Origin of the sequence: Bacillus norwichensis (genome assembly GCF_014836955.1) — a bacterium.
Taxonomy (GTDB): domain Bacteria; phylum Bacillota; class Bacilli; order Bacillales; family Bacillaceae_C; genus Siminovitchia; species Siminovitchia norwichensis.
Map to the genome: position 1 here is coordinate 1 of NZ_JACSPV010000036.1, position 47,215 is coordinate 47,215.

The 47,215-nt window shown below is 37.2% G+C and carries 48 protein-coding genes, 1 pseudogene and 1 riboswitch; of the genes and pseudogenes, 39 read left to right on the forward strand and 10 right to left on the reverse strand.

From position 1 onward, the window contains the following. Positions 1-84: 84 nt before the first annotated feature. From H9631_RS16570 to H9631_RS16580, 3 genes are all read left to right on the forward strand, one after another. The gene (locus H9631_RS16570) at positions 85-336 is read left to right on the forward strand and encodes a copper ion binding protein (protein WP_191814768.1); all 252 of its coding nucleotides are present in this window, start codon (positions 85-87) and stop codon (positions 334-336) included. 447 nt (positions 337-783) lie between these two features. After that, positions 784-1,764 (forward strand): tRNA dihydrouridine synthase, encoded by a 981-nt coding sequence (locus H9631_RS16575; protein WP_191814769.1) that lies wholly within the window; start codon positions 784-786, stop codon positions 1,762-1,764. A 259-nt stretch (positions 1,765-2,023) separates the two neighbouring features. Beyond that, entirely contained in the window at positions 2,024-2,218 is a 195-nt protein-coding gene (locus tag H9631_RS16580; protein WP_191814771.1) for a YwbE family protein, read from the forward strand. A 360-nt stretch (positions 2,219-2,578) separates the two neighbouring features. Here the strand turns inward: H9631_RS16580 and H9631_RS16585 are convergent, their stop codons facing one another. Together H9631_RS16585 and H9631_RS16590 are read right to left on the reverse strand one after the other, a co-directional pair. After that, entirely contained in the window at positions 2,579-2,971 is a 393-nt protein-coding gene (locus H9631_RS16585) for a rhodanese-like domain-containing protein (protein WP_191814773.1), read from the reverse strand. Between the two features lie 17 nt (positions 2,972-2,988). After that, entirely contained in the window at positions 2,989-3,408 is a 420-nt protein-coding gene (locus tag H9631_RS16590; protein WP_191814775.1) for a MarR family winged helix-turn-helix transcriptional regulator, read from the reverse strand. Between the two features lie 448 nt (positions 3,409-3,856). Beyond that, a riboswitch (purine riboswitch) is annotated at positions 3,857-3,958 on the forward strand. A 325-nt stretch (positions 3,959-4,283) separates the two neighbouring features. Between H9631_RS16590 and H9631_RS16595 the strand changes: the two genes are divergently transcribed. Then, entirely contained in the window at positions 4,284-4,871 is a 588-nt protein-coding gene (locus H9631_RS16595; RefSeq protein WP_191814777.1) for a xanthine phosphoribosyltransferase, read from the forward strand. Further along, entirely contained in the window at positions 4,868-6,172 is a 1,305-nt protein-coding gene (locus tag H9631_RS16600) for a nucleobase:cation symporter-2 family protein (protein ID WP_191814779.1), read from the forward strand. Before H9631_RS16595 ends, H9631_RS16600 begins: the two co-directional genes overlap by 4 nt. A gap of 270 nt (positions 6,173-6,442) precedes the next feature. Here the strand turns inward: H9631_RS16600 and H9631_RS16605 are convergent, their stop codons facing one another. Further along, positions 6,443-7,156, reverse strand: coding sequence for a MerR family transcriptional regulator (locus H9631_RS16605; RefSeq protein WP_191814781.1), 714 nt, complete (start codon positions 7,154-7,156; stop codon positions 6,443-6,445). Between the two features lie 170 nt (positions 7,157-7,326). Here H9631_RS16605 and uvrA point away from each other — a divergent pair, with 170 nt between their 5' ends. The 3 genes from uvrA to H9631_RS16620 all read left to right on the forward strand — a co-directional run bounded on the left by uvrA (position 7,327) and on the right by H9631_RS16620 (position 12,094). Next, complete coding sequence (uvrA, locus tag H9631_RS16610; protein ID WP_191814783.1) at positions 7,327-9,783, forward strand: excinuclease ABC subunit UvrA; 2,457 nt, start codon at positions 7,327-7,329, stop codon at positions 9,781-9,783. An 802-nt stretch (positions 9,784-10,585) separates the two neighbouring features. Then, on the forward strand, positions 10,586-11,434 hold the full coding sequence (locus tag H9631_RS16615; RefSeq protein ID WP_191814785.1) for a pyridoxamine kinase: 849 nt from the start codon (positions 10,586-10,588) through the stop codon (positions 11,432-11,434). A gap of 213 nt (positions 11,435-11,647) precedes the next feature. Further along, entirely contained in the window at positions 11,648-12,094 is a 447-nt protein-coding gene (locus H9631_RS16620; RefSeq protein ID WP_191814786.1) for a hypothetical protein, read from the forward strand. A 246-nt stretch (positions 12,095-12,340) separates the two neighbouring features. On the opposite strand, the gene H9631_RS16625 is transcribed toward H9631_RS16620, so the two are convergent. Continuing rightward, positions 12,341-13,216 (reverse strand): LysR family transcriptional regulator, encoded by an 876-nt coding sequence (locus H9631_RS16625; protein ID WP_191814788.1) that lies wholly within the window; start codon positions 13,214-13,216, stop codon positions 12,341-12,343. Positions 13,217-13,357: 141 nt separating this feature from the next. On the opposite strand from H9631_RS16625, the gene H9631_RS16630 reads away from it, so the two are divergent. The 6 genes from H9631_RS16630 (at position 13,358) to H9631_RS16655 (ending at position 19,013) form a co-directional block, all read left to right on the forward strand. Continuing rightward, positions 13,358-14,443 carry an NAD(P)H-dependent flavin oxidoreductase gene (locus H9631_RS16630; RefSeq protein ID WP_191814790.1) on the forward strand — a complete coding sequence of 362 codons (1,086 nt, stop codon included), beginning with the start codon at positions 13,358-13,360 and terminating at the stop codon, positions 14,441-14,443. Positions 14,444-14,536: 93 nt separating this feature from the next. Next, complete coding sequence (locus H9631_RS16635) at positions 14,537-14,698, forward strand: YbfB/YjiJ family MFS transporter (protein ID WP_263600719.1); 162 nt, start codon at positions 14,537-14,539, stop codon at positions 14,696-14,698. A 167-nt stretch (positions 14,699-14,865) separates the two neighbouring features. Then, positions 14,866-15,792, forward strand: coding sequence for a YbfB/YjiJ family MFS transporter (locus tag H9631_RS16640; protein WP_318246825.1), 927 nt, complete (start codon positions 14,866-14,868; stop codon positions 15,790-15,792). A 427-nt stretch (positions 15,793-16,219) separates the two neighbouring features. After that, complete coding sequence (locus H9631_RS16645) at positions 16,220-16,654, forward strand: MarR family winged helix-turn-helix transcriptional regulator (RefSeq protein WP_191814795.1); 435 nt, start codon at positions 16,220-16,222, stop codon at positions 16,652-16,654. Positions 16,655-16,707: 53 nt separating this feature from the next. After that, the gene (locus H9631_RS16650) at positions 16,708-17,898 is read left to right on the forward strand and encodes a serine hydrolase domain-containing protein (RefSeq protein ID WP_191814797.1); all 1,191 of its coding nucleotides are present in this window, start codon (positions 16,708-16,710) and stop codon (positions 17,896-17,898) included. A 293-nt stretch (positions 17,899-18,191) separates the two neighbouring features. Then, complete coding sequence (locus H9631_RS16655) at positions 18,192-19,013, forward strand: aminoglycoside adenylyltransferase domain-containing protein (RefSeq protein ID WP_191814799.1); 822 nt, start codon at positions 18,192-18,194, stop codon at positions 19,011-19,013. A 194-nt stretch (positions 19,014-19,207) separates the two neighbouring features. On the opposite strand, the gene H9631_RS16660 is transcribed toward H9631_RS16655, so the two are convergent. Together H9631_RS16660 and H9631_RS16665 are read right to left on the reverse strand one after the other, a co-directional pair. Beyond that, complete coding sequence (locus H9631_RS16660; RefSeq protein ID WP_191814801.1) at positions 19,208-19,711, reverse strand: DUF4188 domain-containing protein; 504 nt, start codon at positions 19,709-19,711, stop codon at positions 19,208-19,210. 2 nt (positions 19,712-19,713) lie between these two features. Next, positions 19,714-20,268, reverse strand: a complete 555-nt coding sequence (locus H9631_RS16665; protein WP_191814804.1) for a PadR family transcriptional regulator — start codon at positions 20,266-20,268, stop codon at positions 19,714-19,716. Positions 20,269-20,457: 189 nt separating this feature from the next. Between H9631_RS16665 and H9631_RS16670 the strand changes: the two genes are divergently transcribed. From H9631_RS16670 to H9631_RS16750, 17 genes and pseudogenes are all read left to right on the forward strand, one after another. Continuing rightward, positions 20,458-21,000, forward strand: a complete 543-nt coding sequence (locus H9631_RS16670) for a helix-turn-helix domain-containing protein (protein ID WP_191814806.1) — start codon at positions 20,458-20,460, stop codon at positions 20,998-21,000. Between the two features lie 12 nt (positions 21,001-21,012). Then, the gene (locus H9631_RS16675; RefSeq protein WP_191814808.1) at positions 21,013-21,285 is read left to right on the forward strand and encodes a PLD nuclease N-terminal domain-containing protein; all 273 of its coding nucleotides are present in this window, start codon (positions 21,013-21,015) and stop codon (positions 21,283-21,285) included. Beyond that, a complete protein-coding gene (locus H9631_RS16680) occupies positions 21,236-22,141 on the forward strand; it encodes an ABC transporter ATP-binding protein (protein WP_191814810.1) in 906 nt (301 codons plus the stop codon). Before H9631_RS16675 ends, H9631_RS16680 begins: the two co-directional genes overlap by 50 nt. Continuing rightward, a complete protein-coding gene (locus H9631_RS16685; RefSeq protein WP_191814812.1) occupies positions 22,138-22,923 on the forward strand; it encodes an ABC transporter permease in 786 nt (261 codons plus the stop codon). The genes H9631_RS16680 and H9631_RS16685 overlap by 4 nt, the downstream gene beginning before the upstream one ends. Positions 22,924-22,991: 68 nt before the next feature. Next, positions 22,992-23,363, forward strand: coding sequence for a hypothetical protein (locus H9631_RS16690; protein ID WP_191814814.1), 372 nt, complete (start codon positions 22,992-22,994; stop codon positions 23,361-23,363). Between the two features lie 445 nt (positions 23,364-23,808). Further along, positions 23,809-25,275, forward strand: coding sequence for an alpha/beta hydrolase family protein (locus tag H9631_RS16695; protein WP_191814816.1), 1,467 nt, complete (start codon positions 23,809-23,811; stop codon positions 25,273-25,275). A gap of 255 nt (positions 25,276-25,530) precedes the next feature. Beyond that, complete coding sequence (locus tag H9631_RS16700; protein WP_191814818.1) at positions 25,531-26,286, forward strand: DUF2087 domain-containing protein; 756 nt, start codon at positions 25,531-25,533, stop codon at positions 26,284-26,286. Positions 26,287-26,308: 22 nt separating this feature from the next. Then, complete coding sequence (locus tag H9631_RS16705) at positions 26,309-26,665, forward strand: GIY-YIG nuclease family protein (RefSeq protein WP_191814819.1); 357 nt, start codon at positions 26,309-26,311, stop codon at positions 26,663-26,665. A 366-nt stretch (positions 26,666-27,031) separates the two neighbouring features. After that, positions 27,032-28,591 carry a helix-turn-helix domain-containing protein gene (locus tag H9631_RS16710; protein ID WP_191814821.1) on the forward strand — a complete coding sequence of 520 codons (1,560 nt, stop codon included), beginning with the start codon at positions 27,032-27,034 and terminating at the stop codon, positions 28,589-28,591. Between the two features lie 159 nt (positions 28,592-28,750). Continuing rightward, positions 28,751-29,800 carry a FecCD family ABC transporter permease gene (locus tag H9631_RS16715; RefSeq protein WP_191814823.1) on the forward strand — a complete coding sequence of 350 codons (1,050 nt, stop codon included), beginning with the start codon at positions 28,751-28,753 and terminating at the stop codon, positions 29,798-29,800. Further along, positions 29,800-30,810 carry a FecCD family ABC transporter permease gene (locus H9631_RS16720; protein WP_191814825.1) on the forward strand — a complete coding sequence of 337 codons (1,011 nt, stop codon included), beginning with the start codon at positions 29,800-29,802 and terminating at the stop codon, positions 30,808-30,810. Before H9631_RS16715 ends, H9631_RS16720 begins: the two co-directional genes overlap by 1 nt. A gap of 13 nt (positions 30,811-30,823) precedes the next feature. Next, positions 30,824-32,539: an ABC transporter ATP-binding protein gene (locus tag H9631_RS16725; protein WP_191814827.1), complete on the forward strand. Its 1,716-nt coding sequence runs from the start codon at positions 30,824-30,826 to the stop codon at positions 32,537-32,539. 13 nt (positions 32,540-32,552) lie between these two features. Continuing rightward, complete coding sequence (locus H9631_RS16730) at positions 32,553-33,344, forward strand: ABC transporter ATP-binding protein (protein ID WP_191814828.1); 792 nt, start codon at positions 32,553-32,555, stop codon at positions 33,342-33,344. A 2-nt stretch (positions 33,345-33,346) separates the two neighbouring features. After that, entirely contained in the window at positions 33,347-34,246 is a 900-nt protein-coding gene (locus H9631_RS16735) for an iron-hydroxamate ABC transporter substrate-binding protein (protein ID WP_191814830.1), read from the forward strand. 13 nt (positions 34,247-34,259) lie between these two features. Then, entirely contained in the window at positions 34,260-35,012 is a 753-nt protein-coding gene (locus H9631_RS16740; RefSeq protein ID WP_191814832.1) for an ABC transporter substrate-binding protein, read from the forward strand. 12 nt (positions 35,013-35,024) lie between these two features. Further along, positions 35,025-35,960: an ABC transporter substrate-binding protein gene (locus tag H9631_RS16745; protein WP_191814834.1), complete on the forward strand. Its 936-nt coding sequence runs from the start codon at positions 35,025-35,027 to the stop codon at positions 35,958-35,960. Next, a pseudogene (locus tag H9631_RS16750) lies at positions 35,960-37,013 on the forward strand (NAD(P)/FAD-dependent oxidoreductase). The gene H9631_RS16745 and the pseudogene H9631_RS16750 overlap by 1 nt, the downstream one beginning before the upstream one ends. 388 nt (positions 37,014-37,401) lie before the next feature. Here H9631_RS16750 and H9631_RS16755 read toward each other — a convergent pair. Further along, positions 37,402-37,824: an Rrf2 family transcriptional regulator gene (locus H9631_RS16755; protein WP_191814836.1), complete on the reverse strand. Its 423-nt coding sequence runs from the start codon at positions 37,822-37,824 to the stop codon at positions 37,402-37,404. Positions 37,825-38,011: 187 nt separating this feature from the next. On the opposite strand from H9631_RS16755, the gene H9631_RS16760 reads away from it, so the two are divergent. The 3 genes from H9631_RS16760 to H9631_RS16770 all read left to right on the forward strand — a co-directional run bounded on the left by H9631_RS16760 (position 38,012) and on the right by H9631_RS16770 (position 40,420). Then, complete coding sequence (locus H9631_RS16760; protein ID WP_191814838.1) at positions 38,012-38,653, forward strand: NAD(P)-dependent oxidoreductase; 642 nt, start codon at positions 38,012-38,014, stop codon at positions 38,651-38,653. Between the two features lie 411 nt (positions 38,654-39,064). Next, positions 39,065-39,757, forward strand: a complete 693-nt coding sequence (locus H9631_RS16765) for a Crp/Fnr family transcriptional regulator (protein ID WP_191814840.1) — start codon at positions 39,065-39,067, stop codon at positions 39,755-39,757. 9 nt (positions 39,758-39,766) lie between these two features. After that, positions 39,767-40,420 (forward strand): HAD family hydrolase, encoded by a 654-nt coding sequence (locus tag H9631_RS16770; RefSeq protein ID WP_191814841.1) that lies wholly within the window; start codon positions 39,767-39,769, stop codon positions 40,418-40,420. Between the two features lie 50 nt (positions 40,421-40,470). On the opposite strand, the gene H9631_RS16775 is transcribed toward H9631_RS16770, so the two are convergent. Beyond that, the gene (locus H9631_RS16775; protein WP_191814843.1) at positions 40,471-41,166 is read right to left on the reverse strand and encodes a Crp/Fnr family transcriptional regulator; all 696 of its coding nucleotides are present in this window, start codon (positions 41,164-41,166) and stop codon (positions 40,471-40,473) included. 89 nt (positions 41,167-41,255) lie between these two features. Here H9631_RS16775 and H9631_RS16780 point away from each other — a divergent pair, with 89 nt between their 5' ends. Beyond that, on the forward strand, positions 41,256-42,041 hold the full coding sequence (locus H9631_RS16780) for an HAD-IIB family hydrolase (protein ID WP_191814845.1): 786 nt from the start codon (positions 41,256-41,258) through the stop codon (positions 42,039-42,041). Between the two features lie 327 nt (positions 42,042-42,368). On the opposite strand, the gene H9631_RS16785 is transcribed toward H9631_RS16780, so the two are convergent. After that, positions 42,369-43,409 carry an acyltransferase family protein gene (locus H9631_RS16785; RefSeq protein ID WP_191814847.1) on the reverse strand — a complete coding sequence of 347 codons (1,041 nt, stop codon included), beginning with the start codon at positions 43,407-43,409 and terminating at the stop codon, positions 42,369-42,371. 475 nt (positions 43,410-43,884) lie between these two features. Between H9631_RS16785 and H9631_RS16790 the strand changes: the two genes are divergently transcribed. The 4 genes from H9631_RS16790 (at position 43,885) to H9631_RS16805 (ending at position 46,215) form a co-directional block, all read left to right on the forward strand. Then, positions 43,885-44,694 (forward strand): TrmB family transcriptional regulator, encoded by an 810-nt coding sequence (locus H9631_RS16790; protein WP_191814849.1) that lies wholly within the window; start codon positions 43,885-43,887, stop codon positions 44,692-44,694. Positions 44,695-44,703: 9 nt separating this feature from the next. Beyond that, a complete protein-coding gene (locus tag H9631_RS16795; RefSeq protein ID WP_191814851.1) occupies positions 44,704-45,318 on the forward strand; it encodes a LysE family translocator in 615 nt (204 codons plus the stop codon). Between the two features lie 105 nt (positions 45,319-45,423). Next, positions 45,424-45,819 carry a VOC family protein gene (locus H9631_RS16800; protein ID WP_191814853.1) on the forward strand — a complete coding sequence of 132 codons (396 nt, stop codon included), beginning with the start codon at positions 45,424-45,426 and terminating at the stop codon, positions 45,817-45,819. Positions 45,820-45,843: 24 nt separating this feature from the next. Next, positions 45,844-46,215 carry an MmcQ/YjbR family DNA-binding protein gene (locus tag H9631_RS16805; RefSeq protein ID WP_191814855.1) on the forward strand — a complete coding sequence of 124 codons (372 nt, stop codon included), beginning with the start codon at positions 45,844-45,846 and terminating at the stop codon, positions 46,213-46,215. A gap of 62 nt (positions 46,216-46,277) precedes the next feature. Here H9631_RS16805 and H9631_RS16810 read toward each other — a convergent pair whose 3' ends face one another. Continuing rightward, a complete protein-coding gene (locus H9631_RS16810) occupies positions 46,278-47,126 on the reverse strand; it encodes a PhzF family phenazine biosynthesis protein (RefSeq protein WP_318246826.1) in 849 nt (282 codons plus the stop codon). Positions 47,127-47,215: the final 89 nt, after the last annotated feature.

The window sequence follows — 47,215 nt, forward strand, 5'->3', positions numbered from 1 at the left end:
ATTCGCGTGTCGAAAAAAAGTTTTGACACCCTAATAACGGTTCAAACCGTTGATATATCAATATTTATAGAGGGAGGAATTTATATGAAGCAAGTAACACTTAAGGTACAAGGGATGTCATGTGGATCTTGTGTGAATAAAATTGAAGGAAATGTAGGTAAGTTAAGTGGAGTTGAATCTGTCAAAGTCCTGCTTTCTGAAGGTGAAGTTGATGTAACATTTAATGGAAATACAGTTGATCTGAGCGTAATTAAAGGTGCTATTAAAGATTCGGGTTATGAGGTTATGGAAGAACCTGCTGGAGAAGATGGCCCTGGGTGTTCATGCTGCCATTAATTATGAAAGATCGTGCTGTTTCAGCACGATCTTTTTCATAAAATTATAGTCATCTGAGAAGAATTTAACTTATTTAACGGGATGCTTACCTTAATCCAATCACCTGTAAATCTGGGGATTATAAAAATTTTAGAATACTAAAAAAGGAGAATCGTGACATTTTTGTCCGCCTGATGGTTTTCATGATTAAAAAATCCTGCCCTTCATTAAATATTTGGTATCCAAACGGCAATGGAAGCGGGAATCCTTATCTGTATTCAGGTCTATGTCTCAAACCACCTCAACTTCTCCGATTTTCTTTGCACTTTATATTTGTTAATATTAAAATGTATAATGATTAAAATTTGCTTAACCACGATATAGGTGTAATAAAAGCAGGGAAATCCTTGCTTTTTATTTTTGGGGACAAGGGCTTGCCCAGGTATCCAATTATGAGAGGTTTTGAATATGAAAGATAATTTTTGGCGTGATTTACCAAGGCCGTTTTTTATACTGGCACCAATGGAAGATGTGACAGATGTTGTTTTCCGCCATGTAGTGAGTGAAGCAGCCAGACCTGATGTGTTTTTTACAGAGTTTACAAACACGGAGAGTTATTGTCACCCACAGGGGATTCAAAGTGTGCGTGGGCGTTTGACTTTTACAGAGGATGAGCAACCAATTGTAGCCCATATATGGGGGGATAAGCCTGAATATTTTCAGCAAATGAGTATTGGTATGGCGAAACTAGGCTTTCGGGGTATAGATATCAATATGGGCTGTCCTGTACCTAATGTGGCGCAGAATGGGAAGGGAAGCGGCCTTATCCGTCGTCCAGAAGTTGCGACAGATTTAATACAAGCAGCAAAAGCAGGAGGATTACCTGTTAGTGTGAAGACAAGGCTTGGCTACACGGATGTAGACGAATGGCAGGCTTGGCTGACACACATATTGAAACAAGACATTGTCAATCTATCTATTCATCTGCGTACAAGGAAGGAAATGAGCAAAGAAGATGCTCATTGGGAGCTGATCCCAGAAATTAAGGAACTTCGTGACAAGGTGGCACCAGAGACACTTTTGACGATCAATGGGGATATTCCTGACCGTCAAACTGGCTTGAAACTCGTTGATCAATATGGTGTTGATGGGGTTATGATTGGGCGTGGTATTTTCAATAATCCATTTGCCTTTGAAAAAGAACCGAAAGATCGTAGCAGTAAGGAATTGCTTGGTCTCTTAAGATTGCATCTAGATCTTCATGACAAATACTCAAATTTAGAGTTGCGTTCGTTCAAGGCTCTTTATCGATTTTTTAAGATATATGTCAAAGGATTTCGTGGGGCGAGTCAATTAAGAAATCAACTAATGAGCACAGAGACAACAGATGAAGTGCGTGCGATGCTCGATAATTTTGGGTCAAAGAATCTTGATGAAATAGGGGAATAGTAGAATGATGAGACTCCCTGGATAAAATCGAGGGGCTTTGTTTCATTTTTTATGGCCCCAAACTGATTCACTCGGCTGGTTTCCTTGGTTGATTTATTTAAGAGAATCAGGCGTTCCTCAGCTAACAGCCCACAATGTTCTTCTTTTACTGGAATGCCGATCTACGATGAATTACCTTTTAAGAAAATTAATCAAATGGAATGAGGTTTTGTGAGGAAGTTTATTTTTGTTGCACATACATAAGTAAGGAGCGGTTTTTATGTCGGGAACTAAACGAGAAAATATAAAACCAGGTACCAAAGTAAAAGTTGTACAAAAACAAGACCAGCGTTCTGGAAAATTAACAGAAGGTGTGGTTCTAAACATATTAACAAACTCAGCGACTCATCATCATGGTATTAAAGTCCGGCTTGAAAGTGGCATTGTTGGTAGAGTGAAGGAAATCTTGGAGTAGTATCCTACCCCAAGTTGATGTTTATATATATCATTTAGCCTATTTGGGGAGTAGTACCCAGCTATACGATTAAGTATTTTTTCCATTTTTCATCCGTGTAAAAAACTTTGGATATTGCACGCAATACAATAAGATCTAAAATTAATATCCTCAGTACAATAATTAATTTCGATTCCAACCCCGATTTCGTGAAAATAAACATTTCCGAAGTCGGGGTCTTTTTCTGCTTAAACCCAGAGTAGAAGAAGGTTTTCGGGTGCTTCCTCGCGTAACAATTTTAAAGGAATTTATTTTAATTACAAAAAAAGTTTGCATGGTCTCGTGAAGCAACACCAATCCAATGCCTATTCAATGACAGAATTAGCACCCGCAGATATCAGAAATATTATTATTTTCAGTCAAATCGGAAATAGGAAAGTTCATCTCCTTCCATGCTGCAATACCTCCGGTAAGTTCTTTCACTTTATAGCCACGTTCTAATAAAAATGAAGCTACTTTGGCAGCTGTGTTACACCAAACATCCCAACAGTAAACAATAATTTCCTTATCTTTCGGTATTTCATTTAAACGATCTTGCAGCTCTTGTTGAGGAATAATATGGGCATCCTTAATTGTTAAAGTTTTTACATGATCAGGACCATTTCTCACATCAATCAAAAAATATTTGTCTGGCTCGCTTGACGCTAATTTTAAATAATCCATAGGGCTAATTGTTGCTTCTAGACGTGCATTAAAATACTCAAGTGCATTCATAATTGTTACCTCCAGTTTTATAGAGTAATCCAAACTTTAATAAGGATCTCTTTCAATAATTGTTGTTCTGGCTCGCTTAAAGGGGCTAAAACTTCTGCTTCTGTATGAGTTAAAAACTCCCAACGCGAGTCTAATACATCTTTTCCTTTAGCTGTAATCAAAAGATTATAAGACCTTCTGTCATTTGGATTCTTTGTTCTCTCTACATATCCTAAACCCTCTAAGTGATCAATATGACTAACCATTGTCGTTCGGTCGATTTGTAGTTTTTCAGAAATATCTTTTTGTGAACAATGGGGGTTCCCTTCAATAAATAAAAGAACACCATATTGTCTAGCATTAATTTCAAATGGAGAAAGGCCTTCAGCAAATTTAATTTCCATTTTTTGAAGAACTTTACCCAGCAAAAAACCATAGGATTGATTCCACTTTTCCATTAATTAATATACACCTCCGAATATTAATCAGCATATTATATAATCAGTATAACTGATTATATTTTGAAATTCAAGCAGACATATTTAATAGCACATCAAAGAAACTATAAAAAAGCTTGCGAAGAAAGAGATCTAAACTCCGGGGCTTTAGTTCAATAAGAAATGATCAAATCTTATTTAAATAGATATTTTATTCCCTATCGGAAAACTACAGTTTAAAACGGGAAAAGGGTACCCTTTCTCATGAAATTAAGGAAAAATTTGGCCCGTAAGGAAATCTTTAATTTCCCTTGGACGGAGGAATGAAGGTTAAGTGGCAGACAAAATGAGAGGAGTCTATTTTGATTGTACAGCCAAGCTTTTTAATTCCTATCTATAGATAGGATCCTTTTTCGATTACCTAAAAGTAATGATTGAAAATCCAATTAAAAATGCTATAATAACAATATTCTACAATATATGACACACTCATATAACCGCAGGAATAGGGCCTGTAAGTTTCTACCGGTTTGCCGTAAACAAATCGACTATGGGTGGCAAGTGATTGGAAAAAAAGATTATGTGGAAATCTTTTTTTCTATTTCTTTAAGAATTAAACTCGAAGACTTTGCTACCCTGCATTTGAAGAGGGGCGTTGTCTGCGAGTTTTTTGTATTTTAACTTCAGTCAGCACAGATCTTCCACTTCTGTAAGTGGTGAGATGAATGCCTGTTGGTATTCCATTACGGGGTTTCAAACCTGGGTGAAGAAAGTTAAGGCCTCCAGAGGATGCCACAGATTTTCAGTGGAAGTTTATCGAGCGGAGTCCGATAAAATCTTGGCAAAAATACGCCAACCGTGCATTTGATATCAGTTAGTTGAAAGGGGACAACATTGTGAAGGCATTGCAGGAGAAAATTGTTACAGAAGGAAAAGTTTTATCAGATACCGTGTTAAAAGTAGATTCGTTCTTGAATCATCAAATAGATCCATATTTAATGAAGCAAATTGGTGAGGAATTTGCTGCTCGTTATCAAGAAGCTGGTGTTACAAAAATTATTACAATCGAGTCGTCTGGTATAGCTCCAGCAACGATGGCAGGACTTTTGATGAACGTCCCTGTTGTATTTGCGCGGAAAAGGAAATCATTAACGTTATCTGAAAATCTTTATACTGCTAAAGTCCACTCTTTTACCAAAAAAGAAACAAATGAAATCTCCATTTCTGGTGATTTTATTCAACAAGATGATGTTGTGTTGATTATTGATGACTTTTTGGCAAATGGACAAGCTGTTTTGGGTTTACTGGATATGATTGAGCAAGCAGGAGCAAGGCTTGCGGGAGTTGGAATTGTTATTGAAAAAGGTTTTCAATCAGGTGGTCAATTGATCCGTGATCGTGGAATTCGAGTTGACTCACTTGCAATTGTTTCCTCCTTACAAAATGGAAAAGTCGAATTTATGGAGGAGACTTCCAACTTATGAAAAATGCACTAAAGTCGACCACATTAGGAATCCAGCATTTATTAGCCATGTACGCTGGTGCTATTCTTGTGCCGTTAATTATTGGAAATTCTCTGGGATTCGATCATAAACAATTAACGTACCTTGTGTCGATTGATATTTTGATGTGTGGGGTTGCAACACTCTTACAAATCATAAGTAACCGATTCATCGGTATAGGTCTTCCCGTTGTGCTTGGCTGTACATTTACTGCGGTTGGTCCGATTATGAAAATTGGTGAGGAATTTGGTATATCTGCTATTTATGGTTCCATCATTGCCTCTGGCTTGATCATCATGTTGATTAGTGGTTTTTTTGGCAAATTGATCAAGTTTTTTCCGCCTGTTGTAACAGGTTCCGTTGTGACTATTATTGGGATTACGCTAATTCCAGTAGCAATCAATAATATGGGCGGTGGCCAAGATGCCGCAGACTTTGGATCATTGTCGAATATTCTGCTAGCTTTTGGAACTTTACTAACAATTATCTTGATCTTTCGTTTTTCTACAGGCTTTATACGGTCCATCTCAATATTGCTCGGTTTAGGTGTTGGTACAATTGCTGCTAGTATCATGAATAAAGTTGATTTTATGCCAGTGCAAGATGCTGCCGTTGCACAAATCGTAAAGCCCTTTTATTTTGGATACCCGACATTTGAATGGTCAGCTATCCTAACGATGACAATAGTTGGAATGGTATCTTTGATAGAGTCTACAGGTGTTTATTTTGCCTTAAGTGATATCTGCGATAAGAAGTTGAAGGAAAGTGACTTGGCAAAAGGCTATCGTGCAGAAGGGCTAGCTTCCGTCATTGGAGGTCTCTTCAATGCTTTCCCATATACAACATTTTCGCAAAATGTCGGTCTGATCCAAATGTCAGGTGTTCGGTCTCGAAAAGTAATTTTTATTACGGGTGCCATGTTAATCGGGCTTGGATTCTTACCAAAAATTGCTGCATTCACAACCATTATTCCAACTTCTGTCTTAGGGGGAGCGATGATGGCGATGTTTGGGATGGTCGTTTCTCAAGGGATTAAAATGCTAGGTAAAACTATTTCCGATTCTCAAGAAAACTCGATGATTATTGCTTGTTCTGTTGGCCTTGGTCTCGGTGTTACAGTTGCGCCTGACTTATTTTCAGTACTTCCATCAGGACTGCAAATATTGACAAGTAATGGGATTGTTGCGGGCAGTGTAACGGCGATTGCACTTAATATTTTATTTAATATGCTGCCAAATCGAAAACAGCAGGAAGCTGTAGTTGTATCAAAGCGAAGTGCTTAAAGGGTAAAAACATAAGTCCTATTTAGCTTGAGGGATATATTCACAAGCAAATAGGACTTTTTATTCTCCGTGAATGGCAAAACGGACTTATTATCGATATGATTTTTGGTGGGAAGGTGTGAAATGAACTCACACATGTCGAGGCGGTAGCGTTGCGGCAACGGCGACCCAGTAAAAACATCTCTCAATCCAACCCCTATTTCGTGATAATAAACATTTCCGAAGTCGGGGTGTTTTTCCGTAAAAACAAAAAGCAAATGATTCCACATCTTAAGAATCATTTGCTTTTTTCTTTAGCAGCTCAATTAATTTGTATAAGTAATATGCTCCACGAAGCTGTTGTTCGATTTGGTGGTCCATATATGCCAAGGAATCCATTGTAATTTTTCTTGCTTCGGAAATACTATGTTGGTTGATTTTTTCCAAGACTTCTCTGACTGAATCAAGAAAATAGAGAGAGGGTTGGACGGTTCGAATAATTAATAAACGGCGAATATCTTCACGGTCATATACACGATAACCACTCTCCGGATGTCTACCAGGTTTAATTAATCCTTCCTTTTCCCAATGTCTAAGTGTTGAAGCAGGAACCTCTATCTCCTTTTCCACTTCTCCAATCGTATACCACTTTTTACTCCTTCTATCCAAAAAACTTTGCATATTTTCAGGTTTTAAAATTTCCAATGCTTTTGTTGCTTGTTCTTTTCTTTGAAATAAACTGGCTTGGACTCTATTTACTTCCCATAAGGCTTTAGTAAATTTATGCTCTTGAACCATTGGCATTATTTTTCGAACTGCTGCCATTCCAAAACCATGATACATTGCTCGTATACATTGGAAATATGCCTCGTGTTCTTTCGTATAAACACGATATCCATTTGATTTCCGTTTGGCTGGTGGAACGATACCCCATTCTTCATAATGACGTAATGCACTCGTGCCTACATCTAATTTTCGAGAAATATCTATTGGTCTTAGTTCCATATAAATCTCCAGGAGTAACATTTTGGGCTAAAGATTAAATTAAAACATTAAAGCTCCATGACGGGATTTTTTGTTTAAAACTCCGCCATAATCGTAACATAATGCATAAAACCTTGCACTTGCATAAATGTTGTATGCTTGGTTTAGAAGTTGAAAAGGAGGCGTTAAAATTGAACGATGTCATTCATGTAAAAGGTGCAAAAGAAAACAACCTGAAAAATCTGTCGGTGACTATACCCAAGAATAAACTGGTTGTGTTGACAGGTCCATCCGGTTCGGGAAAGTCCACACTCGCGATGGATACTCTTTTTAAGGAATGTCAAAGACAGTATTTAGAATCTATGGGGTTACAAGGGATAAATAAGCCAAAGGTCGATTCGATGAGCGGACTTTCTCCGGCCATTAGTATCAACCAACAAAATACAAATAGAAATCCACGTTCAACTGTAGGTACAGTAACTGATATGTACACAAGTTTACGGATGGTTTTTGAAAAACTTGGACGGAGACAGTGTCTCGTTTGTCATCATGAAATTGATCCAACTTTCAATTCTGAGGATATTGAAAAAGAAGAAGGTAGTTTTAAAGAATACATTTTCTGCCTCAACTGCCATGATCGTATGGAAAAATTAACACGAACCCACTTTTCTTATAATAAGACCGAAGGAGCTTGTCCTACTTGTAAAGGACTTGGAGAGACTGTAGACATACACCAGGAATCTGTCTTTCATCAACAACTTTCTATTGAAGAAGGAGCAGTTGATTTATGGAAAGGCCGTTATGCTGAATGGCAGATATCTGTTGTAAAAGCTGCAATGTCTTATTATGGTATACCACTTGAAGAAGGAGTTCCTTTGCAAGAATACAGTACAGAGCAAAAAGCAATTCTATATTACGGGGTAGAGAGTGAAGAAGTGAAGGAGTGCTTTCCTGATATGAAGCCTCCCAAAACTGTTGAAAAAGGTAAATTTGAAGGTGTTTTAACTGGAATGTGGAGGAGGTTTACAGAAAAGTCCGGTTCATCTACCGAGGCGGAAGAGTATTTTTATTCACAAGTTTGTCCTGATTGCGAAGGAGAGAGATTAAATGAAATAAGTAGAAATGTAACGGTAGAAAATATGACAATTCCAATGTTAGTCAGTCATTCTTTGGAAGAAATGTTCAACTGGACGCTTCATCTTGAGAAAACATTAGATAAAGAAAGTTATATACTCGTTGAAACTTTTATACAAGATATGAAAACGAAACTTACTAGAATAATAAAAATTGGGCTAGGCTATTTGACATTGGACCGTCAAGTAATCACTCTGTCAGGAGGAGAAGCACAGAGGTTAAAATTATCCGCCCTTCTTGATTCAGCATTGACAGGCGTACTTTATATCATGGATGAACCGACTGTTGGACTGCATCCAAAGGATACTTTGGGTCTAGTAAGTGTACTAAAAAGGCTAAGAGATTTAGGAAATACTGTTTTACTTATTGAGCACGATGTAGATGTAATGAAAGAAGCAGATTACATTATTGATATTGGACCAGGAGCGGGTAAACAAGGCGGAACAGTAGTTGGTCAAGGTACTCTGCAAGAGTTGATCAATATAGAAAGATCTGTGACAGGAAAATATTTACGTGAAGAAGAAGTTATAAAGAAAAAATATCGGGATGGAGCTGGTGAAGGTATAACTGTACATCATGCAGAGGTACATAATTTAAAGGATGTAACAGTAACTTTCCCAATTGGTTGTCTCACAGCCGTCACAGGTGTGTCTGGTTCAGGGAAATCGTCACTCGTTTTTGACGTTTTAGCAAAAGGCGATGACAAAATACATGAAGGCTTTGATAAGGTAACAGGACTTGACCATTTTGACCAGATGATCATAGTTGGTCAATCCCCACTTAGCAGGATGAAACGATCCAATATAGCAACATATATTGATGTGTTTACACATATTCGAGGTATTTTTGCTAAGGATAGATATGCGAAAGAAAAAGGGTTCTCGGCAAAGCACTTTTCTTTTAATACCGTAGGTGGGCGCTGTGAAAACTGCCAAGGGCTAGGTTATGTAACAACGAATATGCTTTTCTTTCCAGAGATGGAGGTGGTTTGTCCCGTTTGTCATGGCAAGCGATTTCAGCAAAAGGTACTATCCGTAAAATATTATGGGCTTTCCATTAACGATATACTTGAAAGTTCTATTTTGGATTGTTTAAGTATTTTTAAAGAAGAGAAAAAAGTCAGAGGAGTTCTCGAATTACTTGTTGAGATTGGTTTGGGTTATTTAAAGATGGGCCAATCATTAACAACCCTATCAGGCGGGGAAGGGCAACGGCTAAAACTAGCTAAAGAACTAATAAAGCAAGGGAATAAAAGGTCATTATATTTATTAGACGAACCAACAACTGGATTACACCCAAATGATGTCACACAATTATTAAAACTCTTGAATCGTCTCGTAGATGCTGGTAATACGGTTATTTTGGTTGAGCATAATAGCCAAATAATTAAAGGAGCTGACTGGGTTGTTGATTTGGGTCCAGAAGGAGGAGATAAAGGCGGCCAAATTATTGCTGAAGGAACACCGGATGTAATTGTCAAAAATCCAAAATCTTATACAGGCGAATATTTGTAATTTTTTAAAAAAACTTCTTTATTTAAGAGATAGAAAGGAAAATTGCCTAGCCTGTTATTGCAAAATAAATAATGGCCATATAACTCAAATCTAGAACGGATCTACTGAGGAAAAAGTTCCGTTCTATTTTCACGATAATGAAGAAATGCGGGTTGGAGAGAGGGGATTTGGGAAGAATACATTTTGACGTACAGATGATGGTCTCCTTAAAATATACATTTCTCATTTAAACTAAATATCTCTCAACTCAACCTCGATTTTGTGAAAATAAACATTTTCGAAGGAGAAATGTTCGTTTTCCTATAATAAAACAGACATAAGCAAATAGAGGGGAATTTGATGTATGGGATTGAATCGATTAACAGTAAGTAGAAATGAGAAAATGCTAAAGTATATTTCACTCATCAGAAAATTTGATTCAACCATTCCTATGATGCTTTAGACGATATACGGGGAAATTGATCGGAAAGCTTATATCGGATTTAATGATAAAAGGTGCAGAGGTTCACATCTATCATACTGTAAATTTATGGACATTAAGTGTTTGGACAATTTGTTAGCGACCATTCAAGAAATAGAATGGAAATAGAGAATAAATTCCAATTTAATCTAATAAAAATCTTAGTTAGGCAGTGGTCTGTACAATTTACTGCTTTTTTTGTTGCTATTTTAAGCAAAGAAGAAATAATGGTGAAAATGAAAGTATATAGCGATCCTCGGTCACCATGTCTACTTAATTTCCCCTAATTATTTATGGTAATATGGAGTCAGTTCAATACGGATACATCTTTTGGAGGAAATTATGAAAAAAGTCGCTGTAATACAGGATTTGTCATCTTTTGGTAAATGTTCATTAACAGCTGCCATTCCGGTTCTTTCGGTTATGGGCGTACAGGCATGTCCTTTACCGACGGCCATTTTGTCCGCGCAAACTGATTATCCAAGTTTTTTCTATGAAGATTTAACATCTAAAATGCAATATTTCGAAGAAGAATGGAGCAAGCTTAATGTAACATTTGACGGAATCTATACCGGTTTCGTTACCGGGAGAGAGCAAATAGATAATATTTTTCGCTTTTTAGATAAATTTTATAAAAAAGACACGCTTTTACTTGTTGATCCCATAATGGGAGATAGGGGCGAAGCATATAAGCTTTATACAGATGAAATGCTGGTACGAATGAGAGAGCTCGTAAAGCTTGCGGATGTAATTACGCCAAATGTTACGGAGTGCTGTCTGTTAACAGGGTTATCCTATGAAAAACTACATAATTATGCAAATGAAAAGGACTTTCTGAAAGCCCTAGAAGAAGTTGGTACTATTATGCAACAAGAAACAGGTGCTCAGGTAATCATCACTGGTGTGAATCCACCTTCAGCAGATACAAACAACCAGTTTATTGGAAATATGTATTTGACTGGAGATGAAACCTTTTATAGAGCTATGCCTTATAATGGTAAAAGTTATTCTGGTACCGGTGACTTATTTGCATCTGTAATCATGGGAAGCATGATGCGTGGAGAGGATCTTAAAAAGTCTATCCAACTTGCAGAAGAGTTTTTGTCAGCAGCAATCAAAGATACTTGTTTGGAGGAAACTCAAGAAGTGGAAGGAATTAACTTTGAAAAATATTTGAGAATATTATTATAGAATGTAAATGATAAAAGGTTGAAACCGAGCATTCTTGAGTCCTAACAGCATCCATCTGAGACCCCTTATCGTGAAATACGCTTTTACGGTTAAGGGGTCTTTTGATTTTGGGACATTGTCTTAGTCTTGGTATTCTATTCTTTCCCTCGTGCAAATTTCTTACGAGGTTTACGTAATTAGAGACTAATCATAATTAAAAACAGAGGTGATGGAATGGAATACTGGGATTTAGTTGGGAATCCTGCTGGGGAAACGTATCGACAGTTGATAAAAGTGCTCTGTGATTATTCGGATAAATTCTATTTTGTTACAAGAAAAGAATTGAAATATAATCCAGATATACTGGCTCAATTTAAGCCTTATGCCCTTGAGACGTATAGAACAAAAAAATGGGCGAATACAATAACGAAGGGGCCGGCAGCAACAGTTTATATTATCGAAGCAAATCAAGATACATGTAGACTGTTGCAACAAACTGCAAGCACACTTTATGATTGGGTTGCACCAGATTTACCAGAGGACTTAACCTTTTTGAAAAATAATTTTGCTTGGTTCACATGTACATCACATGAGGAATTTGGTGGTTTTTCCATTCGTTCAGAATTCTATAGGAAATTACTTGATCAAGTTCCTGGATTGGAAATTGAAAAGGTAAAATGATTCAGGAAATCGAAGTAAGACTTCCTACATGGAGAATAAAGAAAGGATGACATATTCTATTTCGTTATGGTGGAGGGGAAGAGTGAACTGATAAAGAACAGTTCATCGTCTTACAGATTTTCAAAGAAAATGTATCTAGCGATACAATCAAATACACCAAGGCGAATTTGATTGCACCGCTAATGAATTTAAATGTCCAACTTGAACACTCTGTAAATAGATTTTATTTATGGGTATGGCGATTTCTCAGACCTCAGGATTTATTCTGACACTGATGGTTTCCATAAATTCACGGAATGCAGCTGTTTTTACGATATCTTTATGGTTGATAAATTTTGTAGAAATCATACCGTATTCTTTTGGCAGTGCGAACTGTTTGATATTCTCACTTTGCTGGAATCGATCTGCTACTGTTTTGGTTATCAGCGCTATACCTAATCCGGCTTTAACACAACCAATCACGCCATCCAAAGTGTTCAGTTCCATGAATTTTGTTGGTATAATCCCTTCTGATTTCAGCCACTTCTCAAAAATGTCTCTATAAAAACACCCAGACTTAAATACAATAATGATTTGATTCTTAAGTTGGCTAAAATCTAGATCGGAAAGGATATTTTTTTTTGAGATCAGAACTAGTTCTTCCTCAAAAACCTCCATTTCCTCCAATTCTGGATGATTGACTTCACCCGCAACAAAGGCTCCATCAATTTCACGATTCAAAGATGATTTTATCAGTTCTTCTGTAGTTCCGGTTCGGAGGGCTAACTCCACTTCAGGATATTGCTCATGATAAACGGATAAAATATTGGGTAAACGACTTGCAGCGGTCGTTTCCATTGCCCCTATTGACAGTGTGCCAGAAGGATCGGAGCTTTTTAACTTTTTTTCAACTTCGTCCATTAGCCGGAGAACTTGCTCTGTATAGGACAAAAGGATTTTTCCTGGAGAAGTAAGTGTTACCCCATGCTTATGGCGATAAAATAACTTTGTTCCATATTTTTGTTCGATTCGTTTCATTTTTGCCGTTACATTTGATTGGACAAAGTTTAGGTTATTAGCAGTTTTTGTGATGTTACCTTCTTTTGCTACTTCTTTAAAAACACGCAGGTCTTCGATATTCATGAGTTACCTCCCAACATCATCTAACCATCATTTTTTTTGATAGTAAACGATAAAAAACATCATTTTACTTAATGTTTTATCATGATTATAGTAGAGAGTAAAGGATTTGAAAAATTAAAACAGAAAGTGAGGAAATATGAAATGTGGCATGAAAATAAAGTTACCCAAAACCTGAATATAAAATATCCGATTATACAAGCCGGGATGGCTGGCGGCATCACAACACCAGAACTTGTCGCTGCTGTTTCAAATGCCGGTGGACTTGGAACCCTAGGTGCCGGTTATATGACCCCTGAGCAATTGCGATCGAGCGTTCTGAAGGTTAAACAACTTACGAATAAACCCTTTGGCGTAAATCTATTTATTCCTGAAATCCAGGATATATCTGAAGAAGAAATTGAAAAAGCGAATGAGTGGCTCCTGCCTTTTCGAGAACAATTAAACATATCAGAAATCCCGAAAGTGAAAAAAACAACTGAATCCATTTTTGAAAAACAAATAGAAATCATTATGGAGGTACAGGTTCCTGTATGTAGTTTTACTTTTGGAATTCCATCAAAAGAAACAGTTCAGCAATTAAAAAAGAGAAAAATTGTGATGATTGGAACCGCAACGACCGTAAAAGAAGCGATCGCCAATGAAGAAAATGGTATGGATATGGTGGTTGTACAAGGAAGTGAGGCCGGTGGGCATCGCGGAACTTTTATGGGCTCTTTTGAGGACGCTATGATTGGAACGATGGCACTTGTCCCACAAACTGTAGATCATGTTGAGATTCCAGTGATAGCTGCAGGTGGAATCATGGATGGCAGAGGTGTTTTGGCAGCTCTAGTATTAGGGGCACAAGCTGTCCAAATGGGAACAGCCTTTGTCACTAGTCTGGAAAGCGGAGTAACAAAATCGTATAAAGAAGCGATCTTGAACAGCAATGAGGAGCAAACGGTTGTGACCTCTACATTTAGTGGAAAACCAGCAAGGGGCATTCGAAATGAATTCATTATGAAAATGATGAAATATGAAAAGAAACTTCCAAAATACCCCATTCAAAATACATTAACAACATCGATTCGACGTGAGGCAGCCAAACAAAACCGGACTGAATGGATGTCCCTTTGGTGTGGTCAAAATTCACGTTCAACCCAATATCAATCAGCAAGTGAAACGATTTCAGATATTCTTTCTCAAGTGGATGAAATGGTGAAAAATAAAAGAGCAATGTGGTTGTGATGGGACCTATTTTCGTTTTGCTAGCCGGGATCACGTCTTTAATGATTTTCAATGGGGATTGGAAGGTTTGCATACACTCCGCTTCTTCCATTCATGCAAAATGATGTCCATTTTTCTCACTCAACGGCTGGATACTTGGCTTCTTTTAATTATGTCGGTTATCTTTTGGGAGCATTAATGCCTGGATTTTTTAGCTGGAATAAAGGAGTAGCCAAGCGTTTAACTTCATTCAGCAGAAGTCTCCCACTTCTGTAAGTAGTGAGATGAATGCATATTGGTATTCCATTCAGTGTAGGTTCAACCCCCCGGCTGAATAAAGTTAAAGCCTCCGGCAGATGCCATAGATTTTATCGAGCTGAGCTCGATAAAATCTGGGCGCAAATACGCCAAGGCGCATTTGATAAATATATCTGATCATCAATATAATCACGACTATATTGATGGGGATGACAACAAACGTAGCAATTTGGCTGATTTTAAGGCTTGTTTCTGGTTTCAGCAGCGGTATTGTATTTGTTTTATCTTCAAGTATTGTTCTGGAATCGCTCAAGGCAGCCAAACGACCCCATTGGTCGGGAATTTTTTATGGCGGTGTAGGGTTGGGGATATTTTTGTGTGGTCTTGTCATACCGGTCTTTAATCGTACTTTAGGCTGGAAGGGTTCATGGATTTGCTTGGGAATCATTTCTGCTTTGGTCAGTATTGTTTCGTTTCTCTGGACAAAGGACACTGAGTTGAACAAACAATTCGTGCGTCCCAAGAAGCCTGCGAGTAATCATAAAGGCCAGAAAGAACCTATTTTCAAATGGTTACTTTTCTCATACGGATGTGAAGGTATTGGTTATATCATTACTGGTACGTTTATTGTAGCTATTGTACAGGGAATCCCGCAGTTAAAGGATTATGCTTCTTTAAGTTGGGCTTTTGTAGGATTAGCAGCTATTCCGTCCTGTTTGATTTGGGCTTTAATTGCCAAAAAATACGGTCATATTATTACTTTGTATGTTGCTTATATTATCCAGATCATTGGAGTCATTTTACCAGTTTTCACTCAAAGTGCCATTGGTGTTTTTCTAGGGGCTTTCTTATTTGGAGGAACCTTTATGGGGATTACAACATTGATTGTTTCCAAGGGACAAAGCTTATCCTTTCAAAATACGAATAAATCGATCGGTTATTTAACAGCTGCTTTTGGGGCCGGTCAAATTATAGGACCTGTTGTAGCAGGGGTTTTGACATCCCACTCAAACACCTATAATGAGGCCTTAATTTTTGCTTCTGCTATTCTGGTGCTAGGCTTAATCTTTCTATTTATAGGAGATTTGAATCAAAAAATAGTAGTTTCTTAGCCGAGACTATAAAGCAAGAAGACCGGTCATTTGTAGGTAGTTGAGGTAAGGATTATCATTTTTAATCTTTTTGGAGATGACAAGCTTTCAATAAAAGTTGGCAATATCTATCCCTTGAAGGATATTGACAAAGCTCATGCAGAAGTAGAGGGTAGAAATTCAGTTGGAAGGATTTTATTAAAACCTTAAGAGGGTTTTGCGTATCTTTGAAGGGTTTGAGTAATAGCCAGTTGGGAGAGGCGAAGTGTTTTTTATAGCTATATAATGTGTGAAGTTTTATAAAAGGATGACGCAGAAGTTTGATTGATGGTGTTTACTTGCATTAAAGTAAGTAAACACCATCAAAGCAGGTACGTGAAGTAGAGGTTGACGTTAGACAAATCACTTGTTAATATATTAGATATCTAACATATTGGCGGGTGATTTTTTGTCTTTGTATGAACAAGTTAAGCGAATTAATGAAGCTGAATATACGATTAACCGTTTGATATACAAACATTATAAGCAATATTTAAATAGCGGAATTACAACACAACAAGCGGTTGTATTAGATATTGTATATTTAGCAAAACGCATTACGGTCGGCGACATCGCGATCGAAATGAATGTTAGCTCTAGCGCGGTCAGCCAATTAATAGCAAAGTTGGAGAGGAATCAATTTATCAAACGAGAAATTAACCCACAAAATCGCCGTGAAGTATTTATAACGTTAGATGAAAAAGGAACGGAATATTTCTCCAAGCAAGATTATGTAGAACAGCAAGTCGCAGATAAAATTTACAGCAAGCTTTCTTCGAAAGAGATAGTCGAATTAGAACGCATTGTGAAAAAATTAAGGGAGATTGCGATGAAGGAATTATAAAATTTCTTCATGTTCGATATGTTAGGTTTCTAATTTATTTAGGGAGGTAACAAATGAAGGATATACTTAAAAATATTGATTTTAATGGCGCTGTGTATCATGTGAAAAATGGACAAACCAAGCAGTATTATCATGGTTTTCAAGAGATCACAAAGCAGCATATTATTACAGAAAGTACACAGTTTAACTTAGCTTCGTTAAGTAAAATGTATACAGCGGTCATGACGTTCCAGCTAATTGAAAAAGGACAGCTACAGTTAGATGATAAAATAACAAATTGGTTTAATGTACCGAATTTTACAGAGGTGACAGTTGCACAATTACTTGTACACACGTCAGGAATTCCCGAGTATATTGGAGAAGAATGGAGTGTTGCCACATTTATCGAATTAGTATCGCCACAATTTGCACCCAATGAGCAATGGTCATATAGTAATACAAATTATGTTTTGCTTGCAAAAATTATTGAGAAGGTGAGTGGATTATCATATGAAGCATATTTACAAAAATATATTGCAAGACCATTAAACCTCACTCACACGACAACACAACCTATAAAGGAATGCGCAGCGCAAGGTCAAACATATGATTATGAGAAGAAACGATATTTAAAGGCGATTGATGACCCATATTTCCACGAAAGTGAAAAAAATAATGATGAATATGGGGACGGTGGTATTTATGCAACAGTGGCAGAGGTAGCAAAGTTTTTAATAGCATTTTGGCAAGGGCGGTACATTAGCAAAGAACTTGTACAATCTATAGTAACGCCAACAACAGCTGCTGAAAATTATAGTTATGGTTTTATCATTCAAAATGAATGGATTGGTCATACAGGTGGATGGCTTGGATGTTCGACACAAGCCTTTATCAATATATATACAGAGGAAGTGGTTGTGTTAGCAACGAATCAAGAAGTGTTTCCGCTATATGAACAAGAAATTATGTATTGTTTAATGGGAAAACAAAATACTGTAGAAGCTCCAAAACATTTAGTTATTTTACCCCTTACTAATAAAGAGGATATTACAGGCCGATATGAATTAGCCGATGGCCTTGACACAAGATTTTCGATTGAAAAGGATGTACATTTGTTGATTTCCTTTGAACACCAGTTGTCTGTGCCACTATTCAAAATAGATGAGTCATATTATTGGGTACGTAATACGATGAGTTATGTGGATGTTGCGAATCATTTATTTATCGATGAAGGTGTTGAGGTTCCTTATCAAAAAGTCGATTGATATAGTAGGAAAGTTATACTTTTATGAAATAAGCATAAAAGAGCATACGCAAGAGACTTTAATCAATTTCAATAAGGATATTTTAACTTCATTCAGCAGAAGTCTACCACTTCTGTAAGTGGTGAGATGAACGCATATTGGTATTCCATTCAGTGGGGGTTTAAACCCCCACTGAATAAAGTTAAAGCCTCCGGCGAATGCCACAGATTTTTAGAGGAAATGTATCGAGCGGAGCTCGATGAAATCTGGGCGCGAATAAGCCAAGGCGCATTTGATTAAATAGGAGTTGTTTTATGGATTCAAGAGTTCCCATCCCAGTTCAAAATATTTTAAGGGATTATATTGCGTTATTTAATGAACGAATTCCTAATACGCTTGAAGGATTATATTTACACGGTTCAATTGCTCTTAATGCTTATATTAATGGCTCTAGTGATATTGATTTCATTGCGATTGTTAACCGCCAATTAACTGAAGCAGAGATAAAAGCATTATCTAACTCTCATCGAGAGTTAAAAAATAAATATAAAAAAATAGGAATGGACGGGTGCTATCTTCTTTGGAAAGACATAGGTAAGAAAGCGACTGAAACAAAAAAATGTTTATATGTAAATGAAGGAAAAGTACGTTGGAGTAATCATGAGATTAACCCGATTACTTGGTGGATTCTGAAAAACAAAGGAATAGGTATTATTGGTCCCAATATTACCTCATTCCATTTTGATGTTGATGAGAGTGATCTGGCTAATTATGTACTAACCAATATGAATACCTATTGGTTCAATCGAATGAATACTTTAAAAAAATTCAAAAGAATAGCATCTCTATTACCAAATAAATTTTTAGATCAGGAATTACAGTGGTCCATTACCGGGATGTTACGCCAATTCTATACGCTAAGAGAACATGAAATCATTTCAAAAGTAGAAGCAGGTAAATATGCAATCAATCATATGCCAGAAAGGTGGCATAACATCATTAATGACGTAATTAGCATTTCAGAAGGGTTAGATATACGTTACTATAATTCCAAGAAACACAGGATTAATGACACTATACAATGTATGAACTACATACTTAATTATTGTAATAAGATGTATAAAAATCAGAACTAAAAAAGAGCAATTTTAACTTCATTCAGCGGGGGGCAATAGTGATCCAAGTCTCAGCTGAATGAAGTTAAAGCCGTTGGATAGTCAAAGATTTTTTAGAGCAAATTTAAGGAGCTTCGCCCGAAAAAATCTGAGCGCTATGCCAAGACCCGTTTAATAGTATGAAAAGCAATACTAATAGATTTTCCAACCTCATTTTATGAGGTTGATGTCGTTACATTCGCATCAGTATTATGAAGCCGTTTACGAGCGGAATTTCGATTTTTAGTTACTGGAATATGTTTTAACGCTTTTCCAAGACCATAAAGTGGCATATTTCCATAAATCGATTCATAATCCCCGTTATTGATTTTATAGGTTTCGTGATATATTCCTACGGCGTCATTATTGCCTATTTTTTTATTGAAGTTCGCCCAGGCTTTCATGTGTTTCTCATTTCTTGCATAAGCGAGCAGGTCCTCGGTTGAACGCCAATATTGAATCATGACTGTTGTTCTAAGGCCAAAATAGCTTTCCATTGATAAAAAGCCCAATTCATCTTTGTTTGTATACAGTTCTTTAATCATCCCCGGCATACTTTGAAATACTGGAAGCCATTTATGCAATGCTAATCGTCTGTTTATCCTCATACCAATAATGAAGACAACGATGTCCTCTTGGTTTTCAGTCGTGTAACGCCCAGTATAGATTTGTTTGCTCATTTTCATACCTCCTGATCTGAAATTTGTTCAAGCGTAGAGATACACCACTCAATGGCAGCCTTTGTGACTCTTTTTCCATAATCTAATGTAATTAGCCAATAAAAGGAATCCTTATCTTCTTCGTTGGATTTGGAAATGGCTTGTTCAATGCTTACATACGTTAGGTAACGATTCTCAAGTTGTTGCTTATATTCTTCGAGGAGTGATACGGTGCTTTCTTTGGATTGAAAGCGTCCAAAAAATAATTTAAGCAAAATTTCATTTCGTTCACCAGGAATCTGCTGAATGGGCTCTTCTAGCCAGCTTTTTAACGTTTCGACCCCTTTCGAAGTGAGGAAATACTCATTACGATCAGGTTTTCCTTTTTGTGAAGAAGTTTGGACTTCCGCTAATCCATCTTCGACCATTGTTTTTAATGTCGGATATATTTGTCCATAGCTAATTTTCCAGAAATGATTTAAGCTTCGATCAATCAGCTGCTTAATGTCATAACCAGACCTGCATCCTGTAGTTAAAATTCCTAGAATGGCATATGTTGTATGATTATATTTTTTCAAAGTAACTCACCCTAACTAAAAGATATATATCATTTAGATATATTATATAAAATCATTTTGAAAAAAGAAACAAAAATTTAGAAATGGAGGCAGATTAATGGGCTAACAAATATTTCAAAATAAGTTGACAATATGATTTTGAAAATGTATTATCATTTTATAAAATGATAATGATTTAGAGGTGTTCAAATGAAAGGAAAGGCTGATTTACTTCTTCATCCTGTACGAATGCGGATCGTCCAACAATTGTTACTAGGTAAACCACTCACAATCGCACAACTTGTAGAAATACTCGGTGATATTCCTCAAGCTACACTATACCGCCATATGAATCTTTTGCTCGAAGCAAACCTTATTGAAGTCATAGAAACGAAAAAGGTGAAAGGAACTGAAGAACGCACATTCTCAGTGAAGAAAGATAATTTGCATATCCCCGAAAGCGAAGTTGAAAAGACTTCACGTGAAGACCACATCCGACATTTTTCTGTCTTCCATGGCAATTTGTTTCAATTAGCGACCTCTTATTTGGCGGAGACGTCCCCTGAAAAATATGAAGAAGAAGGATTTAGTTATGCATATATACCTTTACATCTATCGGACGAAGAATTTCAAGAGCTAACACAGACTATCCAGCAGGCCATTGAAAAAGTGGTTCAGAACCAGCCAACGTCTGCACGAACTACCCGAATTTTTGCTAGCATGTTTATCCCGCAAGACTCACACGAATCGTAAGGAGGTTTTGACATGCATTATGGCTATCACATTGGGATTGACGAACTTGGTAATTGGTTACCACTGATTTTGCCCGTCGTGATCTTACATCTCATTTTATTTTCTGTGGCATTATGGGATTTATTAAAGAGAAATCAAAGCAAAGAATATAAATGGATGTGGGGAATGATTATTATTTTGATTAATATGATCGGCCCCATCTTGTACTTTATCTTTGGAAGGAGGCACAGCTTAGATGCCCCTACTTCAAGTAAGCCGGATTCAAAAAAAGTACGGAAATCATGAGGTTGTTCAACAGATTGATTTCCATATTTGTCAGGGAGAATGTGTCGCTCTTCTAGGTCCCAATGGGGCAGGTAAAACAACGATTATTAAAATGATCCTAGATATAAACAAACTTACTGGTGGTCAAATCTTGATTAATGGAAACAACCATGACCAAATGCGTAAATATATTGGATATTTACCACAGCACCCCACTTTTTATCCGTGGATGACGGGGAAGGAATTGCTTAAATTTATGGGGGGCCTTTCAAATATAGAGCAGGAGATTTTAGAACAAAGAATCTATGAGCTGTTGGAGCTGGTGAGGCTGGATGGGATGGAAAATCGGCCTATTGGCACTTATTCAGGAGGTATGAAGCAAAGATTAGGAATTGCACAAGCACTCATCCATCAACCAAAATTATTGATTATGGATGAACCTGTTTCTGCTCTGGATCCATTAGGCCGCAGGGATATATTGGAATTGCTCAAAATGATCAAACAGAAATCGACCATTCTTTTTTCTACGCACATTTTGCATGATGCTGAAGAACTTTGCGATAAGATGCTGATTATAAATAAAGGGAAGCTACTGGTTAACGGATCGATTAATCAGATCATTGAACGAACTCAAAAACATATATTTATTATTCAGGCGCCGCGAATAAGCGAGTGGTCAAACCAGCTAGTTAATGAAGACATTATTGAATCAATTGAAGTGACAGGAAATGCTGCCAAAGTGCGAGTTAAAAATATCGAGCAGGGGAGAGACTGGCTGTTAAGTAAAATTACAAGTTTACATCTTCCTATTCAAAAGTTTGAACTGGTACAGGAACGCTTGGAAGAGATCTTTATAAGGATGGTGAAGTCATCATGAACCGCTTCACAGTTTTGATGAAGAAAGAATGGCTGGACGCTAAAAGAAGTTACAAAATATTATGGCTGCCTGTCGTTTTTATCTTTTTAGGAATGCTTCAACCCTTATCATCCTTTTATTTACCTGAAATATTAAAAGTCGCTGGTGGACTGCCTGATGGAATGGCCATAACCTTGCCCGAGTTAACGGCTGATGAAGTATTAGCTGGTGTTTTAACCAATCAATTTGACCAAATGGGATTAATCGTTATTGTTATAGCAACAATGGGGATTATCGTATCGGATAAAACGAATGGAATGCTGGCGTTTATTCTTACCCGAGATACGACACTCACTGAGTATTTGTTAAGTAAGCTGTTTGGGCATGCAGCGATGGTTGCTGGCTCTGTCTTCATCGGATATTTGACGGCTGTATTTTATACTTTTTATTTATATCAAGCTGTCTCCTTTGCTAGGGTTGCAGCAGGGCTGGGAGTTTACTATATTTGGTGTTTGTTTATGTTAACTTTCGTAATAGCAATAGGTGCTTTATTACTTAGAACACCTGCTATTGCACTGCTGTCTTTTTTTGTTTTAATACTATTGAAAACTGTTACCTTGTTGGGCGGAGGATTTCAGATTTTGAATCCGGCACATTTAACTAATCAAGCTGTTAGCATTATAACGTCTGGTAGTGCATCACCTCACTTGTTGACAACAATCATTGTAACCATATTACTCATTGTCTTCTGTTTTACATTTGCAACCTTGTATTTATCACGAAAGGAATTACCTTCTATGTGAGTTGTTTCATCATGTCTACTATTGGAAAAAACAGGGAAATGAATCACGTGAATTGGAGGGTTTAAAAGATGAGCTTTCAAGTCGTATCGAATGATAATGAGTTATTACTGAATATTTCAGGTTGGACAGCAGCGTTGACTATGAGGAAGGAAATTAAAATTCCTTACACCTTGATTGAAGAAATTCGGGTGGGTTCATATAGCTTTCCATGGAAAACTGCCATCAAGCGAACAGGCATTACGACATCGGGTCAGAAAGCCGGAATATTTATAATTGAAGGCAAGAAATACTTTATGGCCTATCATAACGCAAATGAAATCATTATGCTTCGTTTGAAAGAACATGAATTTGATTATGTTGTATTTGAAAGTGGAAATAAAGAACAACTTGTAAATGATATTAAAAAGCATTGCCCTTCAATCAATATTGCACAAATGTAAAAGAGATTGGCCCTTTTTACGTAGCTTCGGGATTCTGGTAGATTGTAGATCATTCTTTTCGCAAGGATGATCTCTTTAGAATTTCTTTGAAGTGTGTTAACTTCATTCAGCATCTCACAACTGTAAATGGTGAGACGAATGTGTATTGATATTCCATTCAGTGGGGGTTCAAACCCCAATTGAATCAAGTTAAAGCTTTCGGCGGATGCCACAGATTTCAAGAGGATTTTCGAACGGTTCTAGATAAAATCAGGGAGCAAAAACCCCAAGGCGACATATTTAAATGGACTGTGCTGTGCCACTTTCACAAATTTGATAAGTATTTGTTTAAGGAAATAAGATAAAAGCTTCCCTCGTGACCCTATTTCATAAGCTTTGACCTTTTAACTCTTATGGATTATAGTTTAGTTTAATTAACTTAACTATATGATAGGAGATGAGGTTTTTGAGATTGCTTGAAGGGGTTTTAATTGTTGTCCATATATTTTGGCTTTTGTCTTTTCTATTCAGGTTCAACGCAAAAGTAAAAATAAGTACAAATTTAGTAGCGTTCATCTTAATGATGATTCATTTTGAGGCGGAAGGTCACCGATGGCAAATGGGATTAACATATGTCTTATTTATCTTTTTGACACTGCTCATACTGAAACCATTCATTCAGAGAAATAGTAAAAAAGTTAAACTTGATAGTGAGAATAAAAAGAAGGTTAAAAAGTTTTGTGGCATTTTGTTTATCCTTATCTATTCGATTAGCAGCTTTGCTTTAGTCATCATGATGCCCGTATTTCAATTACCAAAGCCTACAGGGCCTTTTGAAGTAGGCATGACTTCAAGGCATTTGATAGATGAATCCAGAAGTCAAAATACTATCTCAAAACAAGAAGCCCGAGAAATCATGATACAAATTTGGTATCCAGCAGAGGTGACAGACGATAATCAAAAGATTCAATATGAAGCATTTCCATATGAAGAATGGTCGGGGACGATGGAGTTCATATTTTCTTTTCCACGCTTTTTCTTTAATTATTTAAAATATAACGAATCTAACAGTATAAAAGATATCACAGTCTCCGATCAGGAAAGTAAATACCCGATTCTAGTATTTTCTCACGGATTTGGCAGTACTAGAATGCAGAGTTATTCGCAAATGGAGGAGCTGGCAAGCCATGGATACTTCGTTGTCAGTGTAGACCATACGAATGATGCAGGATATACGAAGTTTCCCGATGGGCGGGAGGTAATGAATCGCGCTGATGCTTACTCTTATTCCTTTAATATTGAAGATGAGAAAGATGTCAAAACGAGATCCAGAGATGTGAGTTTCGTAGTCGATCAATTAACTAAAATAAATAAACAGGACTCTCAAAAGTTGTTCACCGGAAAGATGGATATAGATAGGATTGGAGTTTTCGGGCATTCCTATGGGGGATCAACAGCTGCGCAAGTATTGTTGGACGATCCCAGGTTTTTATCAGGAATCAATATAGATGGGCCCTTGCATGAACCAGTAGCCAGTTCAAGGCTTAAAAAACCTTTTATGTTCATATTAGATGATGATTATCTCTTTCTAACAGATGAAGAAATTAAGTATACAAATGTTACACCAGAGGAATTCAGGGAATATCATAATAAAATTACAGAACTTGCGGATTTTCATTATGAAGAGGGAATTAAAAATGACACATATAGGCTCACTTTTATAGCTGGGGATCATTATACTTTTACAGATTTCCCTTATCTTTCGCCCCTTTTGTCATTGGATATCAATGTCGATCAATTCCATCAAGTGATGAATCAATACATATTGGCTTTCTTCAACCAATATGTAAAAGGTGAAAAAACTGATCCCATACTTTTGAAAGAGAAAAAAGTTGATGAATTTTATTATTTTGAAACAAATATTAAAAATTGAAATAGCCATTTATAGACAACATTGTTTTGAAAACGAGCGGATAAATACAGGAGAGGAATCAGAGGTTAAAAAGCAGGGTTTATAAAACAGGAATCTAGTAATTTACGGCGACTGTGAAACGGGAAATTCACAGCCGCCGTTTTTTTCTTTTGAAAATCCTCGCGGATTGATATATTATAAACGAAGGATAGATTCGTTTGTAATTTAACAAACTAAATTATAATATGTTTGTTTTTTTGAAAGGTGTGTTGTGTGATGGATATTTCAGATGATTTTTGGAGCGCTTCATTAGAAGAGCTTAAAAAGGGGTATAGGCAAGAGGCAGATTCATACGTTTGTCTTTTATGTGGTGAAAGAATCGAAAAAGGGATTATTTACCCTTATGCAGGACTTTATTATGAGGCTGAAAAGTATATGCGTATTCATATTGAACATTCTCACCAATCCATATTTGATTATTTAATGGGCCTCGATAAGAAATTGACAGGGCTGACGGATCATCAGAATCAACTACTTCGCCTTTTTTATCAAGGAAAAAAGGACAAAGAAGTTCAGAAAGAGATGGGCATTGGCAGTACCTCCACGATTAGACATCATCGGTTTGCTTTGAAAGAAAAAGAACGCCAAGCTAAGGTTTTTTTAGCCATTATGGAGCTTTTAAAGGAAAAAGATCAGCATGCACCAGCATTTGTTCCGCCACATAGAACAGCGAAGATGGTTGATGCTCGATACGCTGTTACAGAAGAGGAACAAAAAGAAATTACTCAAAAATTTTTACCTAATGGGATAAGTGGACGATTAAGGAACTTCCCTCCAAAAGAAAAGCAAAGACTCATTATCCTTCGAGAAATCGCAGGACGGTTTGAAAGGGATAGATTTTATACTGAAAATGAAATTAATGGGATTTTAAAGGATATATATGATGATTATATCCTGATTAGAAGATATTTAATTGAATACGGCTTTCTTGAAAGAAAGTCAGATGGAAGTCAATATTGGTTGAAAAAATAACGAATGAAAGTGAGTGCCAATAATGGATCGAAAAAAAGAGTTGAAAGAAATCTATAAAGAAATGAAGATTGAAGCGGGAGTTTATCAAATTAAAAATACTCAAAGTGGGAAAATTTTCATTGGAACGACGAGAAATTTTAAAACATTGAACGGGTTAAAATTCAGTTTAAAAGCTGGCACTTTTACAAACAAAGAGCTTCAAAAAGATTGGAGTGATTACGGTGAAGGTGCCTTCAGTATCGAAATATTAGAAGTACTCAAAAAGAAAGATGACCCATATTTTAATGAAAAAGAAGCTTTGTCAGAGCTTGAGAATAAATGGTTGGACGAACTGCAACCATATGAAGAGCGAGGATATAATAAGAGAAAAAAACGTTAATGATTTCCTTAGGTGGGTGTATGGTATTTCTGTTTATGATCACTGCCAGTTTGCATATTGTAGTATGTAATTAACTTCTTCTGTAAAGCTACTTGATATTTTAAGGTTCATTCATTAGAAGTCTCCCACTTTTACAAGTGTTGAGATGGAAGCATAGCGGTATTTCATTCAGTGGGGTTGAAACCCTACTGAATGAAGTTAAACTCTCCGGCGGATGCCCAGATTTTATCGAACAGAACTCGATAAAATCTGGGCGCATTTGATTTAATGGCTATATTTCTTTTGCTTTTACCAATGAATCTCAATTGTTTCTTTAAGGAACAATTGTTAATATAATTGATAATGATAATCAATTAGGAGAGGGCAATGAACATACAACAACATATGTATGCTGTAGATGATGTCGAAGTGAGTGGAAAGAATACAATTATTCAACATGATAAAGCAATGATCATGTATGTAGCAGAGGGGGAAGTTGAGGTAATAGTAGATCGTCGTCCATTTCACTTAGTGAGTGATTCTTTACTTGTTATTCAAGCACGTAATCAAATTCAAATTAATGTATTAAATGGAGAGTACACTCTTGTTCGTTTTCAAAATTATCATTTAGTCGAACAAGGCTCGCGGTTAGTTTATGAGATGGATGCGTTAAGGTTTATACATGAATTTATTTACTATCAAGGTGTAACTGACACAGTCGTAGAGGCATTAGCAGCTTTAGAGAAAAGGAATACAATATACAACTTTCAAACATTGTTATTGCAAATAAATAAGTTATATGAGATTTATGAGCGTAATGGAAAGCAGCATACTTTTGAGGAAGTTGTACAGTATGTTAAAAAGTATGCACATACTAATTTAACACGTGAGCTAGTCGCCAAACGATTTGGCTACAATGCTAATTATTTTTCAGAGAGCTTTAAAAAAGAAATCGGCTGGGGATTTAATGAATTTTTATCGCATATTCGTTTAGAAAAAGCAAAGTTATTATTACTGAGTTCTTCACAAACGATCCAAGAAGTTGCTAGAAATGTAGGTTATCGAGATAGTTTATATTTAAGCCGAAAATTCAGACAGCAAGTTGGGATGGCTCCAAGTAATTTTAGAGATCATACCCGTCTTGAGAATATCGTAACGTTACAGTTTACAGGATCATTACTTGCAACGGGAATTAAGCCCAGGGCTTTCTTGTCTGCCTATTATAATGTGCCGGATGTTATTCGGCCTCATGTAGAAAGTGCTATTTCGCTTTCATCTAATTGGTTGAAAGAGGGTGTTGTATGGGACGGTAAGAAACCTGATTTAATTATCGCTTCAGTCCATGAGTATCCGAATAAAGCCTACATACGTAATTTAGAAAAAATTGCGCCAGTAGTTGCTTTAGAATGGGATACATATGATCGAATAGAAGAAGTACGAATGATAGGGAAATTGGTTGGGCGTGAGGCGCAGGCTGAGGCATGGATTAATCAATATGAACAGAAAATAAAGGAAGCGAAATATGTATTAAAATCAGTTTTGTCTCCAAAAACAACTGTTGGCGTATATGAACTACGTAATCATGGCCGAATTGGAATTTGGCGTTCAAACTCGAGGGGCGCTTATAATATTTATGAAATGTTAAAACTAAAACCAAATCCTTATATTAAAAAAGAGATATTAATACCTGACCGGGGAAAATTGATTGAAGAAAGTGAATTGCCACTTTATGCAGCAGATGAGATGTTTGTAGTCGTGCATTGCAAGGAACAAGAGCATCGTTTCTTTAGTCAAGTATGGCAAAATTTACCTGCGATGAAACAGCAAAAAGTTCACATGTTACGGCTTGAGGATTTTTGGTCTAGTGAAGGGGTCTCCCTAGAAGGGCAACTTTCTATTCAAATGGAATATTTACTTGGTAAAAGAAAATCTGATATTTATCTATAAAGAACTCATGAGAATTGTCTATAGTAATTTAAATAGGAGATTGCTATCATTTAATTGATAATGATTATCAATTCAGTGCTAGGAGTCAATCACACCACGCTGAAAAATAGAGCGTGGTTTTTTATTGGACTATTTTCGAGGAAAAGGTGAGTAGGAACGATGGAGGCAGCAAAGGAAAATGTAGGTTTGGCAACTACAGAATCGCAAATGCGAGGACGCCCGTTTGCGGCAACACTGATCTTAACTGCAGGAACTATTTTTTTGCTGTGTAGTGTAGCTATTTCTATCTCATATGGTGCTGCTGATATTAAGCTGAGTGATGTTTGGCAAGCTGTGTTTAGTTTTGATGGTAATTCACAAGACCAGCAAATCATACATGAATTACGTTTGCCGCGTGTAATAGGTGCTCTGTTAGTAGGGGCCAGTTTTGCTGTAGCAGGTGCGATCATGCAGGGGATGACAAGAAACCCGCTTGCTGATTCTGGTTTACTTGGTTTGAACTCAGGAGCCGTTTTAGCCATGGCCATTTGTTTTGCTTTGTTTCCCAAAACACCATATGCAATGTTAATAGTATTTTCTTTTTTAGGAGCAGCGGGCAGTGCAATGTTAGTGTTTGGTGTCGGGTCGATGGCCAAAGGCGGTTTAACCCCATTGTGTTTAGTGTTAGCAGGAGCGGCGCTAAGTGCATTATTCGGTGCATTAAGCGAAGGAATTGCTCTATATTACCGAATCGGGCAAGACTTGGCATTTTGGTATGCGGGCGGGGTTTCAGGTACTCGCTGGTCACATCTTTTCATTATGGCTCCCATTGTTGTTCTTGCAATTGGTGGCGCTGTTGCTATTTCACGCTCGATTACCTTACTTAGTCTAGGTGAAGATATTGCAATAGGACTTGGACAAAAAATAAAGCATATTAAATTATTTGGTACGCTGATCGTTTTAATACTTGCAGGATCGGCTGTTTCAGTTATAGGCCCTGTCGGGTTTGTCGGGTTAATTATTCCACATTTGACTCGCTATATCGTTGGGGTAGATTATCGTTTTATTGTTCCATGCTCAGCTGTACTCGGAGCACTTTTAATGGTATGGGCTGATTTTATCGCACGCATGATTAATCCGCCTTATGAAACACCGGTCGGCGCATTAATCGCTTTAATAGGAGTTCCGTTCTTTCTTTATCTTGCACGTAAAGAAAGGAGAACACTGTAATGAGAGATCGAAAGCTAAAGCGCAATATAACTGTGATGATTATTTTTGCTGTACTTATTGTTATTACATTTTTAATTAGTTTAAACACGGGACATATTCGTTTGTCTCCTAGTGAAGTAATTAATACATTATTTGGAAACGGTACAAACAAGCAAAATTTAATTTTATTCGAATTTCGTTTACCCCGCATTGTGCTGTCGGTTTTGGTCGGTGCAGCATTAGCGATTTCCGGAACGGTCTTGCAAGGTTTATCACGTAATGCTTTAGCAGATCCCGGGATTTTAGGAATTAATGCAGGTGCAGGCTTAATGGTATTGCTTTATGTCGCCTTTTTCCCAGCGGCTACAGGTGATTCTATTTTATTTTTACCGATTTTAGCATGGGTGGGAGCAGCAATTACAGCAACTGTAATTTATCTTCTTTCTTATAAGCGTGGTGAAGGAATTTCGCCAACCCGCCTATTATTAACAGGTATCGCTGTAGCAGCAGGTATTAGTGCTTTTACGATTGTTATTACGCTGATGCTTTCGCCAGATGACTATCAATTTGTTGCAACTTGGATGGCAGGCAGTATCTGGGGATCAAACTGGAAGTTTGTCATGGCATTCTTGCCGTTTTTAATCGTATTATTGCCATTCGTTATGTATAAAGCACCTGTACTAAATATTTTAAACATGGGTGATGAACTGGCCAATGGTTTAGGTGTCGCCGTGGAACGTGAGCGACGATGGCTGTTGTTTGCAGCTGTCGGTTTAGCAGGTACAGCTGTATCAGTCAGCGGTGGTATTGGATTTGTTGGATTAATTGCTCCCCACTTAGTGCGTAGTTTAATTGGTCCGAAACACCAATTCTTATTACCTACTGTTGCGTTAGTAGGAGGACTTTTAGTACTGATTGCGGATACAATAGGACGTTCGATTCTACAGCCTTCCGAAGTTCCGGCAGGGATTGTCGTTGCTGTTATTGGCGCACCATACTTTTTATATCTATTAGCACGTTCCAAAACGTGAGGAGGTTACGACGATGGTTAGGCAATTTTTCGCCTATTACAAGCCATACAAGTGGCTTTTTATTGCAGATTTCTCAAGTGCAATTATTGCAGCGCTGTTAGAGCTGGCGTTTCCGTTAGCTTTGAATCGTGTGATTGACGATTTATTGCCAACAGGTGATTGGAAAACCATTATACTTGCTTGTATTGGATTGTTTGCACTTTATGTATTAAGCGGGATCTTTCACTTTGTCGTTACATATCACGGACATAAATTAGGGATTAATATCGAATCGGATATGAGGAAAAAGTCTTTCGATCACGTACAGAAGCTATCATTTCGCTTCTTTGATAACAATAAAACTGGACATCTTGTATCGCGTATGACGAATGATCTAATGGACATTGGTGAGATTGCTCACCATGGGCCCGAGGATTTATTTATTGCATTAATGACATTAACGGGTGCATTTGGATTAATGTTATCGATTAATTGGCAATTAGCAATTTTAACATTTATTATCATCCCATTTTTAATTTGCTTATCCATTTACTTTAGCCGAAAAATGTCGGTGGCATTTGGACAAATGTTTAAAGACATTGCCGATTTTAATGCGCGCGTCGAAAATAATGTCAGTGGTATACGCGTTGTCCAAGCTTTTGCTAACGAAGACCATGAGATTGCTCGTTATGCAGAAAATAACGAACGCTTTCGTCGCACTAAATTAGTGACGTACCGGGTCATGGCTTGGAATGCCTCTGTTAGCCATATTTTAATGAAGGGTGTATCCATTTTTGTTCTAGCCTGCGGCACTTGGTTCGTCATTAATCAATCGATGACGTTTGGTGAGTTTATGGCATTTGTGGTGTTGTCGAATATTTTCTTGAGCCCAATTCAGCAAATAAACTCAGTAATCGAAACATATCCAAAAGGTGTAGAAGGTTTTAAACGTTTTCAAGAACTGTTGAATACACCACCGGATGTGGAAGATCGTGAAGATGCGAAGGACATTGAAGTTGTTAAAGGTACGATTCGATATAACAATGTGCATTTTGCTTATGAACAAGATGAAGTCTTACTGGATAATATTAACTTTTCTGTAGAACAAGGCGAAACAGTGGCGTTAGTCGGACCATCAGGTGGTGGTAAAACGACGATTTGTAACTTACTGCCGCGCTTTTATGATGTAACAGCCGGTAGCATCACAATTGATGGCATTGATATCCGTGATATGACGCTGCAATCACTGCGGCAAAATATCGGTATCGTCCAACAAGACGTATTTTTATTTGATGGAACGATTCGTGAAAACATTGCGTATGGCAAATTAGATGCTACAGAAAATGAAATTTGGAAAGCAGCACGTCAAGCACAGATGGAAAACTTAATTTTAGAAATGCCGAATGGCTTAGATACGTTAATCGGTGAGCGAGGCGTTAAATTATCAGGTGGACAAAAACAACGTCTTTCCATTGCCCGCATGTTCTTAAAAAACCCACCAATATTAATTTTAGATGAAGCAACTTCGGCATTAGATACCGAAACTGAAGCTGCAATTCAGCAGGCTTTAGCAGAGTTATCCGCAGGACGTACGACATTAGTTATTGCGCACCGTTTAGCAACGATCAAAAATGCTGACCGTATTTTAGTCATTTCAAAAGCAGGTGTAGAAGAACAGGGGACACATCAGCAGCTGCTAGTGAGTGGCGGTACGTATAGTCGCTTGCATCGGGCACAATACGGGAGATAAGGAGGTAAAAGCAATGCAGCGTTTGTTAACGAAAGATCTATCAATAGGTTATGGAGATACGACAATTGTTAATGAATTAAATATTGAAATACCCAATGGAAAAATTACAGCATTAGTTGGTGCAAATGGTTCGGGGAAATCGACTATTTTAAAGACAATGGCTCGATTAATGAAGCCGAATGCAGGCAGCGTGCTTTTAGATGGAGAACAGATACATTTAAAATCAACTAAAGAAGTGGCGAAATCTCTAGCGATTTTGCCACAAACCCCTACAGCACCAGATGGTTTAACTGTCTATGAGCTTGTTGGGTATGGGCGTTATCCTCACCAAAAAGGTATGGGATCAATGTCGAAGGAAGACCGGGATATAATCGAATGGTCCATCGAGGTGACAGGTATGTCAGCCTTTTATGACCGAGCTGTTGACCAATTATCAGGTGGTCAACGTCAACGTGCGTGGATTGCGATGGCATTAGCACAACAAACAGACATTTTATTTTTAGATGAGCCGACAACTTTTCTGGATATGGCACATCAACTTGAAGTTTTAGCTCTGTTACAAAGACTGAATCAACAAGAAAATCGGACGATCATTATGGTTGTTCATGATTTAAGTCATGCAACACGTTTTGCTGATTATATGATTGCGATCAGGCAGGGGACTGTCATTCATGCAGGTTCCCCGAAAGAAGTTGTGACAACTGAAGTATTGAAACAAGTCTTTCAAATCGAAGCAGATATTATTGAAGACCCGCGTACTGGTGGGCCATTTTGTATTCCATACGACTTGGTGAGAGGAAGATAAGCATGAAACGTTTTATCGTTATAACGACAATTTTATTACTTGTTTTAAGTGCATGCAGTAAGGAGAGCAAGAATGACACGGATGCAAATGACTTAGTGGCTTATAAAGATGATAGCGGTGGAACTGTAATGGTACCAAAACATCCTGAACGTATCGTAGTCCATGCTAATTCATATGCTGGTTACCCGTTGGCTCTAGGCGTAACACCAGTTGGTTTGTCTGACTTTGCGATGAAAAATGACTATTTTGCTGACTATATAAAAGATGTTACGAACATTGGGGATAAGCCGCTAGAAGCTATTTTGGAATTGAAGCCAGATTTAATTATTGCGTTTACAACAACGCCTGATTTAGAGGAACTTGAAAAAATTGCTCCGACAGTAGTCTATGAACCGGTAAAGCGTGACTTCAAAGAACAGTTAGTAGAAATAGGTAAGCTGATTGGAAAAGAAGAAGAAGCTGACAAATGGATAGCTGATTGGAATGCAAAAATCGAAGCAGATAAAAAGAAGGTTCAAGAAAAAATTGGTTCATCTACTATTTCAATTTTAGGAGTAGGAGATAAAGAGGTTATAGCCTATGGAAATCGCTATAGCCGAGGTGGCGAAATTATTTATGATGAGCTTGAATTAACAGCACCAGAAGCTGTTCAAAAGTATGCGATTGAAGGTCAAGGTTATGCGGCATTGTCATTGGAAAAATTAAATGAATATGCGGGAGACTATATTTTTATCGAGGATAATGCTAATTTCAGAGAAACTGAAAAAACAGCGATTTGGCAGGGGTTAGAAGCTGTGAAGCAAAATCGCGTTTTCATGATTGATGAAACAAACGATTACTTCAATGACCCTATTTCATTAGAAGCACAACGTAAATCTATTGTAGAAAGCTTAATGCAGTAGGGGGCATTAGTACATGAAAAAAAGGCCTATTGTCTTTTTTATGCTTTGTATGAGTATGCTTATGGCTTGCTCGAGTGAGCCAGATAAAGTGGAAGAAATGCGTACAGTCAAGACGGCAACTGGAGAAGTGAGTGTCCCCGTTAACCCAGAACGCATCGTTGTTATTTGGAATGTCGGCGATGTTTTAGCAGTAGGTGCAGAGCCGGTCGGTGTATCTTCAACAATTCTGGAGTACAACGAAATGTTGAAACCACATATACCCAAAGATGCGGAAGGTAGTGGAATGGAAGGGCAAGTTTCAATGGAAAAAGTCCTAGAATTAGAGCCAGATTTAATTATTACTTTTAATCAAGAAGCTGTAACAGATTACGAAAAAATTGCTCCGACTGTTTTATTTAATGTATCGAATTATAACAGTATGGAAGAGCGCGTGACGGAGATGGGAGAGATTTTAAATCGCCTAAAAGAAGCGAAGGCTTTCTTAAATGATATGAAAAATCGGGTTGAAACAATGCGAAAGAAAGTGTTACAAGCCGTGCCAACAGACGCGACATTTACAATTATTAATTCTAAAGACGATAAAAATGCCACGTTGGAAATAGAAGATGGCGGTGGTGAGGCATTATACAATTTATTAGGTTTATCTATGCCTGAAAATCTTCAAAAATTATTACAGGACAAAGATGAAACACGCTTAACTATGTCATGGGAAACAATTAATGACTATGCAGGTGGAGGAAATAGGGGAAAAAATCATAGAAATTGAGGGAGACCAACAATGAAGAAGCTATTGGTTTCAATAATATTTTTATCATTACTGCTAATGTTGGGGGCGTGTTCAAAAACAGAAGAATCTAGGCAAGAAGAGTCTAAGGGAGAATCTCTTGAGACACGCAAAATCGATACAGTGATGGGAGAGGTTGAAGTTCCGGAAAATCCTGAACGCGTTGTGGTGGACTGGGATTTAGGACATGTTGTGGCGCTAGGTATTGAACCTGTCGGTGCATCAAAAACAACTTTAGATTATGGTTTACTACTAAAACAATTTGTCACAGATCGCACAGAAGAAATCGGACAAGATGGTCAAGTTTCATATGAAAAAGTATTGGAATTAAACCCGGACTTGATTATCACATGGGATCGCGAACAAGTGGAAGAGTATAAGAAAATTGCCCCGACTGTTGTTTTTGAAACACAAAACTATGATGGTATTCATGACCAATTAACAGCAATGGGTGAAATTTTAAACAGACAAGATGAAGCGGAAAAATGGCTAACAGATTTTGATGAGCGCATTGCAAAAGCAAAGGAAAAAATTGAAGAAGTTATACCGGCTGATGCAACCTTCACTATTAAAGACGCGATGGTTGTTGGTGAAACAGCTGAACGTGGAGGATTAGCAGCTTATCAGGTTCTAGACTTAACACCACAAGAAAAAGTGAAAAGCGAGTTAATTGATAAGGAAAAAAACCGCGCTGAAGTATCGTGGGAAACAATTAGTGATTTTGCTGGTGACTATATTTTCCTCATTACGCAAGGAGAAGATGCTAAAACAGAATTACCTAGCCTATGGAATTCATTAGATGCTGTGAAAAAAGGACATGTTGTAGAGCTATATGTAAAAGAATATTTTACCGGCGACCCTATTTCAACATTATTACAAGCGGAAGATATGGCTGAAAAAATTTCAGCACTAGCTAAGGAGGAAAAATAATGCCGGAATCAGAATTGTATGATGTAACTATTGTCGGTGGAGGACCGGCTGGCATGTATGGTGCATTTTATAGCGGAATGCGCGATATGAAAACAAAGTTAATTGAGTATAAATGAGGAGCTGGGTGGGCGCATGTTAATGTATCCAGAGAAAATGATTTGGGATGTCGGCGGCGTAACCCCCATTTTAGGAGAAAGGTTGATTGATCAGTTAAAAGAACAGGCTCAAACTTTCGATCCGACGATTGTACTTGGGCAAAAGGTAGTCGATGTAACACGTGATGTATTTGCTCATTTTTTATTAACAACAGCTGATGGTACACAACACTATTCTAGAACAGTTATTTTGGCAGTAGGCTATGGCGCACTTTCATTACAAAAGTTAGAAATTGAAGGGGCAGATCGCTATGAAATTAACAACTTACACTATACGGTACAAGAAGTTGATGTGTTCCGTGATAAAAATATTGTAATATCTGGCGGAGGCAACTCAGCTGTGGATTGGGCTAACACGTTTATTCCTATCGCCAAAAGCGTTACAGTTATTCATCGGCGTAATGAGTTTGGTGGTCATGAAATGAATGTGCGTAAAATGAAAGAATCTAGTGCACGGATTTGTACCCCTTATGAAGTGGTCAAATTACATGGCAGTAATGACGTCATAGAAGAAATTACGATTCGGCATCTTGAAACGGAAGAAGAAGAACGTTTTGCAGTTGACGAAGTGATTGTGAATCACGGTTTAAAATGCGATTTTGGCGCATTAAAAAAGTGGGGAATCGAAATGAAAGATGATCTCGCTGTAGTGGATAATCGCTGTGCGACAAACATTCCCGGAATATACGGTATAGGTAATTTTGTAAATTATGAAAGTAAAGTACGTTTAATTGCAGGCGCATTTACGGATGCTGCATTAGCTGTAAACAATGCCAAATTATTTATCGAACCTGATGCTCCCGAAGCAGCATATGTATCGTCACATAATATCTGCTTTAAAGAACGCAATAAACAACTTGGTTTAGATGACGACAATTATCGGGAAGTAAGGGGCTAAGAGCATTTTTGGAGCTTGGGCCTATCGAAAAAAAGAGGGATGTCCAATTCCTCTTTTTTTCATGCGCGAAATCGATATAAAAGTAACTCAGTCCTATAACGCCTCTATCTATCCCTCTCTTTCACTACAATTAAAATAAGAATAACAGGATAAGGGCTTGGAGGAACACGCTTTTCAAAATAAAGATCTCAAGCCTAGCGTCATTGGAACTTCATCAGCAGGAGTCTCCCATTTCAGTAAATGGAGAGATGAATATTCAATTCGGTGGGATTCAAACTCCGGCTGAATAAAGTTAGAGTCGCCACAGATTTTATCAAGCGAAACTTGATGGAATAGCGGATGATCTGATCATTTTGGATTTTTTCTTTTACCCTACAACCCGCTTATGCTATTTATCCGTAACATCCTTCACCACATCATTAAGGGTCACATTTTTTAAAACCTTTTCCATGGCTGATTGTGCTGTAAAAAACAATGGTTCTATTGTTTTCTGGATATTCTTTCCTACGAGGCAATCTGGATTTGGATTGTCATGTATACTAAATAACCCTTTATCATGAACGACATTGACAGCCTTATACACATCAAACAAGGTAATATCTGATAGTTCTTTTGCCAGTTTAGCTCCTGCAATACCAGGCGATACTTCTATTAAGCCGGCCTTTTTAAGCATGCTCATAATCCTTCTTATCACGGCAGGGTTCGTGTTAACACTCGAAGATAAAAATTCAGAGGAGCTTGTTCCTTCTTTGTTTAATTCAATTAAGGTCAGTATGTGAATGCCCACTGCAAATCTGCTACTGATAGACAACCTTAGTCACCTTCTTTATAATATCTCAACTCGATCTTTATCATTCATGTAATTAATTTGATTACAAGTTTATTATAGCGTAAAAAAGGACGTAACTAGAAATAGTGAAGCTGTTGACAGGAAGAATACTTGTAACTATAATGATTACATGTAATCATTATAGTTGCAAGTATTGGAGGGATTTTATATGAAGATTGGTATTATTGGGGCAAGTGGTAAAGCCGGAAGTCTTATTTTACAAGAAGCTGTTGAAAGAGGGCATGACGTCACTGCAATTGTTAGAGATGCATCTAAAGTTACAAATAAACAAGTGACAGTAGTAGAAAAGAACATCTTTGACATAAAATCACGAGATATAGAGGCTTTTGATGCAATAGTGAATGCATTTAATGCTGCACCTGGACAAGAGCTTCAACATGTTGAAGCCGGAAGAGTTTTAATCGAAGCACTAAAAGGTGCTCAAGATACGCGATTGGTAGTCGTGGGGGGGGGAGGAAGCCTTTATGTAGATGAAGTAAAAAAAGTTCGAGTGCTGGAAACGCCTGATTTTCCTGAAGCCTATTTTCCAACAGCTTCAAACATGGCTGCAAATTTACAAGAACTTAAAGATACCAGCGACATAAAATGGACTTATATAAGCCCGGCTGGATTTTTTAATCCAGAAGGTAAACGAACTGGTTCATACACAAAAGCTGGGGAGGTACTCACTCTAAATTCAAAAGATGAAAGCTACATTAGCTATGCTGATTATGCTATTGCCGTATTAGATGAAGTTGAAAATGCAGAACATATAAATCAACGATTCTCTGTTGTTGGAGAAGCTGAATAAGTTTTGGAATGCGGGATCATGAAGTGGATTTAAGCCGGGTGAAATCAAGTTTTTAATTTGATTTTACCCGGCTTATTTATTTTGAAGCATGGATCTATCTTGCTATGGCATAAAAAAAGATTAAATAATTCTTTCTCTCTGAAATTGAAAGTCGTTTCAGGAAGCGGTGCTTTAAAATAGAATGTTTTTTTATTAAAGTGATAATCATCTTCATGTGATGCTTGGTGAATCGAATAGCCATTGAATGCTGATAATCTAAACGAATACTGATCATAAAAATTTTAGTGAAATGGAGAAGAAGCTAGTGCTTATTTCTATTAAAGGGGATAAATTTCATTTTTGGGACATATGTCCTGTAATGAAAGCTATATTTTAATATATGCTAAAAACAGAAATAATGAGGTGTACCGGGTGAAGGAGATAGTTGATAGAAATTTATGGGGAGATTATTTAAAGAAGATCGATTCTCGAGTATCGCTCGACCAAACCAAGGTAAAATTGATTGAATTTGAGCCGGGAGAGTGTTTATGTGAGCAAGGATATCCATTGGACTATCTGTTCTTTCTTGTAAAGGGAAAGGTGAAGATTTATGTTACCTCACCAGAAGGTAAACGATTAATTGTTACGTTTAATCGTCCAGTTCAGATATTTGGAGATATTGAACTCATCCAAAAGGTGAATGTACTCAATACAATTGAAGCTGTTTCAACGGTACACGCATTTGTTATCTCAGTAGAAACCGCTAATAAATTATGTATGGAAGCAGCATTTAATCAATACTTACTTGAGGTAGTTGGACGTAAGTTTTTGACAAAATCAATGACTCTTTCATTTCATTTGTTGAATGAGGCAGATGTGCGTTTTGCTAGTTATTTATTTTCCATTTCACATAATGAAAATGGGCAGTTTTATCAACCGTTTATTGCTAAAAAAAGCCTTAAGGAAATAGCTGGATTTATTGGAACAACAGTACGGCATCAAAACCGGATTATACAAACTTTTCAACAAGAAGGTATTCTTGAACGAGCTCCCGAGGGCATCAAGATTTTCAACCCCATTTTATTAAAAGAAAAAGCAAAAGATAATTTATATGAAATGCAGTGAGGAGAGAAAATGGATACATTTATTTTTGATTTTGATGGTACGTTAGCAGATTCGAAACAGTGCAGTGTACTGGCTACGAAAGCAGCCTTTCAAGAAATGGGACTTACGCTGCCTGATCAAGAAGTGATTGAATATTATATGGGGATTCCGATCGAAACTTCGTTTAAGGAAATGGCAAATAGAGAGTTAACCAATGATGAATTTGAGCAATTGCTTGTCGTGTTCCGTCAAGCATATAAAGAATTTGAAAATGATTCGTTAATGCTTTTTCCAAAAATGAAAGAAGTATTAAAGGTTTTAACACAAAACAATGTTAATTGTTTTGTTGTATCAAGTAAAAAAACAGATGTATTATTTAGGAATTTAACATCACTGGATATTGTTGGATTTTTCAAAGATTGGGTTGGATCAGATCAAGTTAAGCTGTATAAGCCGCACCCTGATGGCGTTTTATCAATTGTGGAACGGTATGATTTGGATGCTTCAACATGTATCGTAATTGGTGATGCGATATTTGATATTCAAATGGGGAAGGCAGCCGGTTGTAAAACCTGTGCTGTTACATGGGGGAGTCATACGAAAGAACAACTGCTGCAAGAGAATCCTGACTATTGTATCGACGAGGTTTCGATGTTGGTGAACCTATTAGAAAAGAACATGTGATGCTGAAGAGAGAAATAAGTATTCAACAAAAGAGGAAGATTGTTGAATACTTAATAACTGATCCCATTGGATATTATTTCTAATGTTTTCATATCTAATATCCGAATCGCATTGTCCCTTCTTTCAATCACTTTCCTTTCAGTCAGAGAGTGAATCACTCGATTAAGGTGACGATGTGTTGTACCAAGCAGGTTTGCAATTTCTAAGATATTAGACGTTTTTAACTCTTTGCCGAATTCGTTCTCAGGTCCATGAGACATCGTAGATAAAAGATAACTTGCAAATCTATTCTCAACTGAGGCTAGTAAATTAACACGAGAAGCCGTCGTACATGTTTGAAGTTTATAGCTAATATGATCTAAAATCATGTGTAAAAATTTGGAATTATCTTTTTCGTGCTTATTAATATAGTCGAATGGCAGTCCGATGAGTAAGCAGTCATTCACTGCTTCAATTTGAGATTGGATAGGAATGTTGCGAATCCATTCTAAATCTCCCACAATGGAAAAGGGTTCGCTAAAGCGGAGCAATAGTGATTTTCCAGTTTCTATACTTGAAGTGACTTTTACTTTTCCTTTTACCAAAAATAATAAAGTTTGAGCCTCAGTTCCTTCATATAAAATAACTTCACCTGATTTGTATTGATACAGAGCAAATGGGATTTGTTTGTCTAAGTCAAAGATATGACCCAATTGAAATTCATTCAGCATGACATTCATAAGATCTGAATCACTAATAAGTTTCATTGAAAGCACCCTATCTGGACAATTGTCCTTTTCATTATAAGATAAACTGTTATGATAAGAACAATTAAAATTTGTTGGAGTGGAAATAAATGAAATTTGTTTTTGATTTAGATGGGACCATTTGTTTTAGAGGGATACCTGTTTCAGATAAGATTCTTGACAAGTTGGAACAATTGGTAGAACTGGGGCATGAAGTGCTTTTCGCTTCTGCAAGGCCAATCCGTGATTTGCTTCCAGTTCTACATGAACGTTGCCACCATTATTCAATGGTAGGCGGAAATGGAGCCATCGTTGCAAGCCAAGGAAAAATCATCTCTACCACAGGTTTTGATGAAACGACTCTTTCAAAACTGATCACTTTAATCAATATGTATGATGTTACTTATTTAATTGATGGTTCATGGAACTATGCATATACGGGGACAACTGAGCATTCTATTATTCGTAATCTTGATCCACACAAATTGGCTAAAAATGTTACCCTGGGCGAACTGCACCCAATAATAAAAGTATTAATGTTGACCTCAAATAATATGGAAAAAGTAAAACAAGATCTTGATGCACTGGATGTCGTAGTGAACGTTCATAGCAATGAAAGAGTTTTAGACATAAGCCCTAAAGGAATAAATAAATGGACAGGATTACAACAACTTGGTGTCACTGATGGAGAATATGTAGCGTTCGGCAATGATGCAAATGATATTACAATGTTTCAACATGCGAAACATTCCATTATGATAGGTGAAAACCCTCAACTAAGCCCCTTTTCAAAAGAAGCATTGCCATTGAACGATTATATTGAGGACACTATAATAGAAAAATTAAAGGAACTCGGAAATTTGTATCTTCCTTCTGCCAGGAATCTGGTAACGTGAGAGCCCTGACGCGTAACATGTGCAGAAATAGGTCTTCGCACGATAACTCCGGGATTCGCACGATAAAAGTGAATATCGCACGATAACTCCGGGATTCGCACAATAAAAGTGAATATCGCACGATAACCCCGGGATTCGCACAATAAAAGTATTTTTCGCACAATAACCCCGAATTTCGCACAATAAACATAATTATCGCACGATCCCCAGAACGCGAACCCAATATGGGGTTCGCGTTTGCAATACATGCCGGAATCTGCATTAGAATCTGTTCAAAATAAGCATGTTTGCCATCGCTGATCTTGGAGAAATAAACTGGATTGAGCCTTAAGCTGTTTGTTCGATAAGCTTGGATTGGCCAGGTTTCTTTTTTCCTCTTCTTATTTTACCAACAATGAAAGCTCCAAAAGGCAAATAGGAAATCAATTTTATTGTAAAAATGGATGCAGCCAGTGAAACGGCAAATAATAATAAAACACTGGCAAAGTAGCTGGAAAATAATCCATTAAAGTATGGGGCGAGAAGCCGCTGGTATTGCCAATGCAATAAATAAATGCCGAACGAGTAATTACTGATAAGATTAACTAGCTTACTTTCGGGAATCTTTTGTCCCCAAGCAAATATTGCTAAGCAGAAGGAAATGACCACTGGAAATAAATCCATCCTTCTGGAATGTGTGCCAGTTACAAGACCAGAACTATATGAGTAATATAGGAAAGCAGCTGATAGTATAAACAGTACTAAAGTAAGCCAACGGTATTTCAATAGTGTTTTTGAAAGTGTCTTATAGTATTTTCCGATTAAGTATGCAACAGTGAAGTAACCGAACCAAGCAATGAAGGGAATTCTCAAAACATGTGAATAGTTGTCCAATTTGATCAGCCCTTCATTGATTGCAAATAAATAACTGAACATCAATATTAGACTTAGTGGTAATAACCATTTCATCGATAATTTAAATTTGGTTACCAAGAATTGAAGTGCATAAAACTGAAAAATAACCAGAATAAACCAGCCGACAAAATTTCCGGTGAGTATGTTTTCTACGATTTTTTCCTCAATCACTACATTGTTGTTCAAATAATGAGTTACGAAGGCATCAACTACTGCGAAAAATAAAAATGGAATAAATATAAAGCTTCCTCGCTTTCCCCAGAAACTTTCAGGCAGGCGCTGTGGATAGCGATTAGCTAAAATTACAATAGATAAAACGATAAAAGCTGGCGTAGCCATGCATAAGAGGATTCTGCCATAGTAATAAAGATCAATATGCGGATGTTCGATTACCTTTGACAGCTGAGTTGTACTATGAAGAAAAACTATACTTAAACAGGCTAGTGTTCGCAATAAATTCCATTCCTTGATCATATGGTACCTCCATAATTTTGGATAGTACCTCAATATAATTCACTCTTATATCGCCTTCAATATGAGTGTTTTGGAAGTGGTGGAATTATCTTGAAATGCTGCTGTGACTGTATCAATGGATAATGTGTAACTGAAGTGTCCCATTTTTGTCGGTGGCGAGGTGAATGCATAATGGTATTGCATTTAGTGGGGGTCCAGACCCCTGGCTGAACAAAGTTTGAATGCAGATTTTTTAGATGAGCGAGCTCGAGAAAATCTGGGTGCATTTGAAATAGTACAAATTGAAATCAGGACTGTTACCAAGGATGACACTCAATAAATTTACGGACCATAATGTAAAGCTGGCAACGGTAATTGTGTTTGCCAGCTTTATTTTGTACTAAGTTAAAAGTACTCAGGATTTTTATTGACCTGAACCATTTATTCATTTTATTATAGTAGTAATATGAATAACAACTAAAAAGGAGCGTGAAATATGGAGCATTTAATCGGAACGTTTGAAGAAATTGGATTTTCCAAAAATGAAGCAAAGACTTACATGGCGTTACTGAAAGAGCCGGGGATGAATGGTTATGAAATCAGTAAAAAGAGCGGTGTACCGCGATCTATGGTTTATGCCGTTATCGATAAATTATTGGCAAAGGGAGCTATCATAGAGTTGCGTACTGAGACATCAACATATATTCCACTATCTGTAAAAGAACTGATAGCAAATAGAAGAAAGGAAGCAGAGAATACACTCGATTTTCTTGAGAAAGAATTGCAATCGGTTGAAAAGCCGGCCAAAGTAAATGTAATTAAGCATATCGAGGAACGTTCCCAGATCATTGGTGCTATGAAAAAACTGATATTGAATGCAAAAGAGGAGATCTGGCTTTCTGCATGGGAGGAGGAAATCGAGGAACTGCGCAGCTCAGCTGAAATCCAACTTGAAAAAGGGATTCATATGTATTCGCTGCTTTTTACACAGCAAGAGACAGCGTCTTTCGGAAAAGCATTCTATCATCGTCCGAATACGTCTTCTATTGAAAAACAGAGAATGGGGCAAAGATTAACGATTGTTATTCAGGATCATCTGGAAGTGTTAATTGCAGGATTCATTGATGGTCAGACTCCACAAGCAATTCAAACGACTGATCCAATGCTGGTTATATTGGCAAAAGAATATATCCGGCACGATATGATGATGAAGGTTGTAACTGAAAAATGGGGGAGTGAACAGCTTGATTCACTATGGCGTGGGAATGAATTAATTACTTATATTGTCCATAATATAAAGAGGTGAAGAGGTTCTATGTATCTGGAGATTTTCTTGATAGGTATTTTGGCAGCTTTATCGCCAGGACCTGATTTTGTCGTTGTGATGAAAAACAGCTTGGGGATGGGCAGAAAAAACGGTATGGCTGCAGCGTTAGGAATTGCCAGTGCATTGATTGTGCATGTTTCCTATACTGTTTTGGGCTTCACGATCATATTGGAAAAATGGCCGTTTGTCTTTAATATGATCAAACTGCTTGGAGCTGTCTATTTACTATGGTTGGGATTCCAAGGAATCCGTTCGAAAGCCAAATCGAACGAATTGCATATAGGACAACTACTTAACCGGTCTGCAGGGCAGAGTTTTCGTGAAGGTTTTTTATGTAATATTTTAAACCCTAAATCAGCTTTGTTCTTTCTTAGTATATTTTCACAATTTATTGGACACAGCACTCCTGAATGGATGCGTTGGATATATGGCGGGGAAATTATATTAGCAGTCGGACTTTGGTTTATTCTGCTTGCGATACTTATTTCTAATCACTATTTCAGAGGTATTTATCGAAAATATATGCATTGGTTTGATCGCGGCCTTGGTGTCATTTTAATTATTTTTGCAGTAACTATTGGAGTAACCGCATTTTCGAGTTAATGGGAAATGAGGATAAAAGTTTCCTATTACTATAGAATTTTTTCCTGAAATAATTATAATAAAATTAAGAATTCATTGCATGATAGTAAAGATAGGAGGGAAATGATGGGAAGATTAATTCATTTTGAAATTCACGTTGATGACATGGATCGAGCAAAGAAGTTTTATGGCGAGGTATTTGGATGGTCATTTCAAGACTGGAGTGATTATGCAGGAATGCCTTACTTTGGAGCGGTGACGGGCAATGAAAGTGAACTAGGGATTAATGGTGCATTGATGCAGCGGCAGAGTGCTTCGCCAGAAGCAAATCAACCGTTAAATGGATTTGCTTGCACAATGGGAGTAGAAAATTACGATATAACAGAAGCTAGAATTATTGAGAAGGGCGGTAAGGTCGCTATGCCTAAATATGCTCTTCCTGGAATGGCGTGGCAAGGATACTATCTGGATACCGAAGGCAATGTTTTTGGCATTCATCAACCCGATGAAAATGCAAAATAAAACTTAATAATAGGTGAATGAAATATGAAATCACTAGATACGGCAGGTGTACTTGAAAAGTTGCGCAATATTTGTCTTGCGCTGCCTGAGACTGTTGAGCATATCGATGGTTTCGGTCACAATACTTTTAAAATCAATGGTAAATCATTTGTGATTTCAGGTGAAAATAAGAACGGGTTCGGTGTATCCTTCAAGTCTGACCATGAAACCCAAGCTTTACTGCTGCAAAAAGAGAAGTTTTTTAAAACTCCGTATATTGGGCGGCATGGCTGGGTATCTTTCCAAAATCCAGTGGAGGAAGACTGGGAGGACTTGACAGATCTTATTCAAGAAGCCTATTTGCACGCGGCACCGAAGCGTTTGGTGAAACAATGGATGGAGTTCCAAGATAAGTAAAGAAAGGTAAAAGCTTTGCCTTTCTTTACTTATTTTAGTTTAGTGTATAGTCTGAAAAAGGATTATAACCATTTGCCTTCTGCTACAATAAAAATGCTGCCTCCTACTTGTATTACAAAGTTGTCATCTTTCTTCTTAGCTTTAACTTTCAACAGAGATGGTCTTCCAATGGAATAACCTTGTTCAACACTATAGCTGATATTATTTTTATTAAAAAAGTTGTGCTTTAATAAGTAACCTGCTAAGTTTCCATTGGCACTGCCCGTTGCAGGGTCTTCTAAGTGACCGGAAGTAAACATAAAAACTCTTGTGTGCAGGTCGTTTTCAGAATGCATCGTTTCATCTGTAAAAACGAGAAGGTTAGCATCTCCGACTTTTTCTAACATTTCATCATATACTTGATGATTTACTTTGCATTTATTCACCGCATCCAAGGTCTTCAGATTCACAATAATGCTTGGTAAGCCTGTTGAAACTACTTGAATTGGATAGTCGTTATTAATATCCTCTATATCAATTTGCAAAGCTTTAGCAATTGTTTCACTATCAAATTCAGTGCCGAAAACAGGTTGATTTTGTGTCATCCAGGCATATTGATCTTCAAGTACTACAGGAACTTGTCCCACTTTAAGATTTAGTTTAATCTCAGCAGCTTTATGATCTTCAAATAATTGTTGAATGATAAAAGCAGTTCCAATTGTAGGATGGCCTGCAAACGGTATTTCTGAGTCAGGTGTAAAGATTTTTACATCATACCCACCGTTCTCTTTTAATCCAGACATAATGAAAGTCGTCTCTGAAAAATTGATTTCTTTTGCAATGGCCTGCATCTCTTCTTGCTCTATATTTTCATCAGGGAGACAAACGGCTAATTGGTTTCCTTCATATTTATTCTCTGCAAATACATCCACAATATAAAATTTCGGTTCTATACTGAATGTGGTGGTCTCCCTTACTGCTAAGCAGTTGGGAGCACATCTGAAAAAACAAAAAAATACAC

Excerpts from the sequence above, each read along its gene's own strand:
- H9631_RS16770 (WP_191814841.1), top strand. The coding sequence starts at position 39,767 with ATGGATACATTTATTTTTGATTTTGATGGTACGTTAGCAGATTCGAAA.
- H9631_RS16710 (WP_191814821.1), top strand. The coding sequence starts at position 27,032 with ATGAACATACAACAACATATGTATGCTGTAGATGATGTCGAAGTGAGT.
- H9631_RS16720 (WP_191814825.1), top strand. The coding sequence starts at position 29,800 with ATGAGAGATCGAAAGCTAAAGCGCAATATAACTGTGATGATTATTTTT.
- H9631_RS16780 (WP_191814845.1), top strand. The coding sequence starts at position 41,256 with ATGAAATTTGTTTTTGATTTAGATGGGACCATTTGTTTTAGAGGGATA.
- H9631_RS16580 (WP_191814771.1), top strand. The coding sequence starts at position 2,024 with ATGTCGGGAACTAAACGAGAAAATATAAAACCAGGTACCAAAGTAAAA.
- H9631_RS16715 (WP_191814823.1), top strand. The coding sequence starts at position 28,751 with ATGGAGGCAGCAAAGGAAAATGTAGGTTTGGCAACTACAGAATCGCAA.
- H9631_RS16775 (WP_191814843.1), bottom strand. The coding sequence starts at position 41,166 with ATGAAACTTATTAGTGATTCAGATCTTATGAATGTCATGCTGAATGAA.
- H9631_RS16790 (WP_191814849.1), top strand. The coding sequence starts at position 43,885 with ATGGAGCATTTAATCGGAACGTTTGAAGAAATTGGATTTTCCAAAAAT.
- H9631_RS16655 (WP_191814799.1), top strand. The coding sequence starts at position 18,192 with ATGGATTCAAGAGTTCCCATCCCAGTTCAAAATATTTTAAGGGATTAT.
- H9631_RS16805 (WP_191814855.1), top strand. The coding sequence starts at position 45,844 with ATGAAATCACTAGATACGGCAGGTGTACTTGAAAAGTTGCGCAATATT.
- H9631_RS16795 (WP_191814851.1), top strand. The coding sequence starts at position 44,704 with ATGTATCTGGAGATTTTCTTGATAGGTATTTTGGCAGCTTTATCGCCA.
- H9631_RS16650 (WP_191814797.1), top strand. The coding sequence starts at position 16,708 with ATGAAGGATATACTTAAAAATATTGATTTTAATGGCGCTGTGTATCAT.
- H9631_RS16725 (WP_191814827.1), top strand. The coding sequence starts at position 30,824 with ATGGTTAGGCAATTTTTCGCCTATTACAAGCCATACAAGTGGCTTTTT.
- H9631_RS16800 (WP_191814853.1), top strand. The coding sequence starts at position 45,424 with ATGGGAAGATTAATTCATTTTGAAATTCACGTTGATGACATGGATCGA.
- H9631_RS16685 (WP_191814812.1), top strand. The coding sequence starts at position 22,138 with ATGAACCGCTTCACAGTTTTGATGAAGAAAGAATGGCTGGACGCTAAA.
- H9631_RS16740 (WP_191814832.1), top strand. The coding sequence starts at position 34,260 with ATGAAAAAAAGGCCTATTGTCTTTTTTATGCTTTGTATGAGTATGCTT.
- H9631_RS16585 (WP_191814773.1), bottom strand. The coding sequence starts at position 2,971 with ATGAATGCACTTGAGTATTTTAATGCACGTCTAGAAGCAACAATTAGC.
- H9631_RS16760 (WP_191814838.1), top strand. The coding sequence starts at position 38,012 with ATGAAGATTGGTATTATTGGGGCAAGTGGTAAAGCCGGAAGTCTTATT.
- H9631_RS16745 (WP_191814834.1), top strand. The coding sequence starts at position 35,025 with ATGAAGAAGCTATTGGTTTCAATAATATTTTTATCATTACTGCTAATG.
- H9631_RS16730 (WP_191814828.1), top strand. The coding sequence starts at position 32,553 with ATGCAGCGTTTGTTAACGAAAGATCTATCAATAGGTTATGGAGATACG.
- H9631_RS16670 (WP_191814806.1), top strand. The coding sequence starts at position 20,458 with ATGAAAGGAAAGGCTGATTTACTTCTTCATCCTGTACGAATGCGGATC.
- H9631_RS16785 (WP_191814847.1), bottom strand. The coding sequence starts at position 43,409 with ATGATCAAGGAATGGAATTTATTGCGAACACTAGCCTGTTTAAGTATA.
- H9631_RS16630 (WP_191814790.1), top strand. The coding sequence starts at position 13,358 with ATGTGGCATGAAAATAAAGTTACCCAAAACCTGAATATAAAATATCCG.
- H9631_RS16600 (WP_191814779.1), top strand. The coding sequence starts at position 4,868 with ATGAAAAATGCACTAAAGTCGACCACATTAGGAATCCAGCATTTATTA.
- H9631_RS16615 (WP_191814785.1), top strand. The coding sequence starts at position 10,586 with ATGAAAAAAGTCGCTGTAATACAGGATTTGTCATCTTTTGGTAAATGT.
- H9631_RS16570 (WP_191814768.1), top strand. The coding sequence starts at position 85 with ATGAAGCAAGTAACACTTAAGGTACAAGGGATGTCATGTGGATCTTGT.
- H9631_RS16605 (WP_191814781.1), bottom strand. The coding sequence starts at position 7,156 with ATGGAACTAAGACCAATAGATATTTCTCGAAAATTAGATGTAGGCACG.
- H9631_RS16735 (WP_191814830.1), top strand. The coding sequence starts at position 33,347 with ATGAAACGTTTTATCGTTATAACGACAATTTTATTACTTGTTTTAAGT.
- H9631_RS16700 (WP_191814818.1), top strand. The coding sequence starts at position 25,531 with ATGGATATTTCAGATGATTTTTGGAGCGCTTCATTAGAAGAGCTTAAA.
- H9631_RS16705 (WP_191814819.1), top strand. The coding sequence starts at position 26,309 with ATGGATCGAAAAAAAGAGTTGAAAGAAATCTATAAAGAAATGAAGATT.
- H9631_RS16680 (WP_191814810.1), top strand. The coding sequence starts at position 21,236 with ATGCCCCTACTTCAAGTAAGCCGGATTCAAAAAAAGTACGGAAATCAT.
- H9631_RS16690 (WP_191814814.1), top strand. The coding sequence starts at position 22,992 with ATGAGCTTTCAAGTCGTATCGAATGATAATGAGTTATTACTGAATATT.
- H9631_RS16660 (WP_191814801.1), bottom strand. The coding sequence starts at position 19,711 with ATGAGCAAACAAATCTATACTGGGCGTTACACGACTGAAAACCAAGAG.
- H9631_RS16620 (WP_191814786.1), top strand. The coding sequence starts at position 11,648 with ATGGAATACTGGGATTTAGTTGGGAATCCTGCTGGGGAAACGTATCGA.
- H9631_RS16575 (WP_191814769.1), top strand. The coding sequence starts at position 784 with ATGAAAGATAATTTTTGGCGTGATTTACCAAGGCCGTTTTTTATACTG.
- H9631_RS16675 (WP_191814808.1), top strand. The coding sequence starts at position 21,013 with ATGCATTATGGCTATCACATTGGGATTGACGAACTTGGTAATTGGTTA.
- H9631_RS16625 (WP_191814788.1), bottom strand. The coding sequence starts at position 13,216 with ATGAATATCGAAGACCTGCGTGTTTTTAAAGAAGTAGCAAAAGAAGGT.
- H9631_RS16635 (WP_263600719.1), top strand. The coding sequence starts at position 14,537 with ATGCAAAATGATGTCCATTTTTCTCACTCAACGGCTGGATACTTGGCT.
- H9631_RS16590 (WP_191814775.1), bottom strand. The coding sequence starts at position 3,408 with ATGGAAAAGTGGAATCAATCCTATGGTTTTTTGCTGGGTAAAGTTCTT.